The 55,542-nt window shown below is 66.8% G+C and carries 56 protein-coding genes and 1 tRNA gene (1 of these 57 only partly in view); 33 read left to right on the top strand and 24 right to left on the bottom strand.

Features of this window, described 5'->3' with window-relative positions:
* Window positions 1-825, bottom strand: the 5' portion of a protein-coding gene (locus tag SCA01S_RS12770) for a phospholipid carrier-dependent glycosyltransferase (RefSeq protein WP_062786127.1). 543 nt of this gene lie to the left of the window's left edge; 825 of the gene's 1,368 nt are visible here — the first part of the coding sequence; it begins with the start codon at window positions 823-825; its stop codon lies beyond the left edge, outside the window.
* Window positions 826-923: 98 nt separating this feature from the next.
* Here SCA01S_RS12770 and SCA01S_RS12765 point away from each other — a divergent pair, with 98 nt between their 5' ends.
* Together SCA01S_RS12765 and SCA01S_RS12760 are read left to right on the top strand one after the other, a co-directional pair.
* Complete coding sequence (locus tag SCA01S_RS12765) at window positions 924-2,132, top strand: trans-sulfuration enzyme family protein (protein WP_022676768.1); 1,209 nt, start codon at window positions 924-926, stop codon at window positions 2,130-2,132.
* A 36-nt stretch (window positions 2,133-2,168) separates the two neighbouring features.
* Complete coding sequence (locus SCA01S_RS12760; RefSeq protein ID WP_245652596.1) at window positions 2,169-3,563, top strand: PAS domain-containing HWE histidine kinase family protein; 1,395 nt, start codon at window positions 2,169-2,171, stop codon at window positions 3,561-3,563.
* A gap of 60 nt (window positions 3,564-3,623) precedes the next feature.
* Here SCA01S_RS12760 and SCA01S_RS12755 read toward each other — a convergent pair whose 3' ends face one another.
* From SCA01S_RS12755 to SCA01S_RS12745, 3 genes are all read right to left on the bottom strand, one after another.
* Window positions 3,624-3,896, bottom strand: a complete 273-nt coding sequence (locus SCA01S_RS12755; RefSeq protein ID WP_054130696.1) for an accessory factor UbiK family protein — start codon at window positions 3,894-3,896, stop codon at window positions 3,624-3,626.
* Between the two features lie 76 nt (window positions 3,897-3,972).
* Entirely contained in the window at window positions 3,973-4,539 is a 567-nt protein-coding gene (locus SCA01S_RS12750; protein ID WP_062786124.1) for a TspO/MBR family protein, read from the bottom strand.
* 80 nt (window positions 4,540-4,619) lie between these two features.
* Entirely contained in the window at window positions 4,620-5,426 is an 807-nt protein-coding gene (locus SCA01S_RS12745) for a TlyA family RNA methyltransferase (protein ID WP_062786403.1), read from the bottom strand.
* A gap of 25 nt (window positions 5,427-5,451) precedes the next feature.
* Here SCA01S_RS12745 and SCA01S_RS12740 point away from each other — a divergent pair, with 25 nt between their 5' ends.
* The 5 genes from SCA01S_RS12740 (at window position 5,452) to SCA01S_RS12720 (ending at window position 10,849) form a co-directional block, all read left to right on the top strand.
* Window positions 5,452-6,015: a hypothetical protein gene (locus SCA01S_RS12740; RefSeq protein WP_062786121.1), complete on the top strand. Its 564-nt coding sequence runs from the start codon at window positions 5,452-5,454 to the stop codon at window positions 6,013-6,015.
* A gap of 457 nt (window positions 6,016-6,472) precedes the next feature.
* Entirely contained in the window at window positions 6,473-7,573 is a 1,101-nt protein-coding gene (locus SCA01S_RS12735) for a branched-chain amino acid aminotransferase (protein WP_062786118.1), read from the top strand.
* A 72-nt stretch (window positions 7,574-7,645) separates the two neighbouring features.
* Window positions 7,646-8,254 (top strand): DUF4328 domain-containing protein, encoded by a 609-nt coding sequence (locus tag SCA01S_RS12730; RefSeq protein ID WP_167542898.1) that lies wholly within the window; start codon window positions 7,646-7,648, stop codon window positions 8,252-8,254.
* A gap of 70 nt (window positions 8,255-8,324) precedes the next feature.
* Entirely contained in the window at window positions 8,325-9,521 is a 1,197-nt protein-coding gene (locus tag SCA01S_RS12725) for an FAD-binding domain-containing protein (RefSeq protein WP_062786112.1), read from the top strand.
* Window positions 9,518-10,849: an ABC1 kinase family protein gene (locus SCA01S_RS12720; RefSeq protein ID WP_062786109.1), complete on the top strand. Its 1,332-nt coding sequence runs from the start codon at window positions 9,518-9,520 to the stop codon at window positions 10,847-10,849. The genes SCA01S_RS12725 and SCA01S_RS12720 overlap by 4 nt, the downstream gene beginning before the upstream one ends.
* A gap of 6 nt (window positions 10,850-10,855) precedes the next feature.
* On the opposite strand, the gene SCA01S_RS12715 is transcribed toward SCA01S_RS12720, so the two are convergent.
* The 5 genes from SCA01S_RS12715 to SCA01S_RS12695 form a co-directional block, all read right to left on the bottom strand.
* Window positions 10,856-11,158, bottom strand: a complete 303-nt coding sequence (locus SCA01S_RS12715; protein ID WP_062786106.1) for a hypothetical protein — start codon at window positions 11,156-11,158, stop codon at window positions 10,856-10,858.
* A 16-nt stretch (window positions 11,159-11,174) separates the two neighbouring features.
* On the bottom strand, window positions 11,175-11,519 hold the full coding sequence (locus SCA01S_RS12710) for a DUF2794 domain-containing protein (RefSeq protein ID WP_233250919.1): 345 nt from the start codon (window positions 11,517-11,519) through the stop codon (window positions 11,175-11,177).
* Window positions 11,520-11,560: 41 nt separating this feature from the next.
* On the bottom strand, window positions 11,561-12,235 hold the full coding sequence (gene epsC, locus SCA01S_RS12705) for a serine O-acetyltransferase EpsC (RefSeq protein WP_022676137.1): 675 nt from the start codon (window positions 12,233-12,235) through the stop codon (window positions 11,561-11,563).
* Between the two features lie 31 nt (window positions 12,236-12,266).
* Complete coding sequence (locus tag SCA01S_RS12700; protein ID WP_022676136.1) at window positions 12,267-12,875, bottom strand: HdaA/DnaA family protein; 609 nt, start codon at window positions 12,873-12,875, stop codon at window positions 12,267-12,269.
* Window positions 12,876-12,987: 112 nt separating this feature from the next.
* Window positions 12,988-14,274: a heavy-metal-associated domain-containing protein gene (locus tag SCA01S_RS12695; protein WP_245652594.1), complete on the bottom strand. Its 1,287-nt coding sequence runs from the start codon at window positions 14,272-14,274 to the stop codon at window positions 12,988-12,990.
* 84 nt (window positions 14,275-14,358) lie between these two features.
* On the opposite strand from SCA01S_RS12695, the gene purM reads away from it, so the two are divergent.
* The 4 genes from purM (at window position 14,359) to SCA01S_RS12675 (ending at window position 19,184) form a co-directional block, all read left to right on the top strand.
* Window positions 14,359-15,465, top strand: a complete 1,107-nt coding sequence (purM, locus tag SCA01S_RS12690) for a phosphoribosylformylglycinamidine cyclo-ligase (RefSeq protein WP_062786103.1) — start codon at window positions 14,359-14,361, stop codon at window positions 15,463-15,465.
* 132 nt (window positions 15,466-15,597) lie between these two features.
* Window positions 15,598-16,536, top strand: coding sequence for a phosphoribosylglycinamide formyltransferase (gene purN / locus SCA01S_RS12685; protein ID WP_062786397.1), 939 nt, complete (start codon window positions 15,598-15,600; stop codon window positions 16,534-16,536).
* A 5-nt stretch (window positions 16,537-16,541) separates the two neighbouring features.
* Complete coding sequence (locus SCA01S_RS12680) at window positions 16,542-17,696, top strand: MFS transporter (protein WP_062786100.1); 1,155 nt, start codon at window positions 16,542-16,544, stop codon at window positions 17,694-17,696.
* A 54-nt stretch (window positions 17,697-17,750) separates the two neighbouring features.
* Window positions 17,751-19,184, top strand: a complete 1,434-nt coding sequence (locus tag SCA01S_RS12675; protein WP_062786097.1) for a phospholipase D-like domain-containing protein — start codon at window positions 17,751-17,753, stop codon at window positions 19,182-19,184.
* A gap of 66 nt (window positions 19,185-19,250) precedes the next feature.
* Here SCA01S_RS12675 and ndk read toward each other — a convergent pair whose 3' ends face one another.
* The 4 genes from ndk to SCA01S_RS12660 form a co-directional block, all read right to left on the bottom strand.
* Window positions 19,251-19,673, bottom strand: a complete 423-nt coding sequence (gene ndk, locus SCA01S_RS12670) for a nucleoside-diphosphate kinase (protein WP_022675339.1) — start codon at window positions 19,671-19,673, stop codon at window positions 19,251-19,253.
* Window positions 19,674-19,762: 89 nt separating this feature from the next.
* Entirely contained in the window at window positions 19,763-20,194 is a 432-nt protein-coding gene (locus SCA01S_RS12665) for a DNA polymerase III subunit chi (RefSeq protein WP_022675340.1), read from the bottom strand.
* A 127-nt stretch (window positions 20,195-20,321) separates the two neighbouring features.
* Window positions 20,322-20,480, bottom strand: a complete 159-nt coding sequence (locus SCA01S_RS21835) for a DUF2256 domain-containing protein (RefSeq protein WP_082209012.1) — start codon at window positions 20,478-20,480, stop codon at window positions 20,322-20,324.
* A gap of 5 nt (window positions 20,481-20,485) precedes the next feature.
* Window positions 20,486-21,955, bottom strand: coding sequence for a leucyl aminopeptidase (locus SCA01S_RS12660; RefSeq protein WP_062786094.1), 1,470 nt, complete (start codon window positions 21,953-21,955; stop codon window positions 20,486-20,488).
* A gap of 102 nt (window positions 21,956-22,057) precedes the next feature.
* Between SCA01S_RS12660 and SCA01S_RS12655 the strand changes: the two genes are divergently transcribed.
* Entirely contained in the window at window positions 22,058-24,499 is a 2,442-nt protein-coding gene (locus tag SCA01S_RS12655; protein WP_245652584.1) for an LPS-assembly protein LptD, read from the top strand.
* A gap of 79 nt (window positions 24,500-24,578) precedes the next feature.
* Here the strand turns inward: SCA01S_RS12655 and SCA01S_RS12650 are convergent, their stop codons facing one another.
* The gene (locus SCA01S_RS12650; protein ID WP_054130710.1) at window positions 24,579-25,265 is read right to left on the bottom strand and encodes a hypothetical protein; all 687 of its coding nucleotides are present in this window, start codon (window positions 25,263-25,265) and stop codon (window positions 24,579-24,581) included.
* Window positions 25,266-25,462: 197 nt separating this feature from the next.
* Between SCA01S_RS12650 and ispH the strand changes: the two genes are divergently transcribed.
* From ispH to SCA01S_RS12630, 4 genes are read left to right on the top strand one after another with little or no spacing between them, the layout of a single operon-like run.
* A complete protein-coding gene (gene ispH / locus SCA01S_RS12645; RefSeq protein ID WP_062786091.1) occupies window positions 25,463-26,452 on the top strand; it encodes a 4-hydroxy-3-methylbut-2-enyl diphosphate reductase in 990 nt (329 codons plus the stop codon).
* Window positions 26,453-26,463: 11 nt separating this feature from the next.
* Window positions 26,464-27,456, top strand: a complete 993-nt coding sequence (gene thrB, locus SCA01S_RS12640) for a homoserine kinase (RefSeq protein ID WP_062786089.1) — start codon at window positions 26,464-26,466, stop codon at window positions 27,454-27,456.
* Window positions 27,453-27,884: a ribonuclease HI gene (rnhA, locus tag SCA01S_RS12635; protein ID WP_054130713.1), complete on the top strand. Its 432-nt coding sequence runs from the start codon at window positions 27,453-27,455 to the stop codon at window positions 27,882-27,884. The genes thrB and rnhA overlap by 4 nt, the downstream gene beginning before the upstream one ends.
* Before the next feature lie 56 nt (window positions 27,885-27,940).
* Window positions 27,941-28,561, top strand: a complete 621-nt coding sequence (locus tag SCA01S_RS12630) for a hypothetical protein (RefSeq protein WP_062786086.1) — start codon at window positions 27,941-27,943, stop codon at window positions 28,559-28,561.
* Window positions 28,562-28,613: 52 nt separating this feature from the next.
* Here SCA01S_RS12630 and SCA01S_RS12625 read toward each other — a convergent pair whose 3' ends face one another.
* Window positions 28,614-29,726, bottom strand: coding sequence for an NAD(P)/FAD-dependent oxidoreductase (locus SCA01S_RS12625; protein ID WP_062786083.1), 1,113 nt, complete (start codon window positions 29,724-29,726; stop codon window positions 28,614-28,616).
* A 19-nt stretch (window positions 29,727-29,745) separates the two neighbouring features.
* Window positions 29,746-30,729: an alpha/beta fold hydrolase gene (locus SCA01S_RS12620; protein WP_062786080.1), complete on the bottom strand. Its 984-nt coding sequence runs from the start codon at window positions 30,727-30,729 to the stop codon at window positions 29,746-29,748.
* Between the two features lie 100 nt (window positions 30,730-30,829).
* On the opposite strand from SCA01S_RS12620, the gene SCA01S_RS12615 reads away from it, so the two are divergent.
* From SCA01S_RS12615 to SCA01S_RS12585, 7 genes are all read left to right on the top strand, one after another.
* The gene (locus SCA01S_RS12615) at window positions 30,830-31,303 is read left to right on the top strand and encodes an A24 family peptidase (RefSeq protein WP_043610870.1); all 474 of its coding nucleotides are present in this window, start codon (window positions 30,830-30,832) and stop codon (window positions 31,301-31,303) included.
* Window positions 31,304-31,366: 63 nt separating this feature from the next.
* Window positions 31,367-32,398: a Flp pilus assembly protein CpaB gene (cpaB, locus tag SCA01S_RS12610; protein ID WP_062786077.1), complete on the top strand. Its 1,032-nt coding sequence runs from the start codon at window positions 31,367-31,369 to the stop codon at window positions 32,396-32,398.
* A gap of 1 nt (window position 32,399) precedes the next feature.
* The gene (locus tag SCA01S_RS12605) at window positions 32,400-33,995 is read left to right on the top strand and encodes a type II and III secretion system protein family protein (RefSeq protein WP_062786074.1); all 1,596 of its coding nucleotides are present in this window, start codon (window positions 32,400-32,402) and stop codon (window positions 33,993-33,995) included.
* Between the two features lie 26 nt (window positions 33,996-34,021).
* Window positions 34,022-34,690, top strand: a complete 669-nt coding sequence (locus SCA01S_RS12600; RefSeq protein ID WP_062786071.1) for a CpaD family pilus assembly protein — start codon at window positions 34,022-34,024, stop codon at window positions 34,688-34,690.
* Between the two features lies 1 nt (window position 34,691).
* On the top strand, window positions 34,692-35,975 hold the full coding sequence (locus tag SCA01S_RS12595; RefSeq protein ID WP_022675893.1) for a Flp pilus assembly protein ATPase CpaE: 1,284 nt from the start codon (window positions 34,692-34,694) through the stop codon (window positions 35,973-35,975).
* A gap of 89 nt (window positions 35,976-36,064) precedes the next feature.
* Window positions 36,065-37,036: a type II secretion system F family protein gene (locus SCA01S_RS12590; RefSeq protein WP_022675892.1), complete on the top strand. Its 972-nt coding sequence runs from the start codon at window positions 36,065-36,067 to the stop codon at window positions 37,034-37,036.
* A gap of 16 nt (window positions 37,037-37,052) precedes the next feature.
* A complete protein-coding gene (locus SCA01S_RS12585) occupies window positions 37,053-38,060 on the top strand; it encodes a type II secretion system F family protein (RefSeq protein ID WP_022675891.1) in 1,008 nt (335 codons plus the stop codon).
* A gap of 151 nt (window positions 38,061-38,211) precedes the next feature.
* Here the strand turns inward: SCA01S_RS12585 and SCA01S_RS12580 are convergent, their stop codons facing one another.
* From SCA01S_RS12580 to SCA01S_RS12565, 4 genes are all read right to left on the bottom strand, one after another.
* Entirely contained in the window at window positions 38,212-38,973 is a 762-nt protein-coding gene (locus SCA01S_RS12580) for a hypothetical protein (RefSeq protein WP_062786068.1), read from the bottom strand.
* A gap of 71 nt (window positions 38,974-39,044) precedes the next feature.
* A complete protein-coding gene (locus SCA01S_RS12575) occupies window positions 39,045-39,503 on the bottom strand; it encodes a MarR family winged helix-turn-helix transcriptional regulator (protein WP_022674476.1) in 459 nt (152 codons plus the stop codon).
* Window positions 39,504-39,657: 154 nt separating this feature from the next.
* Window positions 39,658-40,554, bottom strand: coding sequence for an S-methyl-5'-thioadenosine phosphorylase (mtnP, locus tag SCA01S_RS12570; protein WP_245652574.1), 897 nt, complete (start codon window positions 40,552-40,554; stop codon window positions 39,658-39,660).
* Window positions 40,544-41,212, bottom strand: coding sequence for a TetR family transcriptional regulator (locus tag SCA01S_RS12565; protein WP_062786065.1), 669 nt, complete (start codon window positions 41,210-41,212; stop codon window positions 40,544-40,546). The genes mtnP and SCA01S_RS12565 overlap by 11 nt, the downstream gene beginning before the upstream one ends.
* A 95-nt stretch (window positions 41,213-41,307) precedes the next feature.
* Between SCA01S_RS12565 and thiL the strand changes: the two genes are divergently transcribed.
* The 3 genes from thiL (at window position 41,308) to SCA01S_RS12550 (ending at window position 45,622) form a co-directional block, all read left to right on the top strand.
* A complete protein-coding gene (gene thiL / locus SCA01S_RS12560) occupies window positions 41,308-42,195 on the top strand; it encodes a thiamine-phosphate kinase (RefSeq protein ID WP_054130721.1) in 888 nt (295 codons plus the stop codon).
* Between the two features lie 156 nt (window positions 42,196-42,351).
* Window positions 42,352-44,451, top strand: coding sequence for a sodium-translocating pyrophosphatase (locus SCA01S_RS12555; protein ID WP_054130722.1), 2,100 nt, complete (start codon window positions 42,352-42,354; stop codon window positions 44,449-44,451).
* A 274-nt stretch (window positions 44,452-44,725) separates the two neighbouring features.
* The gene (locus SCA01S_RS12550; protein ID WP_062786062.1) at window positions 44,726-45,622 is read left to right on the top strand and encodes an acyl-CoA thioesterase; all 897 of its coding nucleotides are present in this window, start codon (window positions 44,726-44,728) and stop codon (window positions 45,620-45,622) included.
* A 12-nt stretch (window positions 45,623-45,634) separates the two neighbouring features.
* Here SCA01S_RS12550 and SCA01S_RS12545 read toward each other — a convergent pair whose 3' ends face one another.
* The 3 genes from SCA01S_RS12545 to uvrC all read right to left on the bottom strand — a co-directional run bounded on the left by SCA01S_RS12545 (window position 45,635) and on the right by uvrC (window position 49,415).
* Window positions 45,635-46,207, bottom strand: coding sequence for a hypothetical protein (locus SCA01S_RS12545; protein WP_157088970.1), 573 nt, complete (start codon window positions 46,205-46,207; stop codon window positions 45,635-45,637).
* 35 nt (window positions 46,208-46,242) lie between these two features.
* Window positions 46,243-47,193 (bottom strand): hypothetical protein, encoded by a 951-nt coding sequence (locus tag SCA01S_RS12540; protein WP_157088969.1) that lies wholly within the window; start codon window positions 47,191-47,193, stop codon window positions 46,243-46,245.
* A 278-nt stretch (window positions 47,194-47,471) separates the two neighbouring features.
* Entirely contained in the window at window positions 47,472-49,415 is a 1,944-nt protein-coding gene (gene uvrC / locus SCA01S_RS12535; protein WP_062786055.1) for an excinuclease ABC subunit UvrC, read from the bottom strand.
* Window positions 49,416-49,549: 134 nt separating this feature from the next.
* Here uvrC and SCA01S_RS12530 point away from each other — a divergent pair, with 134 nt between their 5' ends.
* Window positions 49,550-49,936 carry a PilZ domain-containing protein gene (locus SCA01S_RS12530; RefSeq protein ID WP_168351538.1) on the top strand — a complete coding sequence of 129 codons (387 nt, stop codon included), beginning with the start codon at window positions 49,550-49,552 and terminating at the stop codon, window positions 49,934-49,936.
* A gap of 4 nt (window positions 49,937-49,940) precedes the next feature.
* On the opposite strand, the gene SCA01S_RS12525 is transcribed toward SCA01S_RS12530, so the two are convergent.
* The gene (locus SCA01S_RS12525) at window positions 49,941-52,559 is read right to left on the bottom strand and encodes a TonB-dependent receptor (protein ID WP_167542897.1); all 2,619 of its coding nucleotides are present in this window, start codon (window positions 52,557-52,559) and stop codon (window positions 49,941-49,943) included.
* A 310-nt stretch (window positions 52,560-52,869) separates the two neighbouring features.
* On the opposite strand from SCA01S_RS12525, the gene infA reads away from it, so the two are divergent.
* The 6 genes from infA to SCA01S_RS23040 all read left to right on the top strand — a co-directional run bounded on the left by infA (window position 52,870) and on the right by SCA01S_RS23040 (window position 55,481).
* Window positions 52,870-53,115, top strand: a complete 246-nt coding sequence (gene infA, locus SCA01S_RS12520) for a translation initiation factor IF-1 (RefSeq protein WP_022675624.1) — start codon at window positions 52,870-52,872, stop codon at window positions 53,113-53,115.
* A 34-nt stretch (window positions 53,116-53,149) separates the two neighbouring features.
* Complete coding sequence (locus tag SCA01S_RS12515; protein WP_062786050.1) at window positions 53,150-53,734, top strand: Maf family protein; 585 nt, start codon at window positions 53,150-53,152, stop codon at window positions 53,732-53,734.
* Window positions 53,735-53,741: 7 nt separating this feature from the next.
* The gene (locus SCA01S_RS12510) at window positions 53,742-54,755 is read left to right on the top strand and encodes a ribonuclease E/G (protein WP_062786047.1); all 1,014 of its coding nucleotides are present in this window, start codon (window positions 53,742-53,744) and stop codon (window positions 54,753-54,755) included.
* Window positions 54,752-54,919: a DNA gyrase inhibitor YacG gene (yacG, locus tag SCA01S_RS12505; protein ID WP_062786044.1), complete on the top strand. Its 168-nt coding sequence runs from the start codon at window positions 54,752-54,754 to the stop codon at window positions 54,917-54,919. Before SCA01S_RS12510 ends, yacG begins: the two co-directional genes overlap by 4 nt.
* A gap of 136 nt (window positions 54,920-55,055) precedes the next feature.
* Window positions 55,056-55,131 (top strand) — tRNA-Phe (locus tag SCA01S_RS12500).
* A 176-nt stretch (window positions 55,132-55,307) separates the two neighbouring features.
* Window positions 55,308-55,481: an Arm DNA-binding domain-containing protein gene (locus SCA01S_RS23040; RefSeq protein ID WP_327195992.1), complete on the top strand. Its 174-nt coding sequence runs from the start codon at window positions 55,308-55,310 to the stop codon at window positions 55,479-55,481.
* Window positions 55,482-55,542 lie beyond the last annotated feature (61 nt).

Raw genomic sequence — 55,542 nt, 5'->3', positions numbered from 1 at the left:
GTCCTGCAGTTTCAGCATGGTCTGCTGCCATTCGACCAGGTGCCACGGGCTGAGCGGGTTGACCTGGTAGAACATCGCCGGGATGAAGGTGGCGAAATAGACCAGCACCGGCCAGATCCCCAGCCACACCGCCGCCTCTGCCAAGCACACGCCCGGCACTGGCCCGCCCTGGCGCCCGATCAGCCAGGCCAGGCCACGCCGCAGGCCAGCCACGCCGGCGCTGGCCTGCCAGCGGGCCCAGGCATACCACAGGCCGGGAAAGACCATCAGCGGCACGCCGGTCCACTTGCCGCCCATCGACAGGCCCATGAACAGGCCGGCCAAGACCAGGTGCACGCGCGCCCCGCGCCGCGCCGCCAGTGCCCATTGCCAGAACGCCAGCGCCAGCGAAGCGGCCATCGCCATGTCGAGAATGGCAATGCGCGCCAGCACGAACCAGATGAAGTTGGTGGCCATGAACAGCGCGAACAGCACGGTGCCGCGCGCCGAGAGGCTGGCCCACCAGAACGCGCGAATCGCGGCATAAAGCCCGATCACGCCATAGAGCGCGTTGAAGAACCGCCAGCCAAAGGGGTTGTCACCCCAGGTCATCATGCCCAGCGCGATCAGTTCCTTGCCCAGCAGGGGGTGTTCGGGGTTGAGCCGGCTGGACAGGGCGATGAGATGGCGGGCTGCCGGCAGGTAATGCACTTCATCGAACATGATCTTGGATGGCGTGCCCAGGCGCCAGAACACCAGGACGGCAAAACAGGCCACGATCGCCAGCACGGCGCGGATCGGATCGGGTTCGGATGCGCGCGGGGGCAGCGGAATGGGCTGGGTCATTGACCGGGCGCGATACGCCAAATGGCCCCGCCGGTGCAATGGCCCCTGCCCCTGCAACGCCTTGCATGGTCGGGCCGGCCAAACTAAGGCTGCGGGCCATGAAACGCACCACCGGACAAGACCGCTCGATCACCCAATCCTGGCGCCCGGCCACCAAGGCCGTGCGCGGTGGCACCTGGCGTTCGGAAATGGGCGAAACGTCCGAGGCGCTGTTCCTGACCTCGGGCTATGCCTATGACGATGCGGCCACCGTGGCCGCGCGCTTTGCCGGTGAACAACCGGGCATGACCTATTCCCGCCTGCAGAATCCCACCGTGGCCATGCTGGAAGAGCGCATTGCCCTGATGGAAGGGGCGCAAGCCTGCCGCACCCAGGCCAGCGGCATGGCCGCGATGACCACGGCCCTGCTCTGCCAGCTTTCCGCCGGCGACCATATCGTGGCGGCCAAGGCTGCGTTCGGTTCGTGCCGCTGGCTGGTGGAAAGCCTGCTGCCGCGCTTTGGCGTGGAAGGCACCCTGATCGACGCGACCGACAATGCCGCGTGGGAAGCGGCGATCCGGCCCAACACCAAGGTGTTCTTCTTTGAAAGCCCGGCCAACCCGACCATGGGCATCGTCGACATGGAATATGTCTGCACCTTGGCCAAGGCCCATGGCATCACCACGGTGGTGGACAATGCCTTTGCGACCTATGCCCTGCAGCGCCCGATGGAATTCGGCGCCGACGTGGTCGCCTATTCAGCCACCAAGATGATGGACGGCCAAGGGCGCGTGCTGGCCGGCGCGGTGTGCGGCAGCCAGGATTTCATCGACAACGTGCTGCTGCCGTTCCAGCGCAACACCGGGCCCAACTGCGCCCCGTTCAACGCCTGGGTCGTGCTCAAGGGCCTGGAAACGCTGGACCTGCGCATCCAGCGGCAAAGCCAGAATGCCCAGAAGGTGGCCGAATTCGTCGAAGCGCGCGTGCCGACGATCCTTTACCCCGGCCTCAAGAGCCATCCCCAGCATGACCTGGCGATGCGCCAGATGAGCGCGGGCGGCACGATCTTCTCGATCGTGCTGGATGGCGGCCGCAGCCAGGCCCATGGCCTGCTCGACGCGCTCAAGCTGATCGACATCTCCAACAACATCGGGGATTCGCGCTCGCTGATGTGCCACCCTGCCACCACCACCCACCACGGCGTGGGCCCCGAAGGCCGCGCCGACATGGGCGTGGGCGAAGGCATGCTGCGCCTCAACGTCGGCCTGGAAGACCCGGATGACCTGATCGAGGATCTCGACCAGGCGCTCAGGGCGGTGGGGCTGTGATCAACCCTTTTTTCCCTGTCCCATCGGCCGTTTGACATGCTGACGTTGCCGCCTAAGGTGCCCGCCAACGGGGCTTTGGACCGGAGCGAAAACGTGCTGGCGGAAGCCCACCTTTCTGCCATCGTGCAATCATCGAACGATGCCATCATCAGCAAGGCGCTGGATGGCACCGTTCTCACGTGGAACCCGGCGGCCACCCGCATCTTCGGCTTTTCCGAAGCAGAGATGGTGGGCCAGTCGATACGCCGCGTGATCCCGGCCGATCGCCAGGCCGAAGAAGACGACATCATCGCCCGAATCGCGCGGGGCGAACAGGTGCAGAGCTTCGAGACCATCCGCCAGCGCAAGGACGGCAGCCAGTTCCACGTCTCGCTGACCGTGTCGCCGATCCTGGCCGCCGATGGCACGGTGGTGGGCGCCAGCAAGATCGCCCGCGACGTGACCCGGCGCCACGCTGCGCTTACTGCCCTGGCCGAGCGCGAACACCGTCTGCAGATGCTGGCCGACAACATCTCGCAGTTGACCTGGGTCACCGATCCGCACGGCACCCTGCTGTGGTTCAACAAGCGGTGGTACGATTACACCGGGCTGAGCGAGGACCAGTGCGTGGGGCAGCGCCGGCTTTCGGTGCACCATCCCGATCATCTGGAACGCGTCGTCTCGAAATTCTACGGCGATATCGCTGCCGGCCGCGAATGGGAGGATACCTATCCCTTGCGCGGGCGCGATGGCAGCTATCGCTGGTTCCTTTCGCGGGCCAAGCCCATTCGCGACGAGACCGGCCGTATCGTCAACTGGTTCGGCACCAACACCGACGTGACCGAGATGCTGGAGAAGGAAGAGCAGATCCGCCTTCTCCTCATGGAAGTGAACCACCGGTCCAAGAACATGCTGGCGGTGGTCCAGGCGCTGGCGCGCCGCTCGGGCGGGGGTGATCCTGAATTCCTGCGCCGCTTTGAAAACCGCCTGTCGAGCCTGTCGGCCAATCAGGACTTGCTGGTGAAGCGCGGCTGGCAGCACATTCCCATGGCCGAGCTGGTCGACGCGCAACTGGCGATCCTCGATCGCGACAGCCGCGCGCTGGTCAAGGTCTGTGGGCCAGACATGCTGCTTTCGCCGCGCACGGCCGAAATCATCGGCATGGCGCTGCACGAGTTGGCGACGAACGCGCTCAAATATGGCGCGCTGTCACAGCCCGGTGGGCAGGTGTGGCTCTATTGGGAGGATCGCGCCGACCGGTTCGTGGTGGAATGGCGCGAACGCGGCGGGCCACGGGTGACCCCACCGGAAAATTCAGGGTTTGGCACCACGCTGATCCGGCATATCCCGTCGCGCAGCCTGAGGGCAGAGGTGACGCTGGACTATGCGCCCGATGGGCTGGCCTGGCGCCTGGATTGCGACGCGACGCTGGCACGCACCCTCACGTCCTGATCCAGCCCTTACCTGGCTGGCGTGGCAGTGGCACACTGGGCGCGCCACTGCCTTGCGCGGTCAGGCCTGGTCGGCGCTGCCGGAGTTGCCGGCCAGGCGCGCTTCGAGCGCGGCGATGCGGGCCTTGAGTGCTTCTGCCTCTTCACGCGCGGTGGCGGCCATTTCCTTGACCGCGGCAAATTCCTCGCGGGTGACATAGTCAAAGCCGCCGAAAACCTCGCGCGCCTTTTCCCGGGCGGTTTCGCCCGCTTCGCGGCCCAGCCCGGCCAGCGTACCGGCGGCGCTGTTCAGCACCTTGACGAAATCGGCGATCATCGGGTTTTCGGTCTGCATGGCGGCCCATCCTGGGGTTGAACGTCTTGCCGCCTACATGGTGTGGGCGCCCGCGAACCGCAAGCGCCCAATGCAGTTATCCCTGCTGGAAATCGATGTGCACGGCGGCCGGTGCTGGCGCCATTGCCCCATCGGCACCAGGATTGGCCTGGATGAACTGGAAATTGAGAAACGCGGCAAAGCATACCCAGGCAAGATAGGGCGCCAAAAGCCACCCCGCCGCAGGCCGCACCCGCCAGAACAGATAGAGCGTGAGCGCCACCAGCGGGATCAGCGCCAAGATGATTCCCTGCGCCACGACCATGCGATGCAGAGCAAAGAACACCGGGCTCCACGACAGGTTGAGCAGCAGTTGCACGATGAACGCCACCACGGCCACCGGCCGCCCCGGCGCGCCACGCGCGGCCAGGACCATGGCGAGCGCCAGCCCCATGGCGAGGTACAGCACGCTCCACACGATGCCGAACGTGACCGGCGGCGGAAAGATCGCCGGCTTGACCAGCGCGGCAAACCACGGGTTGTCAGGCCCGCTGCCAGCCGAGCGGCCGGACAGGAAACCCAGCCCCAGCACCAGGGGAATGGTGAACAGCGACCAGCGCACGAGGCTGGCGCGAAGCTGCGCGGGTGAAGCAAGGTAACGCATGGTGTGGTTTTACGTCTGCCTCAAGCAAATGGTTCCGGAAGGTGCCCGGCCCCGTGAACGGTATGGCAAGTGTCGTCGCTCTAGGCAATTGGCGAGGGAATCTCATTCCGAAACGCATTTATAAGGAATTCTACGTTGCCCTCTGGCCCGGTGATCGGGCTTTCGACGATGCCTTCCACCGTCCATCCGCCGCTTTCGAGCCAATCGCGCACCTCGGCACAGACGCGGGCATGCAGCGCGGGATCGCGCACCACCCCGCCCTTGCCCACTTCGGCCCGGCCCACTTCGAATTGCGGCTTGATCAGCGCGACCAGCCGGGTGGGTCGCGCCGCCAGCGCCAGTGGCACCTCCAGCACCTTGGCGAGAGCAATGAAGCTGGCATCGCACACCACCCAGGTGGCCGGCCGGTCGATATGCGCGGGCGTCAGGATACGCGCGCTGGTTTGCTCCAGAACGGTGACACGCGGATCCTGGCGCAGCTTCCAGGCCAGCTGATTGGTGCCCGAATCCACCGCAAAGACATGGGCTGCGCCCTTTTGCAGGAGCACATCGGTAAAGCCGCCGGTGGAACTGCCGATGTCCATCGCGATGACCCCGGCGGGATCGAGGCCGAAATGGTCGATCGCGTGGGCCAGCTTGATCCCGCCGCGCGACACCCAGGGATGATCGCGGCCGCGCACCTCGATCTGCGCATCGGCAGGCACGGCTTGCCCAGCCTTGGCCACCTTGGCCTGGCCAACATAGACCAGGCCAGCCAGGATCAGGGCCTGGGCGCGGGCACGGCTTTCCGCCAGGCCGCGTTCGACCAGCAACTGGTCGATGCGCTGCTTGGACGCAGGTTTGGCACGCGGTGCCGGATCGGGCGAGGGCGTTCGGGTTGTGGTCACGCCCGCTTCCTTCCATAAGCCGGGCATGAAGATCAACCGCGCCGCCCGGCAAGGGCGCAATTCTCCGCCGCGAAATTCCCCTTGGGCCGGGCTTGGCGCCGCCACGCTGGCGCTGCTGGCCGCCGGCTGCGCCTCGCAAGCGGTGATCCCGCCTGCCCCGGTGCGCCCTGCCCCCGCGGCGCCGCCACCATCAGCGCCGCTGCCCATGGCCAGTGCGCCGGCCGATTGGCGCGATCTGCCGCAAACGCCGGGCACCTGGCGCTATGCCAATGGCCTGGCGCAGTTCGGCCAGCCCGGCGTGGGCGCGGTCTTTGCCATGGAATGCCGCCAGGGCCAGGTCACCCTGCGCATCGCCGGCGCCGCCAGCCAGCCGGTGCCCGCCACGATCACCACAACCAGCCAGCAGCGCGCGATGAGCGCAGTGCCGCTCGATACGCAGACCCTGGCGATCACCCTGCCCGCGCGCGACAACCTGCTCGATGCCATGGCGTTCAGCCGGGGGCGTTTCATGGTCGATGTGAACGGCTTGCCGGCGCTGGTCTTGCCCGCATGGGCAGAAGTGGGCCGCGTGGTCGAGGATTGCCGCTGAAACCCCAGCAAATGCTGGGCTTTCGTGCCGACCACACCCTTCCGGGCACAGGCGCGAAGCGACGATTTTGACGGCAAAATAAATGAATGCAAGTCTTGTTGTTTGGCCCCCGATTGCGCACATAGATCACAAGGTTGGTGAGCGGACCTGAAACCCTCCCGGCCCAGCTGTTCGGAACGCCCCGGGCAGCGACTTTGGCTCAACAGCGCGAAAGGAGGTGATCCGATGTCTCATGGTTCAGCAGAGAGGTCGGCATTCCGCAGCGCGAGGCATTATCGCTGATTTCCAGCACAGCGATAAAGGCTTCGTGGGCGGCACTTCCGGCCGCTGACCATGCGAAGGGCCGCTTCGGATTGCCGAGGCGGCCCTTCACATTTATTTCTTTTTCCTTGCGTTAAACGCAACAATCGTTCAACGGGCGAATCACCGATTCCCTATCTTCAAGGATGATTGTGCCATGGCGACCACCGCCGCGCCTGCGTTGCGCTTTACCCGCGTTCCCCATCCCGCACCCGCTGCGGCCGATGTGCGCGCGCAGGTACTGGCCAATCCCGGCTTTGGCACCAAGTTTTCCGACCACATGGTCTCGATCGACTGGACGGAAAGCGAAGGCTGGCACAACGCGCAGATCCTGCCCTATGGCCCGATCGCGCTCGATCCGGCGGCCGCCGTGCTGCACTATGCCCAGGAAATCTTTGAAGGCTTGAAGGCCTATCGCCTGGCCGATGGCGGCATCGCCCTGTTCCGCCCCGAAGCCAACGCCGCGCGCTTCAATGCCTCGGCCCGCCGCCTGGCCATGGCCGAAATCCCCGAAGACCTGTTCATCGCCGCGGTTGAGCAACTGGTACTGACCGACCAGGACTGGTTCCCCACGGTTGAAGGCGGCTCGCTCTACCTGCGCCCGTTCATGTTCGCGTCCGAAGCGTTCCTGGGCGTGCGCCCGGCCAAGGCCTATCGCTTCATGGTGATCGCCAGCCCCGCCGGCAACTATTTCAAGTCGGGCTCTCCCGCGGTGTCGATCTGGGTGAGCGACTATACCCGCGCCGCGCCGGGCGGCACGGGCGCGGCCAAGTGCGGCGGCAACTATGCCGCCAGCCTGGTGCCCACCGCCGAAGCCTTTGCGCGCGGCCATGACCAGGTGCTGTTCCTGGACGCGGCCGAGCACAAGTGGATCGAGGAACTGGGCGGCATGAACCTGTTCTTCGCGTTCGACGATGGCTCGATCGTCACCCCGCCGCTGGGCGGCACGATCCTGCCCGGCATCACCCGCGAAAGCCTGATCGCCCTGGCGCGCGAGGAAGGCCTGACGGTGCGCGAGGAACGCTATAGCCTCGACCAGTGGCGCGCCGATGCCGCATCGGGCAAGCTGGTGGAAACCTTTGCCTGTGGCACAGCCGCGGTGGTGACCCCGGTGGGCAAGGTGGCCGATCACAACGGCGAATTCACCATCGGTTCGGGCGGCCCAGGCCAGTTGACGCAGAAGCTGCGCCAGCGCCTGGTCTCGATCCAGCGCGGTGAAGCGGCCGATACCCACGGCTGGGTCAAGAAGATCGCCTGATCGCGCTTGCCGCCGCGCCAGCCCCCGCTTATCCCCCCAGGGAAACGGCGGGCGAAACGGCGGGGGATGCGCGTGGCGAAATTGACACTGGAACAAGGGCTTTTCCGGCTTAACCGGCTGACGGCCGTGCTATCCTGGCTGTTGCCGGTGAGCGGCGTGATGATGGCCATTGCCCTGGTTGGCACCAGCACCATCGACGGCATGCGCACCCTCCCCTCGGTCATGGCCCCGGCCGCCATCCTGGGAGTGATCGCCGCGCTGCTCGCCATCATCCTTTCCAGCATGTGGCTGTCGCGCGCCAATGCCAACCTGCGCGCGGCGGGCCGCAACCTGAAGCACGGCGCCGTCATGGCCTGGCTGTGGACCTTCGTGCCGGTGGCCGGGCTGTTCAAGCCCTATGACGTGATGCGCGAGATCTGGCGCGAAAGCGTGTTGCACGATGGCCAGATCACCGGGCAGGATACCGCCACCCTGCCGCAATGGTGGGGCGCCTGGCTGGTGGCGATGATCGGCATGAACCTGAGCAACCGCGCCGGGATCGAGGCCACCGAGTTTGGCCGTTTCGTGCTGGTGCCGGTGGTCGCCGTGGCGGGTTTCGCGGCGTGCATCTTGCTACGCAGCCTGGTGCGCACGGTGAACCATGCCCAGGCCAGCCTGGCGCAGGCCGCCGTCTTTGCCTGACCACGCCTGCCGCATGTACTGAACTAAGGGACGGCTCGCCCACATCGGCAATCGCGCCGATAGGCTGGACATGGCCGATCCCTCCATCTTCCCCGTCACACGCGCCGCAGCACTCGAACGCCTGGCGCAGTTCGTGCCGCATGCCGGGGTGGACTATGCCAGGCGGCGCAATTTCGACCAGGGACCAGGCCATCACGACGCCGTCTCGCGCTTGTCGGCCGCGCTGCGCCGCCGCGTGCTGAGCGAGGCGGACGTGGTCGATGCGGTAGTGGCGGCCCATGGCCCCGATGCGGCGGCCAGCTTCATCAGCGAGGTGTTCTGGCGCACCTATTGGAAAGGCTGGCTGGAACAGCGCCCGGCAATCTGGACACGCTATCTGGCCGGGCGCGATGCCGCGCGACAGATGCTGCGCCGTGATCCCGCGCTGGCTGGGCGCCATGGCGATGCCGTGGCCGGCCATACCGGCATCGACGCATTCGACCATTGGATGGGCGAACTGGCGCAGACCGGGTACCTGCACAACTGGGCGCGCATGCAGGTCGCCTCGACCTGGATCTTTACCCTGGGCCTGCCGTGGGAACTGGGCGCGGCGCATTTCCTCGATCAGTTGCGCGATGGCGATCCGGCATCCAACACATTGTCGTGGCGCTGGGTGGCGGGCCTGCACACGGCCGGCAAGGCCTATCTGGCCGATGCCGAACGCATTGCCGCGATGACCGGCGGCCGATTTGCCCCCAAGGGCCTGGCCAGCACGGCCACGATCCCGGCCGAAGCGCCGCCGCCCGCCGCTGCACCCTGGCGTGCGCCGCTTGCTCCCCATTCGGGCAAAGCGACGCTGGTGTGGATCACGCCCGAAGATGCGGGGCTTGAGCAGGAACCGGCGCTATCGCGCCTGCCAGTGCGCGGCGTGGTCGCCTGCCGCAGCCATGCCGGCGGCGCTGCCGACGCCACCGCGCTGGACGATGCCTTGGCGCGCGCGGCGGCGCACTGGCAGGCACCGGTGCAATGGATCGAGAGCCCGGCCGATCTGGCCGATGCCGCGCGCGACTTTGGAACCAGCCAGATCGTGACCGGTTTCGTCCCTGTCGGCCCGCTGGCCGATGCCCTGCCCGCGATTCGCGCGCTGGTGGAAAGCGAGGGCCTGGCCTTGGCCGAACATCTGCGCGCCTGGGACAACACCGTATGGCCGCAGTGTCGGCGCGGCTTCTTTGCCCTGAAACAGGAGATTGCCGCCTTGCTGCCTCTGTTGCTGAAAGAACCGGCATGAGCGATTCGGCAGGGCGCAAGGTGCCGAGCGGGCGCTTGTCACGGTTGGCCGCGTTTGGCCAACTCGCCGGCGGCCTGGCCGGCGGCGTGGTGGCCGAAGGCGCACGGCGTCTGGCGCGCGGCGAGCGCCCGCAATTGAGCGATCTGGTGCTGACCCCGGCCAATGCCATGCGCGTAACCGAGCAACTCTCGCGCCTGCGCGGCGCAGCGATGAAGCTGGGCCAGATGCTCTCGCTCGATGCCGGAGACATGCTGCCGGCCGAATTGACCGCGATCCTGGCGCGGCTGCGCGATTCTGCCCACCACATGCCACCGGCGCAGCTGCAACAGGTGCTCAACGCCGAATGGGGCGCAGACTGGCGCCGCCGCTTTGTCCATTTCGATCCGCGCCCGCTGGCCGCCGCCTCGATCGGGCAGGTGCATCGCGCACGCCTGCCCGATGGACGCGAACTGGCGATCAAGGTGCAATATCCCGGCGTTGCCGCCAGCATCGATGCCGACGTCGACAACGTGGCCACGCTGCTGCGCCTGTCCAACCTCCTGCCCAGCTCGCTCGACATCGCGCCGCTGCTGGAAGAGGCCAAGCGCCAGCTGCACGAAGAGGCCGACTATGTGCGCGAGGCCGCGCAGATGCGCCACTATCGCGAGTTGCTGGCTGGTGACCCGCAGTTCCTGGTGCCTGCCCCGGTCGATGCACTGACCACCACCCGCGTGCTGGCGATGGACTATGTGGCAGGGCGTGCGATCGATACCCTGGCGCAGGCGCCGCAGGAACAGCGCGACGCGATGCTGACCGCTCTGCTCAACCTGACGCTGCACGAGCTGTTCGTGTTCGGCTACATGCAGACCGACCCGAACTTTGCCAATTATCGCTGGCAGCCCGAAACCGGCAAGCTGGTGCTGCTCGATTTCGGGGCAGCGCGGCCGGTGCCGGCGGAAACCGCAGCCGCCTATCGCGCCGTGCTGGCGGCGGGCCTGGCCGAAGATCCCCAGGCGCTGCGCGACGCGATCCTGGCGGTGGGGTTTGTTTCCCCCACCCTGCTGGAGCGGCATGGCGAACGCATCGATGCGATGATCGCCGTGCTGATGGCGCATCTTTCGCGCTCTGGGCCGCTCGATTTTTCCGACCGTGCCTTTGTCGAAGACCTGCGCCTCATCGGCCGCCCGATCGCCGAGGACCGCAGCGCCTGGCACGTGCCGCCGGTGCAAACCCTGCTGGTGCAGCGCAAGGTCAGCGGCACAGCGCTGCTGGCGGTGCGCATGCGCGCACGTGTGCCGATCCGCGACCTGGCGGCAGAAGCCATCGGCGCGCAACCCGACGCGAACTGAATCCAGCTATGCCGGGCAAACGCCCGGCGTGGCCCCCGAAAGCTGCATGGTGCGGGTGCGGGCCGCTGCTTCGGTCGGGGATATCTGCCGGGCGGCCCCGCTTTGCCCGTCGATCAGCAGCGCGGCGTGGCATTCGTCTGCCGGCATGGCATGGCCATCGCGCGGAAAAGTCAGCAGCATGCTGTCATGCCCATCGCGATAGAGGACACGCATCACCGGGGTTTCATGGCGGTTGGCGGCGCGGTGGGCCGGGGCATCGCTACAGGCCGGAAGCCACAGCAGCGGGACCACTGCCAGAACAAGGCGCACTGGCCGCGCGATGCCGCTAATCTTCCACCACCTTGAGCAGGCGGCGTTCGAGCGGCGAAAGCACGCCGGCCAGTTCGTGCCCGCGCTTGAGCACCTGGCCCGCCTCGCCATACAGCGCCCACATGCCCTGGCGACCACGCAGCGCGGGGCGTTTCTCGATCCGCGCGGTGGGGCGCTCGGCAGTGCGGCGAAAGACCGAGAAACTGGCCGCTTCCCGGCCAAAATCCATCGCGTAATCGCGCCACAGGCCGGCCGCCACCATGCGGCCATAGAGATCGAGAATGCGCAGCAGTTCGAGCCGATCGAACGCCACCTGCAGCACCGGGCGCGCAGCCAGCGGGACCACGGGCACCAGCGGCACCACGTTGCCGGGCCAGTCGCCCGGTACTTTGCCTGGCGCGCTCAGAGCTTCACCGCGCGATCGGCGAGCAGTTCGGCAACCTGCGCCTTGAGCGCGGCGACCTCTGCCTCCAGCGCTTCGACGCGCGCGACGTCGGCCGCATCGCAAGGCTCATCGCACGGCGTGCCATAGGGCACGAAATCGCGCAGCCAGGTTTCCATCGAGACGTGGGTCGGGCGGGACTTGATCCCAACCATGGTGACACCGGCCGGCACGTCTTCGGTGACCACGGCATTGGCGCCCACGCGCGCGCCGGGGCCCACAGTGATCGGCCCCAGGATCTGCGCGCCCGAGCCGACGATCACGCCATCGGCCAGGGTGGGATGGCGCTTGCCGGGAATGCCATTGGCCGGGTTGGTGCCACCCAGCGTGACGCATTGGTAGATCGTGACGTCATCACCGATCTGCGCGGTTTCACCGATCACGGTAAAGCCATGGTCGATGAACAGATGGCGGCCAATGGTGGCGCCGGGGTGAATGTCGATCGCGGTGAGGAAGCGCGAAAGGTGATTGACTAGCCGGGCGGCAAAGAACATCCGACCCTCGAACAGCCAGTGCGCCACGCGGTGCAGCCCCACCGCCAAAAGGCCGGGATAGAGCAGGATTTCCCACCGCGAGCGCGGTGCCGGGTCGCGGGCGCGGATGGAATCCAGGTATGCAATCAGGCCTGAAACCATCGCCTCTTATCCCTTATCCCGACAGGATCGGTCAATCCGCCCCCTGCACCTGCGCCAGGGCATCGCGCACCAGCGATATGGTGACGGGCGCCTTGCGCTCAAGGCTGAGCCGGTCGATTGTTTCCACCAGCGTCTCGGCAGCAGCGTGGCTGCGCTCGATCCGCGGCAGCAGGAACGCCAGCGCGGCATCGCCCAGCGCCAGGCCACGCCGCGCGGCATGCTCTTCCAGCAGCTGGATCAGCAATTCCTCGTCCGGCGGGGGAATCGTCAGCGCCATCGATCCGCCCAGGCGCGAGCCGAGATCGGGCAGCGTCACCCGCCACTGGCCCGGCCCGGCATCGTTGATCAACAGCAGCGGGCGGCCGCTGGCCTGGGCGCGGTTCCAGGCGTGAAACACCTCATCCTCGGGCAGGCGATCGGCGCCATCGAGCGCATCGCCCAGGTCCGAGGCCACAAACCAGCGGGCCAGCAGGCTTTTGCCCGAGCGCGCGGGGCCAGACAGGATGCAGCTGCGATAGGGCCAGTCATGGCCGGCCATCAGGCCATCGATCACCGGCTGCAGCGAAGGGCCGACCACGATGTTTTCGGCGCCGTTAGCTGGCGAAAGCGGAAGGGCAATCTGGCTTGTCATGGCGGTCATATAGGGAGGCGGGAACGGGAAGGGAACGGCAAGAGCGCCCCCCGCCACGCGAAACAGGCGCGAATCTGGGGGTTACCCTGTGGATCGCGGTGCCGCAGGTGGGGATAAACGGCTATTTCCGAATCGATAGCGCGTTGGCGCCGGTGGTTACCTTCCACCCTTGCGCGCGCAGGGCTGCCGCCAGCGCATCGAGATCGCCCGAATAGGTGACGCGCAGGACCGAGGTGCCACCCATCGCCACGCTGCTGGTGGCCACGCCCTGCACGCCAGCCACGCCGCGCACCGCCGCCATGCCGGCATCGAGTGCGGCGGCATCGGCCGTGGCGACCTGCACGGTGACCGTGGCGGCAGGCGCTGCCGGGGCCGCGCCACCCGCTGCCGGGGCGCCGGGCTGGGCCGCCACGCCGGGCGCAGTCTGCTGCACCGGGCCGAGCGAATCGAGGATCTGGTTGATCAGCTTGGCATCGAACTGCGGCGCCATGTTGAGCGAGGGATCGGGCGCAAGCTGGCCCTGCTGCAACGCGCCGGTATAGAGCGCATCGAGGCGGTGCACCGCATCGGCCAGCATCAGCGGCAGTTGTTCGTCGCTGGGGGCGGTCAGTTCGAACTGGCCGATGAAGCGGTTGTCAGGCCCATGGCGCGCGGTGAAGGTGCCGTGGATCGGCCCGCCGGGAAATTCGCGGGTGAGCCGCGCGATCGGCATGATCACGTCGGCCGCGCCAAATTCATCGAGCACCAGGCGCCACCAGTTGCGGCTGCGCCGCGACAGCTGCCCCTCGGTGAGCAGCAGCGAATCGGCACCACCGCCATTGGGGCGCACGTAATCGATCGCGCTTTCCCCGGTGTGGAATTCGGCCCAGGCGCGCTGCCACGGCGTGCGCGTTTCATAGACCGAGGCCACGCCGCCTTCATAGAGCACGGGAATGATCAGCAGCGGGGCCGACCGCGCAATCTGGCCATGCATGCCGAGATAGCCGCCGGTGCGGGCGCGATCGAACGTCACGCCCAGCCGCGCGATATAGCGGTGCGGGCCGATCTGTTCCTGTTCCACCACCACGGCCGCGACCATCGCGTCGAGCGTGCCAGCATCGAGCGCCGGCGCGGTGCCGCCGCCAAGCCCGTTGGTTTTCCAAAGCTTTTGCCAGGCAAGCTTTTCCGCTTCCTGCCAGCCCTTGGCACGGGCGTCGGCGGCAGAGCTGCCCGATACGTTGACCTCGATCCCGCTCACCTCGAAATCGCCGGTGCTCGCGATCGGCGCGATGCCACGATCGCCCTCGATCTGGGCCATGATCGCCGGCCCGGCCAGGACACCGGCCACGGCCAGCGCCGCAGCCCCGGCGCCAAATGCCAGCCACGAGCGGGAAAAACGGGTCGAGCGGGACAGGCGCAGAACGGCCAAGGGAACTCCGGACAAAGGGTGCCGGGCGCTTTTGCCCAAAGGCAAGTGGAAATCCAAGCCGGAAACGGCTAGGCGCCGATCATCATGGCCAACGACACCTCCAAGCCCCAGAGCTATTCCTACGAACAGGCAGGCGTGAACATCGCCGCCGGCAACGCATTGGTGAAGGCCATCGGCCCGCTCGCCAAGGCCACCGCACGCCCCGGCGCAGACGCCGAACTGGGCGGATTCGGCGGCTTTTTCGATCTCAAGGCGGCGGGATACAAGGACCCGCTGCTGGTGGCCGGCAACGATGGCGTGGGCACCAAGGTCAAGCTGGCGATCGACCATGACCGCCACGATGCGATCGGCATCGATCTGGTGGCGATGTGCGTCAACGATCTGATCGTGCAGGGCGCCGAGCCGCTGTTCTTCCTCGATTACTTCGCCACCGGCCGGCTCGACAACGGTGTGGCCGAACGAGTCGTGGCCGGCATTGCCGATGGCTGCAAGCTGGCTGGCTGCGCGCTGATCGGTGGCGAAACCGCCGAAATGCCCGGCATGTATGCCGATGGCGATTATGACCTTGCGGGCTTTTGCGTGGGCGCGGTGGAACGCGGCGAACAGCTGACCGGCGACAAGGTGGCCGCGGGCAACGTGCTGCTCGGCCTGGCCTCCTCGGGCGTGCACTCCAACGGCTATTCGCTGGTGCGGCGCCTGGCCGCCGACAAGGGCTGGAAGCTCGATCGCCCCGCCTTGTTCGACAATGAGCGCCTGCTGATCGACGTGCTGATCGAGCCGACGCGCATCTATGTAAAGACGCTGCTGCCGTTCATCCGTTCGGGCCGGATCAATGCCTTGGCGCACATCACCGGCGGCGGCCTGCTCGAAAACGTGCCGCGCGTGCTGCCCAAGGGCCTGCATGCGCGGATCGACGCCGACAGCTGGGAACAGCCGCGCCTGATGGCGTTCCTGCAGGCACAGGGCCACATCGAGCCGGGCGAAATGGCGCGCACGTTCAACTGTGGCATCGGCATGGTGCTGGCGGTGGAAGCCAGCGAGGCGGCAAGCCTGGCAGCCGACCTTTCTGCGGCGGGCGAAACCGTGTTGACCATCGGCACGGTGGTGGAAGGCGACAAGGGCTGCACCGTGTTCGGCAGTGCCGAGGCCTGGTCTGCGCGCGAACCGTGGGAAGCGGTGCATATCGGCTGAGGGCGATGTGCGGGGCTTCGACAAGCTCAGCCCGAACGGGGTAGATGTCGTTTCTCCCCTACCCCACACTCCGTTCGGCCTGAGCTTATCGAAGGCCGCAGCGCCAACTCAGCGTGCCAAGGAATGAGCAAAGTGGCCAAGGCAAAGGTAGCGGTCTTCATTTCGGGCAGCGGCACCAACATGGCCGCCCTGCTCTATGCCAGCCGCGCCCAGGATTGCCCGTACGAGATCGTGCTGGTGCTATCCAACGATCCGGCGGCCAAGGGCCTGGCCCTGGCTGCGGCCGAGGGCCTGGCCACCTTTGCCCTGCCGCACAAGGGCATCCCACGCGCGGAACACGATGCGCTGATGGAAGCGCAAGTGCTGGCCGCCGGCGCGCGCTATATCGCGCTGGCGGGTTACATGCGCATCCTTTCGCCCGAATTCGTCGCGCGGTGGGACGGGCGCATGGTCAATATCCACCCCTCGCTGCTGCCGCTTTACAAGGGCCTGCACACGCACGAACGCGCGATCGCGGCCGGAGACAGCCATGGCGGCTGCACCGTGCACCTGGTGACGCCCGAACTGGACGACGGGCCGATCCTAGGCCAGACGCCGGTGGCGATCCTGCCCGGCGACACGCCCGAAGCCCTGGCCGCGCGCGTGCTGTTTGCCGAGCACCAGCTCTATTCCCGCTGCCTGGAACGCCTGGTGACGCGCGAGACCAGCGCCGAATGGCTGACGGCGCAAGTGCGTGCCCGCGCCATGGCCCTGCCCGAGGCCGATGAAGTGAGCAGCCATGGCATGGCCTGCTTTGGCGTGACCAAGGGCAAGAAGTTTGCCTATGTCAGCGCCGATCACCATGGCGACGGGCGCGTGGCGCTGCTGGTCAAGATCAGCGGCATCGAGGAACAGGCGCAACTGATCGAGAACGATCCCGACCGGTTTTACCGCCCGGCCTATTTCGGCGATGGCTGGATCGCCATCCGCCTCGATACCGGCGCAGTGGATTGGGACGATATCGCAGCCTGGCTGCAGCGCAGCTGGATGGCCATCGCGCCGCGCCGGCTGGCGGCCATGCTGGAGTTTTGAGACCGATGGCCGCCGATCCCATGCGCCGGGTCTATATCCACGTCGGCCTGCAATCGTTTGTCGAATCGAGCGGCGGGCTGTTCATTGCTGGCTTCCTGGTCAGCCAGGGCTTTTCCAACGGTATGGCCCTGGCCGCCTTTGCCGGCACGCTGCTGGCCCGCTTTGCCCTGCGCGGGCTGGTCCTGCCGCTGGCCTGGCGGGCAGGCCTGCGCACCGTGGTGCTGGCAGGCGTGCTGGTGCGGGTGGTCAGCTTCCTGCTGCTGCCGCTGGTGCCCGGCGTCGGGCCGGTGCCGGCGGCCGGCATGCTGACGCTGTTCATCCTGGTGACGGGCCTGGGCAGCGTGCTCTATTGGACCGGCTGGCACAGCTTTGTCTCGGCGCTGGCCGATAGCGACCGTGGCGGCCGGCAGGTCTCGATCCAGCAGGCGACCACCGCCGTGGTCGGCATCGTCGCCCCCCTGGTGGGCGGTGTGCTGGTCGATCGCGCTGGGCCGATGATCGGTTTTGGCACGATCGCGCTGGTGCAGCTCGCGGCCGTGCTGCCATTGATCGGCGCGCCCAATCCGCATGTCGCGCGCGAAGCGATGCTGGATCGCCAACTCACCGCCTTTGCCCGCCGGCTCTACCTGTCGGAAGGATTTCACGCCGGCTGCGCCACGGTGATCTGGAATCTGGCGCTGTTCGTCACGCTGGGCCAGCACTTCGATGCCTTTGGCGGGGCGATTGCCGTGGCCGGCGTCGCGGCGGCGGCCGGCAGCCTGCTGATCGGCCACTTGATCGACGGCGGGCGGCCGCTCCATTCGCTGGCGCTGGCCTATGGCGCGGCGATCCTGGCGCTGGTGGCCAAAGCGCTGGCCTTTGCCACACCGCTCGCCGCAGTGGGCGCCACGGCGCTGGGCGCGCTGGTCACGCCGATGGCGGCCACGGCCATGCTTGCCCCGCTCTATGCCATGGCGCGGGCCTCGTCGTGCACCTTGCGTTTCAATATGGCCACCGAGGGTGGCTGGGACCTGGGCTGCTCGCTCGCCTGCCTGATCGCGGCAGGCCTGCTGGAATCGGGCGCGGGCTTTCGCCTGCCCATCCTGCTGGGCCTGATCGCGGTGGCGGCGATCTGGCGCATGCTGGCGCTGTGGTATGGCCGCCAGGGCGTAACCGCCTGATCAAACAGCGCCGGCGCTGGACAAACCCGCGCCGGGGTGGGACGTAGTCCGGGCATGACCGCATACCACTGGATATTCCTGGCCCTTGCCACCGTGGCAGAAGTGGTCACGCTCTTGCGGGTGATCCTGCGGCCCCATCGCGATCCGGCCGCGCGGTTGGCCTGGCTGGTCGCGGTCATGGTGCTGCCGGGCCTGGGCATTCCCGCCTATATCCTGTGGGGCGATACGCGCCTGATCCGCCGCCGCCGGCTGCACGGCCTGGCGATCGAGGCGGCCCTGCCCCGCCCGCCGGTCGATCCTGGCGGCGCGGCCATGGTCGCGGCCAGCCCGTGGCAGCCGCCCTTCGCGCTGGCCGCCGCGATCAACGGCCTTGCCCCTACCACCGGCAACCGCGCCACGGTGGCGCCGGATAACCGCACCGCCATTGCCGGCATGATCGCCGATATCGATGCCGCCCAGGCCAGCGTGCACCTGTGCTTTTACATCTGGCTCGATGATGAAAGCGGCGTCGCGCTGGCCCAGGCGCTGATCCGCGCGGCCCGGCGCGGCGTGGTGGTGCGCGTGCTGGCCGATGCACTGGGGTCGCGCCGCTTCCTGCGGTCGGCCCACTGGGCGGCGATGCGCCAGGCCGGCGTCGATGCGCGCGAGGCACTGCCGGTGGGCAACCTGGTGTGGACGATGATCCGGGGCCGGGTCGACCTGCGCAACCATCGCAAGGCGATGATCGTGGACAACGCCATCGCCTGGTGCGGCAGCCAGAACGCCGCCGATCCCGAATTCCGCATCAAGCCACGCTTTGCCCCATGGGTTGACGTGATGACCCGCTGGAACGGCCCGATCGCCCGCCACTGGCAGTTCCTGTTCGCGGCCGACTGGATGGCCGAAGGCGGCGACGATCTGTCTGCCCTGCTCACCGCCCCGCTACCGCTGTGCGGCGAAGGGGTGGTGGCGCAGGGCATCGGCACCGGGCCGACCGTGGCCTATGGCGCGATGAACGCCTGCTTTGCCGCGCTGATCCACGCCGCCCGCCGCAGCCTGACCATCACCACGCCCTATTTCGTGCCGGGCGAACAGGTCTTGACCGCGCTGGTCAGCGCCGCCCGGCGCGGCGTTGCCGTGACGCTGATCGTGCCACGCCGCAACGACAGCCGGTTCGTGGCCGCCGCCAGCCGCAGCTATTATCCATCGCTGCTGGAAGCGGGCGTGGAAATCTTTGAATTCCTTCCCGGCCTGCTGCACGCCAAGACCATGGTGGCTGACGACAATGCCGGCATCATCGGTTCGGCCAATCTCGACCGCCGCAGCTTCGAGCTGAATTTCGAGAACAACATCCTCTTCGCCGATGCCACCCTGGCACGCGACCTTGCCGCGCGGCAGCAGCAATGGCTGGAACAGTGCCTGGCGATCACCCCGGCAATGGCGGCGCGCACCACGCTGATCAAGCGACTGTGGCGCAATACCCTGGCAATGATGAGCCCGCTGTTGTGAAGCCCATGAAAAAGGGCCGGAAAGCGCGCTGCTTTCCGGCCCTTTTCAAGCGGTGATCCGGTGGGATCAGCCGACGATTTCTTCGGGCTTGAAGAAGAAGGCGATTTCGATCGCGGCGTTTTCTTCCGAGTCCGAACCATGGACGGTGTTGGCTTCGATCGATTCGGCCAGTTCCTTGCGGATCGTGCCAGCATCGGCGTTGGCCGGGTTGGTGGCGCCCATGATGTCGCGGTTGCGCTTCACGGCGTCTTCGCCTTCGAGCACCTGCACCACGACCGGGCCGCTGGTCATGAACGAGACCAGGTCACCGAAGAAGGGGCGTTCGCGGTGCACGCCGTAAAAGCCTTCGGCCTGTTCCTTGGTCATCTGGATGCGCTTGGAAGCAACGACGCGCAGGCCGGCTTCTTCCAGCATCTTGGTGACCGCGCCGGTCAGATTGCGGCGGGTGGCGTCGGGCTTGATGATCGAGAAGGTGCGGGTAACCGCCATGATGCGTTCCTTAGCGAAAGAAGAATGCTGGTTTTGTTGGGCGCGCCCCTAGCGGGAAAGGGGCGCAACCGCAAGGCACGCCGGCAATCTTACGGGCCTTCGCGCCATTTCCCGCCATCCTGGCGCCAATATTTGCGCTCCACGCCTTCGCGCTGGCCCAAAAGGCGCCAGGTGGCGCGCGCGTCGTCGATGCGATCGGGCGGGAACAGCAGAAACACGCGGGCCGCCTCGCTCTCGCGCCAGCCACCATCAGCCAGCGCCAGGAACTGCGCGCCATTGGCGGGCGAGACCGTGGTGGACAGCAGGATCGGCTGGCGCGCATCGTGCGGTCCGCCGGCCTGGCCATTGGCCAGGAAGGTATCGGGCAGCCGCGTCCACAGCGCCTCGCCAATGCGATCAAGCTGGCCCTTGTCTTCGGATACCACCAGCAGGCGCTCGCCCGCACCGAGCGTGTTGCGCGCGATCAGCGGCAAGACCAGTTCGGCCGGATCGCGGGACAGCTGGTAGAAATCGACGCGCATGGGGTTCCTTCTTGGCTTGCGCTTGGCTTCGCACCACCCCCAACCCCCTCCTCTGAAGAGGAGGGGGCTAAGAGAAGCGCTGTTTTCCCCCTCCTCTTCAGAGGAGGGGATAGGGGCTGGTGAAGGCCTAAACCGCCCCAGCCCCACCCTTGCCGCGCCGGCAGCGGTCGGAACAATACTTCACATTGTCCCAGTCCCGCTCCCATTTCTTGCGCCAGGTGAACGGCAGGCCACATGCGGCGCAGGTCTTGCTTGGCAGGTCAGACTTGCGCCGCATCTTGGGCATGGCTCTTAGCCTTCCAGCACGTCGCGCACGTAGCGGTCGAGCAGGCGCACGCCAAAGCCGGTGGCGCCCTTGTCGTGGGTGGCGCCGGCCTTGTCGATCCACACCGTGCCAGCGATGTCGAGGTGGGCCCAGGCCACGCCCTTGTCGATGAAGCGGGCCAGGAACTGCGCCGCCGTGATCGAACCACCACCGCGCGGGCCAACATTCTTCATGTCGGCAATCGGGCTGTCGATCAGCTTGTCATAGGCCGGGCCGATCGGCATGCGCCACAGCATGTCACCCACCGCCTTGCCGGCCGCGTCGAGCTGGCTGGCGAGGAGATCATCGTTGGCAAACATGCCGGCATGCTCGTGGCCCAGCGAAATGATGATGGCGCCGGTCAGCGTCGCCAGATCGACGATCGTGGCGGGCTGATATTCCTTTTGCACCCAGGTGAGCGCATCGCACAGCACCAGGCGGCCTTCGGCATCGGTGTTGATCACTTCGATGGTCTGGCCATTCATGCTCTTAACCACGTCACCGGGGCGCTGGGCATTGCCATCGGGCATGTTTTCCACCAGGCCGCACACGCCGATCACGTCGGCTGCGGCATTGCGCCGCGCCAGGGTGAGCATGGTGCCGGCAACGGTGGCCGCGCCGCCCATGTCCCACTTCATGTCTTCCATGCCGGCAGCCGGCTTGATGCTGATCCCGCCGGTGTCAAAGCACACGCCCTTGCCAACGAAGGCGGTAGGCTTGGTGCCAGCCTTGCCCTTCCAGCGCATGGCGAGCAGGCGCGGCGTCTTGACCGAGCCCTGCGCCACGCCGAGCAGCGCGCCCATGCCGAGTTCGGCCATCTGCTTTTCATCGAGCACGACGATTTCGACACCGGTGCCGGCCAGGCGTTCCTGGCAGCGGGCGACGAAGCTTTCGGGATAGATCACGTTGGCCGGCTCGGTCACCAGCTCGCGGGTGAATTCCACGCCTTCGGCCACGGCGCTTTCCACCGCCCACACGGCCTCGGTGCCTTCGGGCGCGGAAATCGCCACGATGGTCTTGAGCGAGGGCTTCTGCTCGTCCTTGAGGCGGGTGCGATAGACCAGGTACTGCCAGGCGCGCAGCCGGGCGGCCAGCAGGACAGCAGCCGCTTCATTGGCGGAAAGGCCGCTGTCGGCAAAATCGATCGCCAGGGCTTCTTCGCCCGAGGTGAGATACTTGGCCACCAGCGCGCCGGCGGCACGCTCCAGCGCGGCGCGGCGATCGGCCGGGGCGGCGCCGGCGGCAAGGTCACCCGCGCCGGCAAAGGCGAGGCGCGCCAGGCCTGCGGGGCCATCGACAAAGGCTTCGAACGTCTGCCCCACCTTGCCCGCAAAGCGGGCTGCCGCGGCGCCTTGCGCCACCAGGGCGGGCGTGCCTTCAGGCAGCGGCCCTTCGCCCACGATCCGGCCCACCAGGCGCGGCAGATCGGTTCGGCCCGGGGCAAATACGATGTTCATCAGCAAACTCCTGTCCGAAAGCGGCAACACGTTGCCCACAAGGGAAACCGCGCCGCAATTGTGGGTTTGCAGTTACGACCGACCAGTGCGATAGGCAACCGCATGTCCCCCGTTACGCCGCTTTCCGCCGCCTTCTCCGCTCGAAATCGGCGCCAGTTTTCCCATTGCCTGTCGCTGGGCAGCGCCCGGCATGCCCTGTTGACCGGGGCCATGGGCCTTGGCGCGAGTGTCTGGGCCATGCCGGCCCTGGCACAAGATGCCCCTGTGGGCATGGCACCGGTGACGGAAAAGGCGCCCGCGCCGGTAACCCCGCCCAATGCCGTGGCCGAAGACACCAACGCCGGCAGCGTGATCGCCACCCCTGCTGGTACGGCCACGGGCAGCGATGCCGCGCAGGGTGAAGCGACGAAAACCGACGCCGCCCAGAGCGACCAGGTGCGGTTCGAGGCCGACAAGCTGCAATATGCCAGCGATCCCGACGTGGTCACCGCCACCGGCAATGTCGTGCTGCGGCGCGATGAGCAGACCGTGCGCGCCGATGCCGTGACGTGGAATCGCAAGACCGGCAAGATCGAGGCAACCGGCAACATTCGCGCGGTCGATGAAGGCGGCAACGTGCTCTATACCGACAAGGTAGAGCTGACCGACGAGTTGAAGGCCGGCGCCATGCAGGATCTGCTGGTGGTGCTGCGCGAAGGTGGGCGATTGGCCGCACGCGAGGGCACGCGCGATGCCAACGGCAACCTTACCCTGCACGATGCCGCCTTTTCCGGCTGCGCCGTGGAAAACGAGGATGGCTGCCCCAAGAAGCCGAGCTGGGAAGTTACCGCCGTCAAGGTAACGTGGAACCAGACCACCAAGAAGGTCCATTATTCCGGCGCCACCTTGCGCGTGTTCGGCATTCCGCTGCTGCCGTTGCCCGGGCTGACCCACACCAGCGATTTTCGCGCCGAAACCGGCCTGTTGATCCCCGATATCCGCTCCACCGCGGCCAACGGCGTGGAATTTGCCGATACGTTCTATTGGCGCCTGGGCGACAACAAGGACCTGGAGATCGCCGGCCACCTCTATACCGGTGCGCTGCCGATGATCTCGGGCACCTATCGCCAGCTTACCAGCTTGGGCGCGTTCCAGATCACCGGCTACCTCACGCGCTCTTCGGCCATTCCGGTCTATTCGGCGATCGATGCCGGTTCGGGCGTGGGCACCAGCCAGTGGCGCGGCTATCTCGAGGCCAACGGCAAGCTGCAGTTCGACGAGAACTGGAGCCTGACCGCCTATGGCCGCTATGCCAGCGACCGCACGTTCCTGCGTCGTTACGACATCAGCCGCGATGACCGGCTGCGCTCGTCGATCAACCTAGAACGCATTGGCGACGACAGCTATTTCAGCCTGGCCGGCTGGGCGGTGCAGACGCTGCGCGTGGGTGACAACCAAGGCCAGGTCCCGCTCGCCCTGCCCGCGCTTGACTGGCGCTATCGCATCGCCACGCCGGGCATTGGCGGGCACCTGGAACTGGAAGCCAATACCCTGGCGATCAGCCGCTCTGCCGGGCAGGACACCCAGCGCGCCTTTGCCCGCGCGCAGTGGGATCTGCGCACGGTAACAGGGCTTGGCCAGGAAGTGACATTTACCGCGATGATGCGCGGCGACGTGTATCACAGCGATGCCAATGCGCTGACCACGGTGGATATCTATCGCGGCGTGTCGGGCTGGCAGGCGCGCGGCATCGCCACGGCGGCGGTGGACGTGAAGTGGCCGCTGGTCGGCGCGCTGTTCGGCGGAACGCAGGTGCTGACCCCGCGGGTGCAGCTGGTGGCCACGCCGCACGTGCGCAACACCTCGATCCCCAACGAGGATTCGCGCGCCGCAGACCTGGATGATTCCAACCTCTTCTCGCTCAACCGCTTCAACGGCTATGACCGTTATGAAGACGGCGTGCGCGTGACCTATGGCTTTGACTGGCAGCTGACGCGGCCGGGCTGGCGCATTTCCTCCACCGTGGGGCAAAGCTATCGCCTGTCGGACGAGCAGAGCCTGCTGCCGCCGGGCACCGGGTTGACCGATCGCTTTTCCGATATCGTCGGGCGTACCGACTTGCGGATCAAGGACATCATCCAGTTCACCCACCGCTATCGCCTGGACAAGGACAGCTTCGTCCTGCGCCGCAACGAAATCGATGCGACGATCGGCGATCACCGGACCTATGCCGAGATCGGCTATCTGCGCCTCAACCGCGATATCCCGATCACGTTCGAAGACCTGCGTGATCGCGAGGAACTGCGCGCCGCAGCGCGGGTGGGCTTTGCCCGCTATTTCGCGGTCTTCGCCTCGGGCGTGGTCAACCTGACGACCAAGGCCAGCGATCCGGTCTATGGTTCAGACGGGTTCCAGATGCTGCGCCACCGCCTGGGCGTGGCCTATACCGATGATTGCTTTGACCTGTCGATCACCTGGAAGCGCGACTACGTGACGACCGGTGACGCCACGGCCGGTAACTCGTTCCTGTTCAGCGTATCGCTGCGCGGGCTGGGCTCGCGCTGAATTTAGAGCCGGATTTCCACCACCCCCGGCCCCTCCTCTGAAGAGGAGGGGAGCTTTTGGTGGCCTGCCGCAGACGTGATCAACGCCGCGCGTTGTATTCCAGCTGCGCGTTGGTCAGCTGGAAGCCGATCAGATGCTCGAACGTGGCCGAGGCGATGGCCTTCTTCACTTCAGGCAGCGAGAGCGGATCGATCGCCGCATCGGCCTGGCCGGCGCGGCGCTTGCGCGACAGGCGGGCGCGCACATCGGCGGGCAGGCTGGCGGCGGCGCGATCGACGCTGGCACCGGCCTTGGCATGGCCAGTGGCGCGATCCTGGCCATCGGCAAAATCGATCGCCACCGTGCCAAGGCGCTTGGCCACCACGGCCGTGCCACCACGCATCACCACTGAGAAATAGGGCAGTTCGACATGGCGCGCGCCGCGCGTGTCGGTGCGGCGCGCCTCGACATCGAAGGTCGCCTCGCTGGTCACGGGATCGGCCGCTTCGGCGCAGGTGGAACGCAGGTTGGTGATCGCGGCCACCAGATCGATCGCCTGCGAATCGGTGCGCGCCGGATCGGTGAACACGGTCACATCGCCGGTCATTTCAGGGATTTCCACCGTCGGGCAGGCCGTGCGCAGCGCAGTCACGCCCACGCCATCTTCCACCACCAGTTCGCCCTTGTTCTTGGCACAGCCCGTCAGGGCACCGGCCAGCAGCCCGGCCAGCAACGGTGTGCCGATCACGGCCTTGGCAAGCGAGAGACGGCGGCTCTTGGCGATCATCAGGGCAACTTCCTTAAGGCGCAAACAGGGGCAGCACAGGCGCCGCCCGATCTGAAACAGCAGCGGATGCAGCGCATCCTCTACCCACCCCTTGGCGCTTGGGCAATGGCGCTGCCTGGGCGACGGCGATGTTTTGCTGCATCTTTTAAACGCGGCGTTGTTTTACGAGTGGGCCCTGCGCTGCTAAGGACAGGCCCATGAACGCCAGCTTTCCGGATTCCGCCGCCGCCGCCACCCTGCCCGAAACGGGCCTGCCGCCGTTGCACCTTCTGATTGCCGCCCCGCGCGGCTTCTGCGCCGGGGTGGACCGTGCGATCGAGATCGTGGAGCGGGCGATCGAACGCTATGGCGCGCCGGTCTATGTGCGCCACGAAATCGTCCACAACCGCTTCGTGGTCGATACGCTCAAGGCCAAGGGCGCGGTGTTCGTGGAAGAGCTGGACGAAGTGCCCGATGGCAAGCCGGTGGTCTTTTCCGCCCATGGCGTGCCCAAGGTGGTGCCAATGGCCGCGACCGAGCGCGGACTCGACTGGCTGGACGCGACCTGCCCGCTGGTGAGCAAGGTGCACCGCCAGGCCGAACGCAAGGTGGAAGCCGGGCGCCACATCCTGTTCGTGGGCCACAAGGGCCATCCCGAAGTGATCGGCACGATGGGCCAGGTGCCCGAAGGCGCGATGACCCTGGTCGAAACGGTGGAAGATGTGGCCCGGCTGGATTTCCCGGCCGACCAGCGCCTGGCGTTCCTGACGCAGACCACCCTGTCGGTGGACGATACCGCCGAGATCATCGCCGCGCTCAAGGCGCGCTTTCCCAGCATCGTCGGCCCCCGCGCCGAAGACATCTGCTATGCCACGTCCAACCGCCAGGCGGCGGTCAAGGCCATTGCGCCGCGCTGCCAGCTGGTGCTGGTGATCGGCGCGCCCAACAGCTCGAACTCGTTGCGCCTGGTCGAAGTGGCCGAACGCGAAGGTTCCAAGGCCCGCCTGATCCAGCGCGCCACCGAAATCGATCCGGCCTGGCTGGAAGGGGTCACCTCGCTGGGGCTGACGGCCGGTGCCTCTGCCCCTGAAGTGCTGGTGCGCGAAGTGGTGGCCAAGCTTGGCACCTGGCGCCAGGTTCACGAAGAGCCGGTGACCACCACCGAGGAACACATGGTGTTCAAGCTGCCCCGCCAGTTGATGAGCTGAAAGACCCCATCATGGCTGTCTATACCCACCTCGGCGCGGAGGACATGGCCGCGCTGCTCGCCCCCTATCACCTGGGCGATCTGGTTTCCGCCAAGGGCATTGCCGAAGGCGTTTCCAACAGCAACTGGCTGGTCGAAACCGCGCAAAGCGCCGGCAAGGCCACGCGCTTCATCCTCACGATGTACGAATTCCGCATAGAGATCAGCGATCTGCCCTATTTCCTCGGGCTGCTCGATCATCTCGCGGCCAAGGGCTGCCCGGTGCCGCGCTCCATCCACGATGGCGCGGGCAATCTCTATCGCGTGGTCGCTACACCGCGTGGGGAACGCGCCCTGGCACTGATCGAGTTCCTGCCCGGCGTTTCGCTGCACGAGCCCACGCCCGGCCAGGCGCGCGCGGTGGGCGCGGCGCTGGCCACGCTGCACGGCGCAGCGGCCGATTACCCGGCCACGCGCGCCAACGGCATGGGCCTGGCTGAATGGCAGCGGCTCGCCGATGCCTGCGGGCCGCAGGGCCTGGCCAGCATCGATCCCGCGCTGGCCAGCCTGGTGGCGCAGCACCTGCCCCGCCTGGCCGCGCAATGGCCACAAGACCTGCCCACCGGCGTGATCCATGCTGATCTCTTTCCCGACAACGTACTGATGCAGGGGGAAACGGTCACTGGCCTGATCGACTTCTATTTCGCCTGCAACGACGTGATCGCCTATGACCTGGCGGTGACGCATGCCGCCTGGTGTTTCGATGCGGCGGGCCTGGCGTTCCGCGCCGATCTTTCGGCGGCGCTGCTCGAAGGCTATGCCAGCGTGCGCCCCCTGTCTGAGGCAGAACGGGCGGCGCTGCCCGTGCTGGCGCAAGGGGCGGCGATGCGCTTTGCCATGAGCCGCGCCTACGACTGGCTCAACACCCCGGCCGATGCCCTGGTGACGCGCAAAGACCCGATGGCCTTTGCCCGCCGGCTGCAATTCTATGCCGATCCGGCCAATGGCGGAGTGTTCGCACTGTGAAGCAGGTCGATATCTTCACCGATGGCGCCTGCAAGGGCAATCCCGGCAAGGGTGGCTGGGGCGCGCTGCTGCGCATGGGCGAGCATGAAAAGGAACTGGTCGGTTCCGAGCGCGAGACGACCAACAACCGCATGGAAATGATGGGCGCGATCCGCGCGCTGGAGGCACTGACCCAGCCGTGCCAGGTGACGCTGCACACCGACAGCAAGTATGTGCTCGACGGCATCACCAAATGGATCTTTGGCTGGCAGAAACGAGGCTGGAAAACGGCCGACAACAAGCCGGTCAAGAACGAAGACCTGTGGCGCGCACTGGTGGCCGCTGCCCGCCCGCACAAGATCGAGTGGGTGTGGGTCAAGGGACATGACGGCCACCCGGAAAACGAGCGGGTGGACAAGCTCGCCAGCGACGCAGCCAAGGCCGCCTGATTCATCGCGAGCTGATCCATTCCGGGACTCAGCTGCGGTCCATCCGGTTTGGCGGCATGTCGCTTCATGGTAAACCCCGCGCAGAGGCCGCCCTGGTGCAGGCCTATCGCGGGGGATGTTCGATGGTGTGCCAGTTCACGGTCAACCGTGCGGGGTGGGTGCTGGCGGCTGCCGGGCTCGCGGCAGCGGCAGCGGCAGCATCACCAGCCATGGCGCGGCACCAACCACCGCCACCGGTCACCACGCCGGCAACGCCCTCCGCGATGGTTCCCTATGGCCCAGGGCCAGGCCCCTGCAGCGTGCCCGGCATCGATGGCGGCGAACCGCAACGGCACGGCTGGCCGCCGCCATGCGAGGCGATGCCTGCCCCGGCCTATCCCGGCCCTGGCTATTATGCACCGGGCTATCCACCCCAGGCCTATTCCGCGCCAGGCTATGCCGGGCAAGTGCCGGTCTATACCGGCAGCTGGATCGCGCCGCCGGGCTATTACGTGGCGGGTGTCGTCATGGTGCCAGTGCCGCTGCCGCGTGCCGGGGGCTGCCAGCCTTGTGGCGAAACCCGCACCGTGACCACCACGCGCACGGTGGATGTGGCCGTTCGCCCAGCGCGCCGGGTGCCGCCACGCCATCCCCCGCTGCACGACAAGCGGGTGAGGGAAAAGCGCATCAAGGAATAGAGCGCAAACACCGCGTTAACTGCATGACATAACCATTCTGCGCCGGCCCGCTTCAAGCCAGGGCAAGACCAGCGGGCGACAAGCGCGCCGGGGCATAGCGCGCCGGATCAAGCCGTTCGGTCATCGTATCGGCCGACTGGCCCAGCAGCAGTTGCGCGGCCAGGCGCGCGGCGGCGGGCGCGGTCTGGATGCCAAAGCCGCCCTGCCCGGCAAACCAGAACAGGCCCGGCACGGCAGGATCAAAGCCATAGACCGGCGCGCGATCGGGGGCAAAGCTGCGCAGCCCGGCCCAGCGCCGCTCCACAGCAGCGATGCGCCAATCCACCACCTGTTCCAGGCGATCGATCGCCAGCGCTACGTCGATTTCCTCGGGCGCGACATCGTGCGCTACGTCGGGCGTTTCATCGTGCGGCGAAAGCCACAGCCGATCGCCCGATGGCTTGAAATAGAAGTCTCCGGCCAGCCCGAAGGTGAGCGGCAGTGTGGCCGGCACGGGTGGATCGACACGCAGTTGCGTGATCGTGCGGCGCAGCGGCGCGATGCCCAGGGAAGCCGCCCCGGCGAGCCTGGCGACTTCGTCGGCCCAGGCCCCGGCGGCGTTGACCACCACCCCGGCGCGCGCCTGCCCCCCGCGCCACACCAGGCGCCAGCCGGCCCCCTCGTGCACCAGCGAATCGATACGCGCACGCAGGCGGACGACGGTTCCGGTGCGGCGCGCCAGGGCCAGGTAGTGCTGGTGCAGCCCGGCCACGTCGATATCGGCGCAGCCCGGCTGCCAGGCCCCCAGGCACCATTGCTCGCGCAGGCCTGGCACCAGCGCGATCATGCCGGCGCGATCGATCATGTCCACCGTAGCGCCGAGCGCGCCATAGTCGGCCACGAAGGTTTCCAGCGCGGCGCGATCCTCTGTCCGCCCGATCACCAGCGAGCCGCGCGGCTGCAGAAAGCCGTGCTGTGCCAGGTAATCGCCCGAGGCGAGGGTGAGCGGCACCACCGCCGGCCCGCCATAGATCTCGTCCCAGAACGCGGCAGAGCGGCCGGTGGTGTGGTAGCCTGGGCTGTCCTCCGCCTCGACCAGCAGGACGCGGGCATGGGGCGCGCATTCGGCGGCGAGACTGGCCCCGGCCATGCCGGCGCCGATGATCGCGATGTCGAACTCGTCCATGGTCGCGCCCCTGCCTGCCTTATTCCGCCATGGCGGCCGTGTCTTGCCGCTGTGGGGCTTCCCGTTCGAGGAAATCATCGATCGAGGCAAGCGCCCGATCGCGCACGGCGTCACATTCGCGCAGCAGTTCGTGCCGCGCCTCACGCCCCCAGGCCACCAGTTGGGCCTTGGGCAGGCGCTGCGCGGCGCGGGCGATGGCTGGCCACGACACCAGCGCATCGCGGCGCGTGGCGAGCAGCAGCACCGGGGTGGTTACGCGCTCCAGCACCCCCGGCGCATCGAGCCGGTCGAACGATTCGCTGCTCTTTTTCAGCCAGCGCCAGCTCGCCGGCCCCAGCGCCAGCCAGGGCCGCTGTTCCCGCCACCATTGTTCATCGGCATAGCGGGTTTCATCGTGCGTCAGCAGGTTGGCGCGCAGCGCGGCGCGGGCGCCGGGCTTCTCGCTGCTTTTCCATGCCGGGCGCGCCGGATCACCCAGTCGGGTCATCAGTGCGGCATAAATGCGCTGCACCGCGCGCGGCAGAACGGTAGCGAATCCGAGCATCGGCGCACTCAATACCACTGCCTCGGGGCCGATTCGCTGCTCGGCCAATGTGCGCAACACCAGGTGACCGCCCATCGAATGGCCGATCACCACATGCGGCCCCGGTGTTTGCGCGCGCCAGATTTGGTAAAGATGGGCAAGGTCATCCACCCAGACCGAAAAATCGGCGATGTCACCCACCGGTGGCCCGCTTTGTGGCCCGGCAGAGCCAGCCTGCCCGCGCCAATCAGCCGCGGTTACGCACCAGCCCTTAGACGCCCAGTAATCGAACGTTTCCAAATACTTTTCATAAAAGTCCCCGCGCCCGGGCAGGAACAGGATCGATCCCCTGGGCGGGCCATCGGCGCGCCGCCAGTCGATCCGGCGGATGGCGGTGCCATCGCTGGCGGACCACGTCGATTCGCTCGCACCAGCGGGGATCTCGCGCCCACCGATGCCCTTCCAGACATGCTTAACCATTGCTTGCGACGCCTTGTTTCACGCCCGATCCCGCCGCTTGGCTTGGTTACCGTTTGGTAAGTGATTTTCCGGTATCCCCACATCATCGAGGGGGATTTCCATGGTTTACGGATTGGCCGGAGTGTTGGCAATCGCGCTGCTGATCGCAGCCTTTACCGACCTGCGCCGCAGACAGATCGACAACTGGCTCAACGCCGCGATCGCGGCGCTGGCCCCGGTCTATTGGTGGGCCTGCGGGCTGCACCTGTGGCCCGATGTCGTGCTGCAACTGGGCGTGGCGCTGGCCGCTTTCGTGGTGCTGGCGGGGCTGTTTGCCCTGCGCATGATGGGTGGCGGCGATGTCAAGCTGCTCACCGCGCTGGCGCTGTGGCTGCGGCCGGTGCTGTTTGCCAAGCTTCTGCTGATCATGGCCCTGGTGGGCGGCCTGCTCACCGTGGGGATGGGCATGTGGCACCTGATGCGGCGCCGCAAGGACCGGCTGAAGATTCCCTATGGCGTGGCGATCGCCACGGCGGGGCTGTGTGTTCTTGGCACCACTTATGGCGCGGGCATTCACGCGCTCGCTGCGGGCTAAGGCCAACTTAACCAATTTGTCGGATGGCTGCGCGCTATTCTGTAAGGGCGGGATAAACTGGCGATGGACAAGAAGAAGCTACTGTTGTTGGGGGCCTCGCTGGTGCTGGGCATTCCATCGGCCTTGTTCGGCCTTGGCCTCATTCGTGGCTCGGGTTCGCCCCAGGCGATCGCTGCCGCCAAGGTGGAAATGGGTTCCAAGGTCCTGGTGGCCCAGCGCGCCCTGCCCGTCGGCACGATCATCACCGCCGATTCGATTGGCTTCAAGGCCTGGCCCAAGGAAATGGTGCAGGACGCCTATTTCGTGGAAGGCGAGGCCGACATGCAGAAGATGCTCGGCACCGTGGTGCGCAACCCGATCACCGCCGGCGAACCGAATACGCAGGGTTCGCTGGTGGCACCGGGCGATCGCGGCTTCCTCGCCGCCGCGCTTGGGCCTGGCATGCGCGCCGTCACCATTCCGGTTTCCGCCCGCACCGGTGTTGCCGGCTTCGTCTTTCCCGGCGACCATATCGACCTGGTGCTGACCCAGACGGTCAAGGGCAACGATCCGCAGCCGCTCAAGGCATCGGAAACCATCATCCGCAACCTGCGCGTGCTCGCCACCGACCAGTCCGCCACGCAGGAACAGATCGAGGGCAAGACCAAGGTCAAGGCGTTCAGCACGGTCACCGTGGAAGTGACGCCCAAGATCGCGGAAAAGATCGCCGTGGCCCAGACCATCGGCACGCTCAGCCTCTCGCTGCGCTCGCTGGCCGACAATTCGGCCGAGCTGGAACAGGCGATCGCCTCGGGCGATGTCAAGGTTCCGGCCGGGGCCACCCCGCAGGACGAGGAAAAGCTGCTCAAGCAGGCGCTGGCCCACCCGCTCGATGGCGGCACCAGCTTTGCCACGGGCGGCGATGTCTCGCGCTTCCAGCGCAAGTCGATGCCGCCGATGGGTGGCGCTGGCGGTGGCGGCGGCTTTACCGCGCCGCCCGCCCCCGCGCCGGTGGCGGCCATGGCCGGCCCGGCCGTGCCGCCGCGCCCGCGTGGCCCGGTCGTCAACATCACGCGCGGCAAGGACACTGTCACCGTCAGCGTGGGAGCGCAGTGAGATGAGCACGACTGCCACGATCTGCCCGCCCGTTCCGTTCCGGCATCGCGCCAAAGGCCAAGCCATGTCCCACCGCTTCGTTTCCGCGCTGCGCACCGCCATGATCGTGGCCGCGCCGCTTGCCGCGCCCCTTGCTGTCGCTGCCTTGGCCCCTGCGGCCCAGGCGCAGAGCGTCACCAGCCCGGCCCGCGCCATCGCGGTGGGCCTCGGCCGGGGTGAACTGATCACCCTGCCCTCGCGCATGGCCGATGTGTTTGTCGCCGATGAAAAGATCGCCGACGTGCAGGTGAAATCGACCAACCAGCTCTATGTCTTCGGCAAGGGCCCGGGCGAAACCACCGTCTATGCCAGCGACGCCAAGGGCAACGTGATCTGGTCAGCCAACGTGCGCGTAGGCACGAATATCGACAGCATCGACCAGATGCTCCACCTCGCCATGCCCGACGCCAAGGTGCAGACCGCCACGATGAACAACACCGTGCTGCTGACCGGCACGGTGGGAGCCCCCGAAGATGCGGCCGAGGCCGAGCGCCTGGTCAAGGCCTTCGTGGGCGAGAAGATGCAGGTGATCAGCCGCCTCAAGATGGCCACGCCCCTGCAGGTCATGCTCCAGGTGCGGATTGCCGAAGTCAGCCGCACGCTGACCCGTGCGATCGGCATGAACTGGGCCACGGCCGATGCCACCAGCGGCTTCAAGTTCGGCGTGGGCCAGGGCAACGCGTTCACCCAGTATGTCGCGGGCGGGCCACTACTGGCTGGCGGCAACGTGGCGATGAATGCCACGACCACGGTGGTCAACTCGGCCACGACAGGCACCCGCCTGGTCGGCAACGGCAAGCTGTTTGGCATGGATGTGCTGGGCGCGCTGGATCTGGGCGAAACGATCGGCCTGTCCAACACCCTGGCCGAGCCGAACCTGACCGCGCTGTCGGGTGAAACGGCCGAATTCCTGGCCGGCGGCGAATTTCCCATCCCGCTTTCGCAGGGCCTGGGCACCACCAGCATCGAATACAAGAAGTATGGTGTGAGCCTGTCCTACACGCCCACCGTCCTGGCCAATGGCCGCATCTCGCTGCGCGTGCGGCCGGAAGTCTCCGAACTCACCACCGACGGCGCGATCACGCTCAGCGGCTTTTCCATCCCGGCACTCAAGGTGCGCCGCGCCGAAACCACGGTGGAACTGGGATCGGGACAAAGCTTCATGATCGCCGGGCTGCTGAGCAATTCGGCCCAGAACACCATCACCAAGCTGCCGGGCGCTGGCGACCTGCCGATCCTGGGCTCGCTGTTCCGCTCCACCTCGTTCAAGAAGGGCGAGACCGAACTGGTGATCGTGGTTACCCCGTATCTGGTCAACCCGGTGGATGCCAAGGATATCAAGCTGCCCACCGATGGCTTCCGCGCCGCCGATGCCGTGCAGCAATTGCTGGGCAACCAGGAAACCGTACCGTCCAAGGGCGAAGGTCGCCCGATGCCGACCGAACGCGAAGGTACCGTGCAAGGCGGCCCAGCGCCGAAGGTAGGCGACGCCAGCGGCGCCCAGCCCGAAAAGAACAAGCAGGCCAAGGCCGACGCCAAACCCGGCTTCAACCTGTGACCGCCTACGCGACAAGGAACCAGACCATGTCCACCACGCGCAATCGCATCGGCCCTGTGGCCCTGGCCCTCGCCGTCACCACGGCACTCGCCGGCTGCGTCGGCGGCCAGCCGACCAACCGCTCGCTCAACAGCGTGCATCAGCCGGTGGTCGAACGCACCAGCTACACGCTAGACATCAATACGCTGCCCGGTGGCGGCGTGTCGGTCAGCGAGCAGCGCCGCATGGCCGGATGGTTCGACTCGCTTGATCTTGGCTATGGCGACAAAGTAGCGCTGGACGATCCCGCCCGCGATCCGGCCACGCACGATGCCGTGCAGGCGGTGCTTGCCGGCCACGGCATGAGCCTGGCCGAAGGCGCGCCGATCACGGCTGGCAGCGTGGCGCCGGGCATCGCGCGCCTGGTAATCATGCGCACCACCGCTGCCGTGCCGGGTTGCCCGGATTGGTCGACCCACAACGATGGCAATGGCAACAACGCCACCTCGACCAACTATGGCTGCGCGGTCAACTCCAACCTGGCCGCGATGGTGGCCAACAAGGAAGACTTGGTGCACGGCCAGTCTGACGACGGCCGCACCACTGTGATGACCTCGAACAAGGCGATCCAGGCCTACCGCGACAATGCACCCTCCGGCATGGGGGGCGCCACCGTCAAGAAGGTCACCACCTCCACTTCAGCGGCGAGCAACTGACATGAGCGCACCCTGGAAATCCGGCAATCGCGACCTGTTCGCAGCATTCCTGTGCGACGATGCGGCGCTCGACGTGGCGCGCGCCGTGGCGGCCGACATGGGCTGGGCGCCGGAAAAATGCGCGCGCGGCGGCCTGCGCAATGCCGTGCAATCGCTCTCGATCACCGCCAGCCCGGCCATCCTGATGGTCGATCTGTCGGAAAGCGGCGATCCCCTCAACGATATCAATGCCCTGGCCGAAGTGTGCGAACCCGGCACGGTGGTTATCGCGGTGGGCCAGGTCAACGATGTGCGGCTCTATCGCGATCTGATCGCTTCGGGCATCCAGGATTACCTGCTCAAGCCGCTGTCAGTCGCCCAGGTGCGCGACGCGCTGAGCCAGGCGCAGGCGATCTTCAATGCGCCCAAGAACCAGGATGGCAGCGCGGCAAAGCGCCACGTGACCACTGCGGTTGTCGGCACCCGCGGCGGGGCCGGCGCCTCCACCATCGCCACTTCGCTGGCCTGGTCGTTTGGCGCCGATTTCAAGCTGTCGACCGCGCTGCTCGATCTTGACGTGCACTTCGGCACCGGCGCGCTCACGCTCGATCTCGAGCCCGGTCGTGGCCTGACCGACGCGATCGACAGCCCCAGCCGCATCGACGGGCTGTTCATCGAACGCGCGATGATCCGGGCCAACGACAACCTGGCGATCCTCTCGGCCGAAGCGCCGATCACCGCACCGTTGATGACCGATGGCAGCGCCTTTGTGCAGTTGCAGGAGGAATTCCGCCAGGCGTTCGAGATGACCGTGATCGACATGCCGCGCAACATGCTGATCAACTTCCCGCACTTGCTGGCCGATGTGAACGCGGTGGCACTTGTCACCGAATTGACCCTGGCCGGCGCGCGCGATGCGATCCGCCTGCTGGCCTGGCTCAAGTCCAACGCCAGCCACGCCCATGTCTATGTAGTGGCCAACAAGGTGCACCAGGGCGTGGGCGAAATCAGCCGCGCCGATTTCGAATCCTCGATCGAGCGCAAGCTGGGTTTCCAGGTGCCATTCGATGCCAAGGCCGCAGCCAATGCCGCCAAGCTGGGGCAGACGTTTATCGGCGCCAACCGCTCGACCAAGGCGGCGCTGGCGATCAAGGACGTGGCGCAGGCCATCTCCAGCCTTGCCGCCGATACCGACGCCAGCCCGGCGGACAAGCCCAAGGCCAAGTCCACTTCGCTCCTGGGCAAGTTCGATCTCAAGAAGATGTTGCCGGCAAAGGGCAAGGCCAAGACCGGCGCCCCAGTCTAAAGCTGGCCAGGTCTGACGCTTTACGCCCCGTGCCACGCCGTCACCGCGCGATGCAGTTTACGGTTTCCTTCAGGTAGGCAGGTTCCCCGATGCTCAATCCCCAGCTGATCTTGCTCTTTGGCGGGCTTGGTATCGCGCTGCTGCTGGCCGTGGCGGCGTTCAGCGGGCCGAGTGCCGGCAAGGAAGGCGCACGCCGCCTGCAACAGGTGCGCTTCCGCCATTCGGATAGCGCGGTCGACAAGGTGGAAGCGCAGTATCGCAAGGCGATCGCCTCGCGCACACCCCGCGCCTATCGCGTTGCCGGCTCTGCCTCGCGCACCGAGGCGCTGGCCCTGCGCCTGCACCGCACCGGCAAGGGGTGGACCCTTTCGCAGTATCTCTATGCCTCGCTTGGCCTGGGGCTGGGGATCGCCGCGCTGATCTTCCTCAAGTCCGGCTCGCTACTTCTAGCGATCCCGGCCGGCGTTCTGGTCGGCGCGGGGCTGCCGCACATGGTGGTGAACCGCGCGATCACCAAGCGCGCCAACGCCTTTGTCACCCGCTTTCCCGATGCGCTGGAACTGCTCGTGCGCGGCCTGCGCTCTGGCCTGCCGATCACCGAAACGCTGGGCGTCGTCGCCAGCGAACTGCCCGGCCCGGTGGGGGAAGAATTCAAGCTGGTGACCGATCGCATCAAGGTGGGCAAGACCATGGAAGAGGCGCTGCAGGATACGGCCGACCGCCTCGACATGGCCGAGTTCAGCTTTTTCTGCATTACCCTGGCGATCCAGCGCGAAACCGGTGGCAACCTGGCCGAAACCCTCGCCAACCTGGCTGATGTGCTGCGCAAGCGGGCGCAGATGAAGCTCAAGATCAAGGCGATGAGTTCGGAATCCAAGGCCTCGGCCTATATCGTCGGCGCCCTGCCGTTCATCGTCTTTGCCCTGATCTACTGGATCAACCCGGTCTACATGGGCAAGTTCTTCGTCGACGAGCGCCTGATCATCGCCGGCCTGGGCGGGCTGTGCTGGCTGGGCCTGGGCGCCTTCATCATGGCCAAGATGGTCAGCTTCGAGATCTGAGCCAAGGAACGCGCTGATGCAACCGAACCCCGCACCCACGCTGCTTGGCATCAATGTCGTCCATGCCGGCTCGATCATGCTGATGATCGCGGCCGCGGCGATGATCCTGGCGATCTATGCCGCGATCACCGTGCGCGATCCCATGGCCAAGCGGGTCAAGGCGTTGAGCGAGCGACGCGAGCAGCTCAAGGCCGGGATCATCACCTCGGCCGCGCGCAAGCGCCATTCGATCGTGCGCCGCAACCAGACCACCGACACGATCCGCGGCGTGCTGGAAAAGCTGCGCGTGCTGCAGGACAGCCAGTTGGCCGTGGTGCAGCAGAAGCTGGCCCAGGCCGGCATCCGCAAGAAGGAATGGGCCGTCGCGGTGATCTTTGGCCGCATGATCGGCCCGATCGTGCTGGGCGGCCTCGCTATCCTGTGGATCTATGTGCTGCAGTTCTTTCCCGAATGGGGCGCGTTCAAGCGCTTCATGGGTTTCGCGGTCATGGTCATCTTCGGCTACAAGGCCCCCGATATCTGGATCGCCAATCTGGTGTCCAAGCGCACCCATGCCATCCGCAAGGGCCTGCCCGATGCGCTGGACCTGCTGGTGATCTGCGCCGAAGCCGGCCTTACCGTGGACGCCGCGTTCGGCCGCGTGGCGCGCGAACTGGGCCGCGCCTATCCCGAACTGGGCGATGAATTCGCACTCACCGCGATCGAACTGTCGTTCCTTACCGAACGGCGCCAGGCCTTTGAAAACCTTGCCTATCGCGTGAACCTCGATTCGGTGAAGGGCGTGACCACCACCATGGTCCAGACCGAACGCTATGGTACGCCGCTGGCCTCCGCCCTGCGCGTGCTGTCGGCCGAATTCCGCAACGAACGCATGATGCGTGCCGAGGAAAAGGCCGCCCGCTTGCCCGCGATCATGACCGTGCCGCTGATCCTGTTCATCCTGCCCACGCTATTCATCGTCATCCTGGGCCCAGCGGCCTGCGCGATCAGCGACCAGTTCATCAACCGCAAGCCCGGGCCGTAAGGCTCTGCGCGGCGGGTTTGGTGCCGGGCTTCGCACCACCCCCCCTCCTCTGAAGAGGAGGGGGCTTTTATTGTCAGTGCTTTAACTCCCCATCCTCTTTAGAGGAGGGGGTCGGGGGGTGGTGCTGGGCCTGACACTGTACCGCCAAACCTCAAGCAGGAACGCGCACGGCCTGCTCGATCGCACCAAACAGGCTGCGCCCGGCACTGTTGCGGGCTTCGACGCGCAGGGTTTCGCCCGGCCCCAGCGGATCGCCGGGCAGCGGCGCCGACAGGCTGACCAGGGTTCCGGCGGCGAGAGCGCGTTCGGCGGCCAGACCGGCGATGGTATCGCCCAGGGTGGGCGGCAGGATCACGTCCTGGGTGTGGCTGCCCCGCGTCACCTTGAGCGGCACGGCCAACGCGCCATCCACCCACGCTTCCGCCAGCGCCGAGGGCGTGACGAAGACCGGCGAGAAATGCCCCGTGGCCCCTGGTGCGCTCTGCACGGCAACCGCGTGGGCCAGGCCGACCAGGCGCACCCGGCCCAAGGCCTCGGCCGCGCTGGCGCCTTGCGGCACATCGGCCGTCATCGCCACCAGGCCCACCGCCGAGGCACCGGGCCGGCGCAGCGGATCGCGCGCGCCCATCAGCCCGTCGCCAGGCTGGTGGCGCAGGGCATCGGCCGAATCGGTCCAGTGAAACGTACGCGGCAGGGGCGCGGCCGCCTCGCGTTCGTGAAAGCGTTTGCGCGGGATCGCCCCGTGCGCCAGTTCGATGCTCAGGCTTTCGAGAAGATCGGCGTGGCGGTGCCATTCGTCCAGCAGCCGCTGCATCGTCGGCACCACATGATCGGCGTCGGCATACCAGGCGAGATCGTCGGACACCACGATCAGGCGCCCATCGCGCCCCTGCGGCAACGATGCCAGTTTCATGTTCACCTCTCCTGTTTCAGCTGCGACGATATTATCCCGGTTCTATTCTGGTATGGTTTTTGTCTTGTACGTTACTTGGCGCGCGCTTCGAACCGCCGCACCGCGCCCAGCAGCTTGTCGAGCAGGGCACGCAGCTTCTCGGTTTCGCGCGGGGTCAGTGCGGAGAATATTTCCTCGTAAATTTCAAGCGCTTGCGGCCAAATCTGGGCATGGATGGCGCGGCCTTCGGCGGTAAGTTCGAGATGGTGGGAGCGTCCATCGGCCACATTCGGGCTGCGCTGCAGCAGGTTGCGATCCTCCAGCACCTTGCACGCGCGATTGACGGCAACCTTGTCCATCTGGGTAGCGCGCACCAGGTCGCGCTGGGTCAGCGGGCCGGCATCGCCGAGCACCGCCATGACCCGCCATTCCGAGATTTTGAGCCCGAATTGCATACGATATTCGTTGGCAATGGCCTGGCTCACCGCACCAGAGGTGATGGCCATGCGATAGGGCACGAATTCGGCAAGACGGGTCTGGGTTCCGGGCATGGTTTCGTATCTACGGAAACCAGCGGCAATGGCAATAACGATATTTCTCTTTAATCGCTATGAACTCTTGCAATCGTGCAAGACAAGCTATCGCAGCGCAACTTTCGATACGCGCTGCGATGCAACAGGATCACAGACCGCAGCCGCCTGTCGGCTATGCCTTGAGCGCCCTGCCCGCCACCGCACCCAGCCGGGCGACCAGCACGGGATCGCGCTGCGCCGGCGCCGTCATGATCGCGCCGTCGAGCGCGCGGTCGATCGGACTGGGCGTGCGCAGCTGCGGCAAAAGACCGGCCAGCGCCACGACAGTGGCCTTCGCCGTTGCGGCATTGCCGCGCATCACCGACAGCACCTGGGCAACGTCGACATGATCGCCGTCGCGCCAGGCATCGTAATCGGTGACCATGCCGATCAGGGCATAGGGCAGCTCTGCCTCGCGCGCGAGGCGCGCCTCGGGCATGGCGGTCATGCCGATCACGTCGGCACCCCATTGGCGGTAGAGGCGGCTTTCCGCGCGGGTGGAAAACTGCGGCCCCTGCATCGCCAGATAGCAACCACCCCGGTGCACGCTGGCCCCGGCGGCCTGGGCCGCATCGGCAAGAAGGCCCGACAGCCGCGCACAGACCGGATCGGCGAGCGAGACATGGGCCACCAGCCCTTCCCCGAAAAAGCTTTGCGGCCGGCCATGGGTGCGATCGATGAACTGGTCCACCGCCACGAAGCTGCCCGGTGCCAGCTCTTCGCGCAGCGAGCCGATCGCGGAAATGGCGACAAGGTCGGTCACCCCGCAGCGCTTCATCACGTCGATGTTGGCGCGGTGGTTGATGGCTTCGGGGGAAATCCGGTGCCCGGCGCCGTGGCGCGCCAGGAACACGAATTCCTGCCCGCCGATGCGCCCCAGCGTAACCGGCCCGGATGACGCGCCAAACGGCGATTGCACCGCGATTTCCTGCACATCGTCCAGCACCGAAAGATCATAGATCCCCGAGCCGCCGATCACCCCGATGCGCCAGCGCGCGCCCGGCGCCTGGGTTTCCTGTTCAGTCTGCAAGAATGCCCGCCATGATGAAATCAACCGTGTGTTCGCGATAGCGGTCGCGCAGCTGTTCGGTCAACGAATCCTGGCCAAAGCAGTGGCGCAGCACCAGCCGCGCGGAAAAGAACCGGTCAGCCGCGCCGCTGACGGTGAAATAGAACATCTGCGGATCGATCGGGCGGAACACCCCGCTTTTCACCCCTTCGCCGATCAGCTGGTCATAGGCGCGGCTAAGCGGGCGCAGGTACTTGTCGGCGATACGCCGCGCCTCGGCATCGTCGCTATCGCGCACCAGGCGCATGAGCAGGCGGTTGAGATAGGGGTAGCGGTAATAGGTATCGATGCAGCAGGAAATGTGGTGGCGCAGCTTGTCCTGCGGGGCCATGTCGCCCTTGGCCACCAGGGCGTCGACCGAGCGGACGATCTCGGCCATGTCGCGATCGAGCAGCGCGGTGAGCAGCCCGGCCTTGTTGCCGAAGTAATACTTCACCAGCGCCGAATTGAGGCCCGAGCGCAGCGAGAGTTCGGACAGCGAGATATCGACCAGGTCGCCCTCGCGCATCACCGCAGAGGCCGCCGCCAGTAGCAGATCGCGTGCGCCGCCCGGTGCAGCGGCCGCATCAGGCGGCCGCGCAGCATGGTCGTGCGCGGTCTGTGGTCCTGCGTTGGTCATGTCGCCGTGGTCCTCTTCAACCGATCGATTAGGCGGCGCGGCCAGCCAGGGTCAAGCTACTTGCAAACAACGCTTCAGCCACTACCGCAGCACCCATGGACGAAGCAGCCTTCATCACCGCCCTGCGCGCCCTGGCGCCAGACCCTGCCGCGCGCGGGCTGGACGATGACGTGGCGGTGATCGCGCTGGGCGGGGAGCATCTCGTGCTCACCCACGACATGATGGTGGAAGGCGTGCACTGGCTGCCCGGCCAGGACCCGGCCGACGTGGCGTGGAAACTGGTGGCGACCAACCTGTCCGATCTGGCGGCCAAGGGCGCGGCGCCGCTGGGCGTGCTGCTGGGCTATGGCCTGGGTGGCGGCGAAGAGCGGTTCCTGGCCGGGCTGGCGGAGGCGCTGGCGGCGTTTGCCGTGCCGCTGCTGGGCGGAGACACCGTGCGCCGGGTCGGCCCGGCGGCCCATGGCCTTACCGCGCTGGGCCGCGCCACGCATTGCCCGGTGCCCACGCGCAGCGGCGCACAGGTGGGCGACAGGCTGTGGGTCACCGGCAGCCTGGGCGATGCCATGCTGGGGTTCGAGGCGCTGCGTGACGGGCGCGAGGGGCGCACTGGCCGCGATACCACGCGCTTTGCCCGCCCGGTGCCGCGCCTGGCCGAAGGGCGGGCGCTGGCCCCCCTGGTTGGCGCGATGATGGACGTGTCGGACGGGCTGCTGCTCGATGCGACGCGCATGGCCCGTGCCAGCGGCGTGACCCTGGCAATCGACAGCGCCGCCTGCCCCGTGCCGCCAGACCTTCCCTCTGCCCGCCGGCAAGAGGCGCTGTCATGGGGTGATGACTACGAACTGCTGTTCACCCTGCCAGCGGGCACCACGCCCCCCTGCCCGGCCACCTGCATCGGCGAGGCGCAGACCGCTGGCCCCGTACCCTTGCTGCTCGATGGCGCCTGCCCGCAAGGGCCGCTGGGCTATGAACACCGCGGCTAAAACGTAGTCGCCGGGAATAACCGAACAACCGTACAATACCGCTTGCGAGCGGCGGCAAATGATTTAGCTTCCATCTGGTTCCCAACCAAAGTGCGGGGACATGGTGTACCTGGCACACAAACAAGCCGGGGCACGGGAAGTTAGGGGGATGCCATCGTGAACCTTGTCGTAACCGCAATCGGGTTGGGGTTACTGGCTGTGCTTTATGGCTTCATTACCAGCCGTCAGGTGCTGGGAAGCCCGGCCGGAAACCAGAAAATGCAAGACATTGCCGGCGCCATCCAGGAAGGGGCGCAGGCCTATCTCAAACGCCAGTACGGCACCATCGCCCTGGTCGGCGTGGTCGTGGCCGCCATCGTTTCGATGACGCTGCACCCGCTGCCGGCGCTGGGCTTTGTCATTGGTGCCGTGCTTTCGGGCGTGGCTGGCTTCATCGGCATGAACGTGTCGGTGCGGGCCAACGTGCGCACCGCCGCTGCCGCGCAAAGCGGCCTGCAACAAGGCCTTACCCTGGCGTTCCGCGCCGGGGCGATCACCGGCATGCTGGTGGCGGGCCTGGCCCTGCTCGCGATCGCGGGCTTCTTCTGGTATCTGGTGTTCGTAGCGGGCTATGCCCCGGGCGATCGCACCGTCGTCACCGCGCTCACCACGCTGGCGCTGGGCGCCTCGCTGGTGTCGATCTTTGCCCGGCTGGGCGGCGGCATCTTTACCAAGGCGGCCGACGTGGGCGCCGATCTGGTGGGCAAGGTGGAAGCCGGCATTCCCGAGGATGACCCACGCAATCCGGCGGTGATCGCCGACAACGTGGGCGACAATGTGGGCGATTGCGCCGGCATGGCGGCCGATCTGTTCGAAACCTATGTCGTCACCGTGGGTGCCACGATGGTGCTGACGGCGCTGCTGATCAAGGGCGTGGGCGATCTGCTGCTGCCGCTGATGTCGCTGCCCCTGCTGATCGGCGGGGTCTGCATTGTCACCTCGATCATCGGCACCTATTTCGTCAAGCTGGGGCGCAGCAACAACATCATGGGCGCCATGTACAAGGGCTTCCTGGTCACCGCGCTGCTTTCGATCCCGGCGATCTGGTTCGCCACGCAGGCCGCGCTGGGCAGCATGGAAGCGCCGATCGGCGACCAGGGCTTTACCGGCCGCACGCTGTTCTATTGCGCGCTGGTCGGCCTGGCGATCACCGGGCTGATCATCTGGATCACCGAATACTACACCGGCACCGGCTATCGCCCGGTGCGATCGATCGCCAAGGCATCGGTCACCGGCCACGGCACCAACGTGATCCAGGGCCTGGCCGTCAGCCTGGAAGCCACGGCCCTGCCCACGCTGGTGATCTGCGCGGGTATCATCGTCGCCTATCAGCTCGCCGGGCTGATCGGCATTGCCTATGCCGCGACGGCAATGCTGGCGCTGGCCGGCATGGTCGTGGCGCTCGACGCCTATGGCCCGGTAACCGATAATGCCGGCGGCATTGCCGAAATGGCCGGCCTGGAAGACACCGTGCGCGAACGCACCGATGCGCTCGACGCGGTGGGCAACACCACCAAGGCGGTCACCAAGGGCTATGCCATCGGTTCGGCCGGGCTTGCCGCGCTGGTGCTGTTTGCCGCCTATACCACTGACCTGCGCGAGTTCTTCCCGGATCTGAATGTCGATTTCAGCCTGGAAAATCCCTATGTCATCGTCGGGCTGCTGCTGGGCGCGCTGCTGCCCTATCTGTTCGGCGCGATGGGGATGACCGCCGTAGGCCGCGCCGCTGGCGACGTGGTGGTGGACGTGCGCGAGCAGTTCGCCGCCGATCCGGGCATCATGGCCGGCACCAGCCGCCCGGACTATGCCCGCACGGTGGACCTGGTCACGCGGGCGGCGATCAAGGAGATGATCCTGCCCTCGCTGCTGCCGGTGCTGGCGCCGATCGCGGTCTATTTCGTGATCATGGCGGTGGCAGGGCAGGCCAATGCCTTTGCCGCGCTGGGCGCGCTGCTGCTGGGCGTGATCGTGGGCGGGCTGTTCGTGGCCCTGTCGATGACATCAGGCGGCGGGGCGTGGGACAACGCCAAGAAGTATATCGAGGATGGCCATTACGGCGGCAAGGGTTCCGACGCGCACAAGGCGGCGGTGACCGGTGACACCGTGGGCGATCCTTACAAGGACACGGCTGGCCCGGCCGTGAACCCGATGATCAAGATCACCAATATCGTTGCCCTGCTGCTGCTGGCCGCCCTGGCCAGCCACGCGGCAGGCTGAACCGGCTTCCGTGGGCTGCCGGCATGCTGGACCGGTGGCCCACGGCAGACACGCGGAAAAGCGGGGAAAACCCCGCCCGCATGGGCCCGAGGTTGGGGAGGAGAAGGACAGGCCCCGTCTGGCCGCAAGGCTGGGCGGGGCCTGTTTCCTGGCCCGGGTGGTTCATCACCTGCCCCTGGTTTCATATTTGTGACGAGCCGCCGCGATGCGTTGACCTTGGCGGAACGCCTGGAATAGGCGCGCGATCATGCTGCACCCGCTCTCTTCCACTCTGATGTCCGATTCCAATGATCCTGCCGCGACGGCCGCCGGCCTTGTCCGGCTGCTGACGGTTCAGCCCGAGGCCGGCGCCGATCTCTTTACCGGGCCGCGCAAGCCCGGCGGCGTGGGACGCGTGTTTGACGGGCAGATCGTGGCGCAGGCGCTTGCCGCCGCGCAGGCCACCGTCGCCGCCGATCGGCCGGTGCATTCGCTGCATGCCTATTTCCTGCGCCCGGGCAGCGAGGATGCCGACACGCGCTATACCGTGATGCGCGATCTCGATGGCGGCAACTTTGCCAACCGCCGCGTGGTGGCAAGCCAGGGCGACGCGCCGATCTTCACCATGACGGCCTCGTTCCACCGCCGTAGCGAGGCCGGCGAGAGCCTTGCCCTGCAGCACGGCCTGCCGATGCCTTCGGTGCCCAGCCCCGATGACCTGCCGAGCGAGGCAGACCTGCTGACGATCTATGCCGATCGCCTGTCAGAGCAGCGCCGCGCCCTGCTGTCGCGGCCGCGCGCGATCGAGATGCGCCCGGCCGAACCGCTCAACTGGCTGCGCGAAACCCCGGCCGAACCGGTGGCGCACACCTGGTTGCGTTGCGTGGCGCCGCTGCCCGATGATCCGGCGCTGCACCGCGCGGTGATCGCCTATGTCAGCGACATGACCTTGCTGGGCACCAGCCTGCTGCCCCATGGCATCAGCGGCAAGGCCGGCAGCGCCCAGGTGGCCAGCCTTGACCATGCGCTGTGGTTCCACGCCGATGCCCGCGCCGATCAATGGCTGCTCTATGCCTGCGACAGCCCTTGGGCCGGGAACATGCGCGGTTTCAGCCGTGGCCGCATCTTTACCCAGGATGGCCGCCTGGTGGCGCAAACCGCGCAAGAAGGCCTGGTGCGCCGCCGCGCCTGAACCGCCGCCGCGCTACTTGCCGGGCCGTGGCGCTGCGGGCCTAGCCATTGCGATGGTCGCCGCGCCGGCAGCGGCCGGCGGGGCGGGCGTGGTGCCAGGCCTGGTAGGCTGACCGACCAGGGCGCAGGCCATGCGCTCCATTTCCGGGTGGGCCACCATGGCCGTTGCCACAAAGCGCAGCGTGGCGCCGGTGATGTCGGCCGTCACCGTCTTGATCGCCCGGTCGATCGCGGTGCAGGCCTGCAGGTTGGTGGCGCCGCCGCCATAGCGATTGGCCACGAGCGTGGCATAGCTATCGAACGCGCGCTTGTCGGCAAAGCCGTGGGCCGGGCTGATGTAGCCACGGATGGCCTTGTCGGCCGCCGCGAACACGCCCTGGTGCACGATCATCATGCGCGAAAAGCTGGTTTCCACATCCATGCCGTGGCTCTTGCAGCGCAGCGACACGGTCATCATCATCGTTTGGAACTGATGAAACCGTGCGGCTTCGAACGTCGGGCTATCGAGGCACGAGGCCGGTGGCGAGATCGGCGGCGGCGCGGCGGCCTGGGCCAGCGGGGCATGGCAAAGGGCGACCAGCATCACGCCTCGGGTCGCCAGGTCAAAGGGCACGCGTCGCATCATTTGGCCACTCCGCAAGACGTGATCGGAACCGCCATTAGCGCATCGAACTGGCGCACCAGCGCCTGTTGCGCCTGAAAGGCAGCGTCGGCTATCGGCTTGTAATCGCGTGCTTCCTTGGCGAGCGCGTTGCGCATGTCGGCATCGCCTGCGGCCATCGCGTCATAGCGGGCCTGGATCGATTGCAGATAGGCGATGGCCTTGCCGTTGTTGGCCTCGGCTGCTTCGCCGGCCGGGCGATAGGTTTGCGCGTGGAAGGCGTTGCGTTCCTCGGCACTGCAAAAACGGGCGGGCAGGACGACCGCCGGCACCGTTTCCAGATGGGGCCGACCGGCTGTAATGTCCTGCGGTGCCGGGGCGGCAGCCTGGGCTGCAGCAGAGGCAGCTGCGGCCGGTGCCGCGGGGGTTTCCTGCGCGGCGGCCAGGCTCGCCAGCAGGCTGGCTGCCGCGGTTTCGTTGGGCCCGGCCTGCGCGGTGGCAGTAACCGCAGCGGTTGGGGCAGTTGCCGGCGGCGGGGTGACTGCGGCCGGCGCAGCGGCAACCGGCACTGGCGCGGCAATCGCCGGCGCAGGCGGCGTAGCCGGCGCTGCCGCCGTGCTACTGGTCGCCCCGCGCCGCAGCGCTGCGGCCTTCACCTTGGCCAGTGGGGCAAAGGTACCGTTGGGAAACTGCTGCAGATAGGCATCGTACATCTCGGGATCGCTGCTGGTCGATACCGAACGCCAGAATTCCAGTTCGAGCGTCTTGTCGGAAACGGCCGCATCCTGCGCCAGGGCCGCCGCAGTGCCCAGCGGCAGCGCCCCCAACGCCAAGGCACCCAAGGCCGCCACGCGCAGCACCAGCCGGCCAACCGGCCGCCGCCCCGCACCGACACCCGGCACCACGACTTGTCCCCACTCCTTACGGTGCGACGCGCCAACCTGCGGCGCGCGCCCAACCCCCTGCTTCATCGTACCCCCCAGGCAGCGACGGACCACCCTGCCGGTCGGTCCTGCTCCACCACGTCCCCTGGTGGGCTGCCGATCCTTGCCACGTTACGCTGACTATCCCTGTCATGCCGCAAGCTATGTGCAGAGACGTTGCCTAACACGGTTATCGAGCATTAAGGGTGTTTTCGTCATCCCCTATTTGAGGGAAACCGCAAATAACCACTGCGGTACTTCACGCTGGCACAACACCAGCACGACAATTGTCTGATAATTTCCACAAATGCCACTGGGGCAGCTGTTTACGCCCCGGGATGATAGAAATCATAGATGGTTTGCGCCACCGCAGCACTCACCCCAGGCGCCCGCATGAGGTCTTCGAGCGAGGCGGCGCGCACTTTGCCGGCGGTACCAAAATGCAACAGCAGCGCACGCTTGCGCGCCGGACCGATTCCCGGAATCTCGTCGAGCGGGCTGGCGGTGATCGCCCGGCTGCGCTTGGCGCGGTGCGCACCAATGGCGAAACGGTGCGCCTCATCGCGCAGTTGCTGCAAGTAGAACAGCACCGGGGAATTGAGCGGCAGCAGCTTTTCGCGCCCATCGGGAAAGTGGAAATGCTCGCGCCCGGCGTTGCGATCCGGCCCCTTGGACACCGCAATCAGCGGCACATCCTCGATGCCCAGTTCCTCCAGCGTCTCGCGCACGGCCGTCATCTGGCCCTTGCCGCCATCGATCAGCACCAGATCGGGCCAGGTGCCGCCCTGGCGATCGGGGTCTTCCTCCTGCACGCGGCCAAAGCGGCGCGCCATGACCTCGCGCATCATGGCAAAGTCATCCCCCGGCCGAGTTTCGGCGCGCTTGATGTTGAACTTGCGGTACTGGCCCTTCTGGAACCCTTCGGGCCCGGCCACGACCATGCCACCCAGCGCATTGGTGCCCTGGATATGGCTGTTGTCGTAAACCTCGATGCGCTGCGGCACATCGGGCAGTTCCAGGAATTCGGCCAGTTCGCGCAGGATCTTGGCCTTGGTGCCGGTTTCCGCCAGCCGCCGATCGAGCGCCTCCACCGCATTGCGGCTGGCCTGCTCCATCAGCCGGCGCCGGTCGCCACGCTGCGGCACGGTGATCTCCACCTTGCCGCCCGCACCTTCGTGCAGGGCCTCGGCCAGCAACTCCGCCTCGGGCAGAATGCGATCGACCATGATCAGGCGCGGCGGCGGCACTTCCTCGTAGAACTGCGCCAGGAAGCTGGTCATCACCTCGGCCTCTTCCAGCCCCTCGGTGTGGGTGGGGAAGAACGCGCGGTGGCCCCAGTTCTGCCCGCCCCGGATGAAGAATGCCTGGATGGCGATCTGGCCGCCCTTGCTGGCCATGGCAAAGACATCCCCATTGCCCACGCCTTCGGCATTGATCGCCTGGCTGCCCTGGATGAACGTGGCCGCGCGCAAGCGGTCGCGCAGCATGGCCGCGCGTTCGAAGTCCAGATTCTCGGCCGCCTCGCTCATCTGGGTTTCGATCTCGCGCTGCACCGCGCCCGATTTGCCGCCGAGGAAATCCTTCGCCTGGCGCACCAGTTCGGCATAGTCCGCCTCGGCAATGCGATCGACGCACGGGGCACTGCAGCGCTTGATCTGATAGAGCAGGCACGGCCGGTCGCGGCGCGCCATGAAGCCATCGTTGCAGCTGCGCAGCAGGAACAGCTTTTGCAGCGCGTTGATCGTGGTGTTGACCGATCCGGCGCTGGCAAAGGGCCCATAGTAATTGCCCTTGGCCTTGCGCGCGCCGCGATGCTTCATGATCCGCGGAAACGCGTGATCGGCCCGCAACAGGATGAAGGGAAACGACTTATCGTCGCGCAGCAGCACGTTGTAAGGCGGGCGATAGCGCTTGATCAGCTGCGCTTCGAGCAGCAGCGCCTCGGCCTCGGAATTGGTCGTCACGATCGTCATCGACCGCGTCTGGCTGACCATGCGGCGCAGGCGGTTGGGCAGCCGATCAACCTGGGTGTAATTGGCCACGCGATTTTTCAGCGCGCGCGCCTTGCCCACATAGAGCACGTCGCCGCGCGCATCGAGCATGCGATAGACGCCGGGCTTGGGCTTGAGCGTGCGGACAACGTCGCGGATGGTGTCCACGCCGCGTTCCAGATCGGGCTGGTCGGTGCCCCGCATCGTGCTGATCGCGGCGTCTTCGTGGAAGCGCTCGGTATCACGGTCGGGCGGGGAAGATGCGCTCTTGCGGGCCATATCTGCCAGATAGGGGCTGTTACCCCGTTTGGGGAGAGCCCGAAAGGATGCCGATCGTGGACAAGTATTATCCGTATATCTACGTAGATGATTGCAGATGATACCTTTACCATGCCGGGGTAAACGTGGCAGCCATGGTGAATGCCCCCGTCACCGGTGATAGTGCAACGCGCGGCCGCCGCGCGGATGCACGGGCAAGGCTCAACATTCCCGGGCGCCTGATCTTGCGCCGTGGCGTGTGCCCCTGCCTGGTGGAAGACCTGTCGCGCACCGGGGCGCGCCTGGTCCTGCAATGCCCGCCGGCGCTGGGCGAAACCGGGGTGCTGGAAATCAACCGCCTCGAAGGGTTCGGCGCCGCCGTGTGGATCAGGGACGGCCATTGCGGCTTTCACTTTGACGAGCCACTGGCGCTGGAACAGGTGATCGCCCTGCGCCAGTTCGCCGATCATTTCAGCGAACACCGCCGCGAACAGGAACGCACCGCGGCGCGAGAATTCGTCCAGGGCCGGCGGTTCGTCTAGGCCCTCAGAACATCTTGCGGAATTCCAGCTTGAACACCCGCCCGGTGGGATCGAGATAGCCGGCCTGATAGCGCAGCGGGATCGCGCCGGTCTGGTCGGTCACTTTCTGCTGGGCATCGAACACGTTGTTCACCGCCAGAGAAAGCCGTGCATTCTTGAGGAACGGCACGGCCTTGACCACACCGGGGCGGCGGCCAAGATCGGCAAACAGGCGCAAGTTGAACTTGGCGATAGGGTGGAAATCCAGGCTGGTCGTGCCCGAATCCGCGTGGGCTGAGCCGGTGTAGGTGCCGGTCAGGCGCACGCCAAAGCTGCGATAGAAGCCGCCGCCTTCCAGCTCGATACTGTGCCGCGCTACCCCGGTACTCGACAGCGCGCTGCCGCCCAGCAGATCGTAGACCGTCCCGCCCGGGGTCAGTTGTACCCGGTTCATCAGCATGATCGTGTGGGTCAGCGACAGGTTCCAGCGCCCGCGCCCATCAAAGCCGCCCGGGCCACCTGGACCACCGGGCCCGCCAGGACCGCCCGGACCACCATGCCCGCCACGTCCACCGCCACCCATGCGTGGCCCACCCGGCCCCATCATGCCCCGCATGCCGCGCTGGCGCACCAGATTGGGATCGGGCGTGCCAAAACTGCCCGCCAGGTTGATGCCATAGCGGAAGCTTTCGCTTTCCTGGCGCGCGAACGTTACCGGGCTTTCGTCGACCGACACGATATCGCCTGCGGCATTGCGCGTGACGCGCCCGGGATAGGCCGCTTCCACCTCGGCCGTCAGCAGGGGGAAGCTGTTGCTGGTGTTGAAACTGCGGTTGTGGAAATATTCCACCACGAAAGTCGAATTGGTCAGGAACGGCAAGGTCCAGTTGCCGGCCAGCTTCACGTCGCGCTGGCGCTCCTTGAGCAGGTCGCGGTTGCCCCCGCTGGTCACCGTAGCCAGCACCGTCTGGCCCTTGATGAAATCATAGATCGCCACGTTCTGGGTGGTGGTCGTCGGCGCACCCAGTTGCGTCAGCGACGGCGCGGTCTCGGCACCGATGAACGTGCCGGTGAAGCTCAACTTGTCGGTGGGGCGCCAGGTCAGCCCGGCGCCATAATCATAGAGCGCGCCAAAGTCCGACAGCGTGTGCGCCTCGGCATTCATGTTGAGCGACAGGTTGCCGAGGAAACCGCCGAAGTTCTCGCGCTTGCTGGTGATCGGCACGTCGAGGCTGAAGCCCAGCTGCGCGTCGCCACGCTTGAGATCGATCGCCCCGTTGGCGGTGCGCGTATCGGTGCTGTGGATGCCGGAATAGGCAAAGCCGGTCTTGACTGTAAGCGAGGTCGCCCCGCCCGGCAGGCGGAACGGCTGGCCGTTGGCCGTCGCCAGCGAGGTCAGACTGTCGGTGCGGCTCAGCGCGCGATCGGCCCCGCCAGCGATGATCGCGCCGCTGGGCAGCGCGCCCGTGGCGCTCAGGCTGCCATCGTCGACCAGCGTTTGCAGGCCCGAAAGATCGGCCGAGCGGTCGATCCGGGTATCGGTGGTGACATGGCTGCCGTCGGCCGTCACCGATAGCTGCCAGGCGCCGATGCCGGTGTTGAGCCCGGCGCCGGCCGAGAGCGTGGTAGTATAGGTGCGCGTGGTCAGCGGCTCGGGCGCGGTGGTGGTGCGCGTCACGCTGTTGCCGCTGTCGGGATCGGTCAGCGTCACGGTGTTGAGGCCGTTCCAGCTGCGGCTGTAATCACGTTGCGCCAGCGCGTTGAGCGTCAACCCGGTGCCCAGGCCGATCGGCTTGGACCAAGTGGCATTCAACGCGGCGCTATCGGCCTTGGCCTGCAGCGTGCGATAATCGGCCTGGTTGGGGTCACCCGCCACGGTGCTGTTGCCGCCCGTGCCGGTGCCTGTGGCCGCGCTGGCCTGGCTGATGCCGCGCTCGGCTTCGGTGATCGCGCTTTGCGTCGATACCGTGCCGGTCACGTTGATGCGGGCCTTGTTGGCGATCTTGGCCAGCGTGGCTTCCTCGCTCAACCCGGCATAGCTGCCGTTGCCCGGCACGCTGGCCTCGGTTTCGCTGCTGATGCTCTTGTAGTGGTCTTTGAGGATGAAGTTGACCACGCGCTGATCGGGGCGATAGCCGTATTTCAGCGCCACTTCCTCGGGCAGGACTTCCACCCGGCGGATCGCCTCGGGCGGCAGCCCACGCATTTCGCGGAAGTTGGAAATGCGCATGCCGTTGAGCAGGATCACCGGCCCGTCGCTGCTGCGCCCGCGCCCGGAATCGGTCTGCGGCGCCAGCACAGTCAGCAGATCCTGGATCGAATTGACGCCGTAGGCGGCGATTTCGTCTTCATCCAGCGTCACGATCGGGGGTTGCTGCGCCTGCACCACGCCCTTGATCGGTGCGGCGTTGACCAGGATTTCACCGGTCACATCGTCCACGCCGTCACCGTTGGCATCCACGCCCAACTGGCCCTGGGTATTGACCATCTGCTGGCCGCTGCCGCCAGCGGTTGCGCCGGTGGTGCCATCGGCCTCAGGGGCAGGAGCGGGCGCCTGCGCAGCCTGGTCTGCGGCCCAGGCCCGCTCACCCCCGCAAACGGCAAGCGCGGAAACGGCACACAGCAAGGCAAGACGAACAGACACGCGCAACAAACCCCATCATGGCTTCGAGGCGATCCTGCTGGCGCGCCTGACAAATTGAAACAACACACAAATCGTATCAATTTGTCGTCCAGCGTGGATGAACATCGGCTGGCCGGGCGCGGTGCCGGTGCCCGGATCACCACTGGAACCTGGCTGCAAATGCGGGGCTTTTCTTTTGCCGGCCGGAACGCTATGGGCGCCACGCGCGTCGTTTTATCGCGACCCCCTCGATCATGGCTATGCAGCTTGCGCCACGTCGGTGCCGGTTGTCTTTCCGGCCATTCAAGACAAAAGGCTACTGACCCCGCCGATGGCGAAAGAAGAACTCCTCGAGATGCGCGGCACGGTGGTGGAACTGCTGCCCAATGCCATGTTCCGCGTGCGTCTGGAAAACGATCACGAGATCCTGGGCCACACCGCCGGCAAGATGCGCAAGAACCGCATCCGCGTGCTGGTGGGCGACGAAGTGCTGGTGGAACTCACCCCTTACGATCTGACCAAGGGGCGCATCACCTACCGCTTCATGCCTGGCCGAGGCGGCCCCGGCCAGTACTGATGCCCGGGCCTGTACCGTTGCCGGGCTCGTTCTGATGACTGCGACTGTGCCGCCGCTGGTGCTGGCCTCGGCCAGCCCGCGCCGGCGTGATCTGATCGCGCGCCTGGGGCTGGTGCCCGATCGCATTATCGCCACCGACATCGATGAAAGCCCGCTGCCGGGTGAGACGCCGCGTGTCCACGCCGTGCGCCTGGCTGCGGAAAAGGCCCGCGCGGCGGCGGCACTCGCGCCCGATGGCGCCATCCTTTCGGGCGATACCGTGGTCGGCGCCGGGCGTCGCATCCTGCCCAAGGCCGAGGACGAGGCCACCGCGCGCCACTGCCTTGCGCTGCTGTCGGGCCGCCGCCACCGCGTTTTCTCCGCCGTTGCCCTGCTGATGCCCGATGGCACGCTGCGCGAGGCGTTGAGCGAAACCATCGTACGCTTCAAGCGCCTCTCCGAAGCTGAGATAGACGCCTATATCGCCGGCGGCGAATGGCACGGCAAGGCCGGCGGCTATGCCATCCAGGGCAGCGCCGAAGGCTTCTGCGCCTGGCTGGCCGGCAGCCATTCGGGCGTGATCGGCCTGCCCCTGTTCGAAACCCGGCGCCTGCTGGTGGCCGCCGGCCTGCTGGCCTGAGCACGCCATGACCGCCACCTGGCTGGTGGAAGAAGGCATTGGCGAAACCCGCGCCGCCCTGGTCGATGGTGCGCAGATCCTGGCTGCGCGCCTTGCATGGCCGGGCGGGCTTGCCGTGGGCCTGGTAGCGCCCGCGCGCGTCGCCAGCCGCCTTGCCGGCACGCGGCGCGGCACGGTCCAGTTTGCCGACGGCGCCGTTGCCCTGGTCGATGGCCTGACGCCCGACCTGCCCGAGGGCGCCAGCGGCCTGTTCCGCGTCACGCGCGCCGCCATTGCCGAAAAGGGCCGCACCAAGCTGCCGATGGCGCGCCCTGCTGCCCCTGGTGAAGAGGCCTGCCCTGCCCCCACCCTGGCGCAGCAACTGGCCGCCACCGGCCAGCCCGTGCGCCTGATCCACGCCACCGATCCCGCGCTCGACCAGGCCGGCTGGGATGACCTGGTGGACGAGGCAATGAGCGGCGAGATCGCCTTCGCGCGCGGCGCCCTGTGCATCAGCCCGACCCCGGCGATGACCCTGATCGATATTGACGGCAGCCCGCCGCTCACCGCCCTTGCCCTTGCCGCAGTGCCGGCCATCGCCGCCGCGATCATGCGCATGGATATCGGCGGGTCGATCGGCATCGATTTCCCCACGCTGGGTGAAAAGCGCGATCGCCAGGCGGTAGATGCGGCACTGGCGCAAGAACTGACGGACCGCGGCGCACAGACCGGCTGGCGTGGTGAGCGCACGGCCATGAACGGCTATGGCTTCGTCCAGTTGGTCAGCCGGCTGGAGCGCCCGTCGCTGCCCGCGCTGTTTGCCCGCCACCCCTTGGGCGCGGCGGCACGGCAATTGCTGCGCCGCGCGGAAAAGGTGCGCGATCCCGGCGCCCTGCTGCTGACCTGCCACCCTGCCCTCGCACGTGCCGTGCTGCCCGCCTGGCAGGATGAACTGGCCCGCCGCACCGGCCGCCTGCTGCACTGGTCCCTCGACGAAACCCTTGCGCCCACCGCCGGATTTGCCCAGGCGATCACCCCATGACCACCACCCCCAAGCGCTGCCCCATCTGCGGCAAACCGCGCAGCGATGCGCACAAGCCGTTTTGCTCTGCCCGCTGCCGCGACCGCGACCTGATGCGCTGGCTGGAAGACGGCTATGCCCTGCCCGGCCCGCCCGCCGACGCCGAAGAGGAAGGCCCGGATTGAGGCGTCCGCGGCTAAAGCCAAAAAGCCGATTGTGGAAAAATAGATGCAATTGAGGGCTGGACAACCTTCGGCCACCTCGCCATAGGGCGCTTCACCAAACGCAAGGCGCCGGCCAAACGGCCCGCCAGCGCGGCAAGCCCGGGTAGCTCAGTTGGTAGAGCACGTGACTGAAAATCACGGTGTCGGCGGTTCGATTCCGTCCCCGGGCACCATTGCCTTATTCGCCAAAAGTTGAAAAAAGTGCAGTTTTCTGTCATTTTCACTATCGGCCTAACCGCTGACGACCACCTTTGTTCGCCCGCAATCGCGGTAATTCAGGGGGCCACCTTGGGGGCCATCCTGAAAACGGCGAAAGGCGTGGCCCCCAACGGCGCCGAGAGACACCGCAATCCGCAATGCGAAGCCTCAAGCGAAGCCCTATAAGCTGGCGGACGAAAAGGGCCTGTTCCTGCTGGTCCAACCATCGGGCGGCAAACTCTGGCGGCCCGAGTTCCGCGACGAACCGGGCAATCCCAAGCGCGTCGAAAAGAAGGTAAGCTTTAGCGCCGATCCCGGAAGCTAATCCGTACGAGAAGACCGGCGCAAATGCTCAAAGCTTGCCCACCAGTTCCGGCACGGCGGTG

Origin of the sequence: Novosphingobium capsulatum NBRC 12533, from assembly GCF_001598375.1 — a bacterium.
Taxonomy (GTDB): domain Bacteria; phylum Pseudomonadota; class Alphaproteobacteria; order Sphingomonadales; family Sphingomonadaceae; genus Novosphingobium; species Novosphingobium capsulatum.
Note: the sequence above shows the minus strand (reverse complement) of the source record. Positions and strands in the feature narration are given on the sequence as shown.

Excerpts from the sequence above, each read along its gene's own strand:
- SCA01S_RS12615 (WP_043610870.1), top strand. The coding sequence starts at position 30,830 with ATGGTTTACGGATTGGCCGGAGTGTTGGCAATCGCGCTGCTGATCGCA.
- SCA01S_RS21835 (WP_082209012.1), bottom strand. The coding sequence starts at position 20,480 with ATGCCCAAGATGCGGCGCAAGTCTGACCTGCCAAGCAAGACCTGCGCC.
- ispH (WP_062786091.1), top strand. The coding sequence starts at position 25,463 with ATGAACGCCAGCTTTCCGGATTCCGCCGCCGCCGCCACCCTGCCCGAA.
- cpaB (WP_062786077.1), top strand. The coding sequence starts at position 31,367 with ATGGACAAGAAGAAGCTACTGTTGTTGGGGGCCTCGCTGGTGCTGGGC.
- SCA01S_RS12620 (WP_062786080.1), bottom strand. The coding sequence starts at position 30,729 with ATGGTTAAGCATGTCTGGAAGGGCATCGGTGGGCGCGAGATCCCCGCT.
- SCA01S_RS12530 (WP_168351538.1), top strand. The coding sequence starts at position 49,550 with ATGGTGAATGCCCCCGTCACCGGTGATAGTGCAACGCGCGGCCGCCGC.
- SCA01S_RS12680 (WP_062786100.1), top strand. The coding sequence starts at position 16,542 with ATGGCCGCCGATCCCATGCGCCGGGTCTATATCCACGTCGGCCTGCAA.
- SCA01S_RS12765 (WP_022676768.1), top strand. The coding sequence starts at position 924 with ATGAAACGCACCACCGGACAAGACCGCTCGATCACCCAATCCTGGCGC.
- purM (WP_062786103.1), top strand. The coding sequence starts at position 14,359 with ATGGCCAACGACACCTCCAAGCCCCAGAGCTATTCCTACGAACAGGCA.
- SCA01S_RS12665 (WP_022675340.1), bottom strand. The coding sequence starts at position 20,194 with ATGCGCGTCGATTTCTACCAGCTGTCCCGCGATCCGGCCGAACTGGTC.
- SCA01S_RS12740 (WP_062786121.1), top strand. The coding sequence starts at position 5,452 with ATGAAGATCAACCGCGCCGCCCGGCAAGGGCGCAATTCTCCGCCGCGA.
- SCA01S_RS12595 (WP_022675893.1), top strand. The coding sequence starts at position 34,692 with ATGAGCGCACCCTGGAAATCCGGCAATCGCGACCTGTTCGCAGCATTC.
- yacG (WP_062786044.1), top strand. The coding sequence starts at position 54,752 with ATGACCACCACCCCCAAGCGCTGCCCCATCTGCGGCAAACCGCGCAGC.
- SCA01S_RS12755 (WP_054130696.1), bottom strand. The coding sequence starts at position 3,896 with ATGCAGACCGAAAACCCGATGATCGCCGATTTCGTCAAGGTGCTGAAC.
- SCA01S_RS12720 (WP_062786109.1), top strand. The coding sequence starts at position 9,518 with ATGAGCGATTCGGCAGGGCGCAAGGTGCCGAGCGGGCGCTTGTCACGG.
- uvrC (WP_062786055.1), bottom strand. The coding sequence starts at position 49,415 with ATGGCCCGCAAGAGCGCATCTTCCCCGCCCGACCGTGATACCGAGCGC.
- SCA01S_RS12515 (WP_062786050.1), top strand. The coding sequence starts at position 53,150 with ATGACTGCGACTGTGCCGCCGCTGGTGCTGGCCTCGGCCAGCCCGCGC.
- SCA01S_RS12600 (WP_062786071.1), top strand. The coding sequence starts at position 34,022 with ATGTCCACCACGCGCAATCGCATCGGCCCTGTGGCCCTGGCCCTCGCC.
- SCA01S_RS12625 (WP_062786083.1), bottom strand. The coding sequence starts at position 29,726 with ATGGACGAGTTCGACATCGCGATCATCGGCGCCGGCATGGCCGGGGCC.
- SCA01S_RS12590 (WP_022675892.1), top strand. The coding sequence starts at position 36,065 with ATGCTCAATCCCCAGCTGATCTTGCTCTTTGGCGGGCTTGGTATCGCG.
- SCA01S_RS12550 (WP_062786062.1), top strand. The coding sequence starts at position 44,726 with ATGTCCGATTCCAATGATCCTGCCGCGACGGCCGCCGGCCTTGTCCGG.
- SCA01S_RS12630 (WP_062786086.1), top strand. The coding sequence starts at position 27,941 with ATGTCGCTTCATGGTAAACCCCGCGCAGAGGCCGCCCTGGTGCAGGCC.
- SCA01S_RS12700 (WP_022676136.1), bottom strand. The coding sequence starts at position 12,875 with ATGACCGCCATGACAAGCCAGATTGCCCTTCCGCTTTCGCCAGCTAAC.
- SCA01S_RS12650 (WP_054130710.1), bottom strand. The coding sequence starts at position 25,265 with ATGATCGCCAAGAGCCGCCGTCTCTCGCTTGCCAAGGCCGTGATCGGC.
- SCA01S_RS12605 (WP_062786074.1), top strand. The coding sequence starts at position 32,400 with ATGAGCACGACTGCCACGATCTGCCCGCCCGTTCCGTTCCGGCATCGC.
- infA (WP_022675624.1), top strand. The coding sequence starts at position 52,870 with ATGGCGAAAGAAGAACTCCTCGAGATGCGCGGCACGGTGGTGGAACTG.
- SCA01S_RS12760 (WP_245652596.1), top strand. The coding sequence starts at position 2,169 with ATGCTGACGTTGCCGCCTAAGGTGCCCGCCAACGGGGCTTTGGACCGG.
- SCA01S_RS12675 (WP_062786097.1), top strand. The coding sequence starts at position 17,751 with ATGACCGCATACCACTGGATATTCCTGGCCCTTGCCACCGTGGCAGAA.
- epsC (WP_022676137.1), bottom strand. The coding sequence starts at position 12,235 with ATGGTTTCAGGCCTGATTGCATACCTGGATTCCATCCGCGCCCGCGAC.
- SCA01S_RS12540 (WP_157088969.1), bottom strand. The coding sequence starts at position 47,193 with ATGAAGCAGGGGGTTGGGCGCGCGCCGCAGGTTGGCGCGTCGCACCGT.
- SCA01S_RS12660 (WP_062786094.1), bottom strand. The coding sequence starts at position 21,955 with ATGAACATCGTATTTGCCCCGGGCCGAACCGATCTGCCGCGCCTGGTG.
- thrB (WP_062786089.1), top strand. The coding sequence starts at position 26,464 with ATGGCTGTCTATACCCACCTCGGCGCGGAGGACATGGCCGCGCTGCTC.
- SCA01S_RS12510 (WP_062786047.1), top strand. The coding sequence starts at position 53,742 with ATGACCGCCACCTGGCTGGTGGAAGAAGGCATTGGCGAAACCCGCGCC.
- SCA01S_RS12735 (WP_062786118.1), top strand. The coding sequence starts at position 6,473 with ATGGCGACCACCGCCGCGCCTGCGTTGCGCTTTACCCGCGTTCCCCAT.
- SCA01S_RS12565 (WP_062786065.1), bottom strand. The coding sequence starts at position 41,212 with ATGACCAACGCAGGACCACAGACCGCGCACGACCATGCTGCGCGGCCG.
- SCA01S_RS12655 (WP_245652584.1), top strand. The coding sequence starts at position 22,058 with ATGTCCCCCGTTACGCCGCTTTCCGCCGCCTTCTCCGCTCGAAATCGG.
- thiL (WP_054130721.1), top strand. The coding sequence starts at position 41,308 with ATGGACGAAGCAGCCTTCATCACCGCCCTGCGCGCCCTGGCGCCAGAC.
- SCA01S_RS12750 (WP_062786124.1), bottom strand. The coding sequence starts at position 4,539 with ATGCGTTACCTTGCTTCACCCGCGCAGCTTCGCGCCAGCCTCGTGCGC.
- SCA01S_RS12725 (WP_062786112.1), top strand. The coding sequence starts at position 8,325 with ATGGCCGATCCCTCCATCTTCCCCGTCACACGCGCCGCAGCACTCGAA.
- SCA01S_RS12580 (WP_062786068.1), bottom strand. The coding sequence starts at position 38,973 with ATGAAACTGGCATCGTTGCCGCAGGGGCGCGATGGGCGCCTGATCGTG.
- SCA01S_RS12585 (WP_022675891.1), top strand. The coding sequence starts at position 37,053 with ATGCAACCGAACCCCGCACCCACGCTGCTTGGCATCAATGTCGTCCAT.
- SCA01S_RS12575 (WP_022674476.1), bottom strand. The coding sequence starts at position 39,503 with ATGCCCGGAACCCAGACCCGTCTTGCCGAATTCGTGCCCTATCGCATG.
- ndk (WP_022675339.1), bottom strand. The coding sequence starts at position 19,673 with ATGGCGGTTACCCGCACCTTCTCGATCATCAAGCCCGACGCCACCCGC.